At 37.1% G+C, this 56722-nt stretch carries 45 protein-coding genes and 3 riboswitches; of the genes, 32 read left to right on the top strand and 13 right to left on the bottom strand.

Annotated elements, in window-relative coordinates; translation table 11 throughout:
* Positions 1-1070: 1070 nt before the first annotated feature.
* Both QME45_05530 and QME45_05525 read left to right on the top strand, forming a co-directional pair.
* Positions 1071-1580 carry a hypothetical protein gene (locus tag QME45_05530; GenBank protein MDI6618124.1) on the top strand — a complete coding sequence of 170 codons (510 nt, stop codon included), beginning with the start codon at positions 1071-1073 and terminating at the stop codon, positions 1578-1580.
* A gap of 168 nt (positions 1581-1748) precedes the next feature.
* Positions 1749-2027: a hypothetical protein gene (locus QME45_05525; protein ID MDI6618123.1), complete on the top strand. Its 279-nt coding sequence runs from the start codon at positions 1749-1751 to the stop codon at positions 2025-2027.
* A 174-nt stretch (positions 2028-2201) separates the two neighbouring features.
* Here the strand turns inward: QME45_05525 and QME45_05520 are convergent, their stop codons facing one another.
* The 5 genes from QME45_05520 to QME45_05500 form a co-directional block, all read right to left on the bottom strand.
* A complete protein-coding gene (locus tag QME45_05520; GenBank protein ID MDI6618122.1) occupies positions 2202-3161 on the bottom strand; it encodes an ATP-binding cassette domain-containing protein in 960 nt (319 codons plus the stop codon).
* Between the two features lie 4 nt (positions 3162-3165).
* Positions 3166-4224: an ABC transporter ATP-binding protein gene (locus QME45_05515; GenBank protein MDI6618121.1), complete on the bottom strand. Its 1059-nt coding sequence runs from the start codon at positions 4222-4224 to the stop codon at positions 3166-3168.
* A gap of 10 nt (positions 4225-4234) precedes the next feature.
* Complete coding sequence (locus QME45_05510) at positions 4235-5290, bottom strand: ABC transporter permease (protein MDI6618120.1); 1056 nt, start codon at positions 5288-5290, stop codon at positions 4235-4237.
* Entirely contained in the window at positions 5290-6231 is a 942-nt protein-coding gene (locus QME45_05505) for an ABC transporter permease (GenBank protein ID MDI6618119.1), read from the bottom strand. Before QME45_05505 ends, QME45_05510 begins: the two co-directional genes overlap by 1 nt.
* Positions 6232-6322: 91 nt before the next feature.
* Positions 6323-7996, bottom strand: coding sequence for a peptide ABC transporter substrate-binding protein (locus QME45_05500; GenBank protein ID MDI6618118.1), 1674 nt, complete (start codon positions 7994-7996; stop codon positions 6323-6325).
* Between the two features lie 222 nt (positions 7997-8218).
* Positions 8219-8329: riboswitch (SAM riboswitch) on the bottom strand.
* Between the two features lie 178 nt (positions 8330-8507).
* A riboswitch (SAM riboswitch) is annotated at positions 8508-8618 on the bottom strand.
* A gap of 445 nt (positions 8619-9063) precedes the next feature.
* On the opposite strand from QME45_05500, the gene QME45_05495 reads away from it, so the two are divergent.
* The 19 genes from QME45_05495 to QME45_05405 all read left to right on the top strand — a co-directional run bounded on the left by QME45_05495 (position 9064) and on the right by QME45_05405 (position 33832).
* Positions 9064-10710, top strand: a complete 1647-nt coding sequence (locus QME45_05495) for an extracellular solute-binding protein (protein MDI6618117.1) — start codon at positions 9064-9066, stop codon at positions 10708-10710.
* A gap of 226 nt (positions 10711-10936) precedes the next feature.
* The gene (locus tag QME45_05490) at positions 10937-11803 is read left to right on the top strand and encodes an ABC transporter permease subunit (GenBank protein ID MDI6618116.1); all 867 of its coding nucleotides are present in this window, start codon (positions 10937-10939) and stop codon (positions 11801-11803) included.
* A 13-nt stretch (positions 11804-11816) separates the two neighbouring features.
* On the top strand, positions 11817-12719 hold the full coding sequence (locus tag QME45_05485) for a carbohydrate ABC transporter permease (GenBank protein MDI6618115.1): 903 nt from the start codon (positions 11817-11819) through the stop codon (positions 12717-12719).
* Between the two features lie 284 nt (positions 12720-13003).
* On the top strand, positions 13004-14770 hold the full coding sequence (locus QME45_05480) for a histidine kinase (protein MDI6618114.1): 1767 nt from the start codon (positions 13004-13006) through the stop codon (positions 14768-14770).
* Positions 14763-16436 (top strand): response regulator, encoded by a 1674-nt coding sequence (locus QME45_05475; GenBank protein ID MDI6618113.1) that lies wholly within the window; start codon positions 14763-14765, stop codon positions 16434-16436. Before QME45_05480 ends, QME45_05475 begins: the two co-directional genes overlap by 8 nt.
* Before the next feature lie 75 nt (positions 16437-16511).
* Positions 16512-18878 (top strand): family 78 glycoside hydrolase catalytic domain, encoded by a 2367-nt coding sequence (locus QME45_05470; protein ID MDI6618112.1) that lies wholly within the window; start codon positions 16512-16514, stop codon positions 18876-18878.
* 29 nt (positions 18879-18907) lie between these two features.
* Entirely contained in the window at positions 18908-19852 is a 945-nt protein-coding gene (locus QME45_05465; GenBank protein MDI6618111.1) for a 1,4-beta-xylanase, read from the top strand.
* An 18-nt stretch (positions 19853-19870) separates the two neighbouring features.
* Positions 19871-21193: a right-handed parallel beta-helix repeat-containing protein gene (locus tag QME45_05460; protein ID MDI6618110.1), complete on the top strand. Its 1323-nt coding sequence runs from the start codon at positions 19871-19873 to the stop codon at positions 21191-21193.
* Between the two features lie 97 nt (positions 21194-21290).
* A complete protein-coding gene (locus QME45_05455; protein MDI6618109.1) occupies positions 21291-22292 on the top strand; it encodes a uroporphyrinogen decarboxylase family protein in 1002 nt (333 codons plus the stop codon).
* Positions 22293-22546: 254 nt separating this feature from the next.
* Positions 22547-23746 (top strand): MFS transporter, encoded by a 1200-nt coding sequence (locus tag QME45_05450; GenBank protein ID MDI6618108.1) that lies wholly within the window; start codon positions 22547-22549, stop codon positions 23744-23746.
* Positions 23747-23883: 137 nt separating this feature from the next.
* A complete protein-coding gene (locus tag QME45_05445; protein MDI6618107.1) occupies positions 23884-24030 on the top strand; it encodes a hypothetical protein in 147 nt (48 codons plus the stop codon).
* A gap of 9 nt (positions 24031-24039) precedes the next feature.
* Positions 24040-25128: an SNF2-related protein gene (locus QME45_05440; protein MDI6618106.1), complete on the top strand. Its 1089-nt coding sequence runs from the start codon at positions 24040-24042 to the stop codon at positions 25126-25128.
* 90 nt (positions 25129-25218) lie between these two features.
* Positions 25219-25395 (top strand): hypothetical protein, encoded by a 177-nt coding sequence (locus QME45_05435; protein MDI6618105.1) that lies wholly within the window; start codon positions 25219-25221, stop codon positions 25393-25395.
* A 57-nt stretch (positions 25396-25452) separates the two neighbouring features.
* Positions 25453-26055, top strand: coding sequence for a hypothetical protein (locus QME45_05430; GenBank protein ID MDI6618104.1), 603 nt, complete (start codon positions 25453-25455; stop codon positions 26053-26055).
* Positions 25994-26272, top strand: a complete 279-nt coding sequence (locus QME45_05425; protein MDI6618103.1) for a DUF4391 domain-containing protein — start codon at positions 25994-25996, stop codon at positions 26270-26272. Before QME45_05430 ends, QME45_05425 begins: the two co-directional genes overlap by 62 nt.
* The gene (locus QME45_05420) at positions 26265-28160 is read left to right on the top strand and encodes a site-specific DNA-methyltransferase (protein ID MDI6618102.1); all 1896 of its coding nucleotides are present in this window, start codon (positions 26265-26267) and stop codon (positions 28158-28160) included. Before QME45_05425 ends, QME45_05420 begins: the two co-directional genes overlap by 8 nt.
* Positions 28161-28172: 12 nt before the next feature.
* The gene (locus tag QME45_05415) at positions 28173-31142 is read left to right on the top strand and encodes a DEAD/DEAH box helicase family protein (GenBank protein ID MDI6618101.1); all 2970 of its coding nucleotides are present in this window, start codon (positions 28173-28175) and stop codon (positions 31140-31142) included.
* 488 nt (positions 31143-31630) lie between these two features.
* On the top strand, positions 31631-32947 hold the full coding sequence (locus QME45_05410) for an MFS transporter (protein MDI6618100.1): 1317 nt from the start codon (positions 31631-31633) through the stop codon (positions 32945-32947).
* A gap of 3 nt (positions 32948-32950) precedes the next feature.
* Positions 32951-33832, top strand: coding sequence for a polysaccharide deacetylase family protein (locus QME45_05405; protein ID MDI6618099.1), 882 nt, complete (start codon positions 32951-32953; stop codon positions 33830-33832).
* A gap of 3 nt (positions 33833-33835) precedes the next feature.
* Here QME45_05405 and QME45_05400 read toward each other — a convergent pair whose 3' ends face one another.
* A complete protein-coding gene (locus QME45_05400; GenBank protein MDI6618098.1) occupies positions 33836-35143 on the bottom strand; it encodes a CehA/McbA family metallohydrolase in 1308 nt (435 codons plus the stop codon).
* Positions 35144-35309: 166 nt separating this feature from the next.
* Entirely contained in the window at positions 35310-36728 is a 1419-nt protein-coding gene (locus QME45_05395; protein ID MDI6618097.1) for an NCS2 family permease, read from the bottom strand.
* A 129-nt stretch (positions 36729-36857) separates the two neighbouring features.
* A riboswitch (purine riboswitch) is annotated at positions 36858-36959 on the bottom strand.
* 615 nt (positions 36960-37574) lie between these two features.
* On the opposite strand from QME45_05395, the gene QME45_05390 reads away from it, so the two are divergent.
* Together QME45_05390 and QME45_05385 are read left to right on the top strand one after the other, a co-directional pair.
* Positions 37575-38765 carry an HD domain-containing protein gene (locus QME45_05390; GenBank protein MDI6618096.1) on the top strand — a complete coding sequence of 397 codons (1191 nt, stop codon included), beginning with the start codon at positions 37575-37577 and terminating at the stop codon, positions 38763-38765.
* A 273-nt stretch (positions 38766-39038) separates the two neighbouring features.
* Positions 39039-40379, top strand: a complete 1341-nt coding sequence (locus tag QME45_05385) for a C1 family peptidase (GenBank protein MDI6618095.1) — start codon at positions 39039-39041, stop codon at positions 40377-40379.
* 269 nt (positions 40380-40648) lie between these two features.
* Here QME45_05385 and QME45_05380 read toward each other — a convergent pair whose 3' ends face one another.
* Positions 40649-40966 carry a hypothetical protein gene (locus tag QME45_05380; GenBank protein ID MDI6618094.1) on the bottom strand — a complete coding sequence of 106 codons (318 nt, stop codon included), beginning with the start codon at positions 40964-40966 and terminating at the stop codon, positions 40649-40651.
* Positions 40967-41559: 593 nt separating this feature from the next.
* Between QME45_05380 and QME45_05375 the strand changes: the two genes are divergently transcribed.
* On the top strand, positions 41560-42264 hold the full coding sequence (locus QME45_05375; protein MDI6618093.1) for a DUF434 domain-containing protein: 705 nt from the start codon (positions 41560-41562) through the stop codon (positions 42262-42264).
* Positions 42265-42324: 60 nt separating this feature from the next.
* Here the strand turns inward: QME45_05375 and QME45_05370 are convergent, their stop codons facing one another.
* Positions 42325-43416: a DUF362 domain-containing protein gene (locus QME45_05370; protein ID MDI6618092.1), complete on the bottom strand. Its 1092-nt coding sequence runs from the start codon at positions 43414-43416 to the stop codon at positions 42325-42327.
* Between the two features lie 484 nt (positions 43417-43900).
* On the opposite strand from QME45_05370, the gene QME45_05365 reads away from it, so the two are divergent.
* Complete coding sequence (locus tag QME45_05365) at positions 43901-44602, top strand: VanZ family protein (GenBank protein MDI6618091.1); 702 nt, start codon at positions 43901-43903, stop codon at positions 44600-44602.
* A 223-nt stretch (positions 44603-44825) separates the two neighbouring features.
* Here QME45_05365 and QME45_05360 read toward each other — a convergent pair whose 3' ends face one another.
* The 3 genes from QME45_05360 to QME45_05350 are packed head-to-tail and all read right to left on the bottom strand — an operon-like array spanning position 44826 to position 46692.
* The gene (locus QME45_05360) at positions 44826-46013 is read right to left on the bottom strand and encodes a hypothetical protein (GenBank protein ID MDI6618090.1); all 1188 of its coding nucleotides are present in this window, start codon (positions 46011-46013) and stop codon (positions 44826-44828) included.
* A 3-nt stretch (positions 46014-46016) separates the two neighbouring features.
* Complete coding sequence (locus QME45_05355) at positions 46017-46505, bottom strand: RNA polymerase sigma factor (GenBank protein MDI6618089.1); 489 nt, start codon at positions 46503-46505, stop codon at positions 46017-46019.
* 46 nt (positions 46506-46551) lie between these two features.
* Complete coding sequence (locus QME45_05350; GenBank protein MDI6618088.1) at positions 46552-46692, bottom strand: hypothetical protein; 141 nt, start codon at positions 46690-46692, stop codon at positions 46552-46554.
* A 448-nt stretch (positions 46693-47140) separates the two neighbouring features.
* On the opposite strand from QME45_05350, the gene QME45_05345 reads away from it, so the two are divergent.
* The 7 genes from QME45_05345 to garR all read left to right on the top strand — a co-directional run bounded on the left by QME45_05345 (position 47141) and on the right by garR (position 55405).
* On the top strand, positions 47141-48472 hold the full coding sequence (locus tag QME45_05345; protein ID MDI6618087.1) for a sugar ABC transporter substrate-binding protein: 1332 nt from the start codon (positions 47141-47143) through the stop codon (positions 48470-48472).
* A 129-nt stretch (positions 48473-48601) separates the two neighbouring features.
* On the top strand, positions 48602-49486 hold the full coding sequence (locus QME45_05340; GenBank protein ID MDI6618086.1) for a sugar ABC transporter permease: 885 nt from the start codon (positions 48602-48604) through the stop codon (positions 49484-49486).
* Between the two features lie 9 nt (positions 49487-49495).
* Positions 49496-50338 (top strand): carbohydrate ABC transporter permease, encoded by an 843-nt coding sequence (locus QME45_05335; protein MDI6618085.1) that lies wholly within the window; start codon positions 49496-49498, stop codon positions 50336-50338.
* A gap of 39 nt (positions 50339-50377) precedes the next feature.
* Positions 50378-51187 carry a sugar phosphate isomerase/epimerase family protein gene (locus QME45_05330; GenBank protein MDI6618084.1) on the top strand — a complete coding sequence of 270 codons (810 nt, stop codon included), beginning with the start codon at positions 50378-50380 and terminating at the stop codon, positions 51185-51187.
* Positions 51184-52149, top strand: coding sequence for a D-2-hydroxyacid dehydrogenase (locus QME45_05325; GenBank protein MDI6618083.1), 966 nt, complete (start codon positions 51184-51186; stop codon positions 52147-52149). Before QME45_05330 ends, QME45_05325 begins: the two co-directional genes overlap by 4 nt.
* Positions 52150-52323: 174 nt before the next feature.
* On the top strand, positions 52324-54288 hold the full coding sequence (locus QME45_05320) for a family 10 glycosylhydrolase (GenBank protein ID MDI6618082.1): 1965 nt from the start codon (positions 52324-52326) through the stop codon (positions 54286-54288).
* 229 nt (positions 54289-54517) lie between these two features.
* A complete protein-coding gene (gene garR, locus QME45_05315; protein ID MDI6618081.1) occupies positions 54518-55405 on the top strand; it encodes a 2-hydroxy-3-oxopropionate reductase in 888 nt (295 codons plus the stop codon).
* Between the two features lie 120 nt (positions 55406-55525).
* Here the strand turns inward: garR and QME45_05310 are convergent, their stop codons facing one another.
* A complete protein-coding gene (locus tag QME45_05310) occupies positions 55526-56614 on the bottom strand; it encodes a sugar diacid recognition domain-containing protein (protein MDI6618080.1) in 1089 nt (362 codons plus the stop codon).
* Between the last annotated feature and the right edge of the window lie 108 nt (positions 56615-56722).

The following is a 56722-nucleotide window of genomic DNA, read 5'->3' as shown; positions in this document are numbered from 1 at the left end:
TTTCTGATATCATCTTTTTGAGTCATTGTGAGCATCCTCCAATTCCTCCCTTGTGATTTTCATCTCATCTACAAGGGTAGTATTTTGATTCGGTGCCTGCAATGACCTTTGCAATAATGGGGAATTTATTGTTGCAAAAGTGGAGAATTTTCTCTGCAACTTTGTCCTATTTTATTTTGCAACAAACAGCTGTACCTTTTACAGTTAATTATTTATTTATGCAGACGAAACAAAAATTATAATGATAATTCGGTTTCGAAAGTTCAAAGTATTAAATGTATAATAACTGGTGAACATGACGATATCTGCCAAAGTATTATTGATTATGTAGGGGAAAACTATTCCAATGATATTAAATTGGAAGATTTGGCTAGATTTTTAAAATATAACAAATGCTATATATGCCAGAGATTCAAAAGGGTATGCAATTGTACAATAATGTATTATATTTATAAATTTAGGATAGAAAAATCAAAGGAACTAATAACATACTCAGATTACAATCTGGAACAAATATCACTTATGGTTGGTTTTAAAAGTATACACCATTTTACCAGACTATTTCATAAATATGTAGGAATTACACCTGGACAATTTAGAAATAAGGAAAAGGAAGGAATACGTAAAGATATATATATAAACGAAAAATTCAAAAATAAAATTTATCTGTAAATATGGATTCTTTAGAAATACAAACGTATGATACAGATGCTGAATTAATTTTACAGATATTTCTTGATGCTTGGTGATACATGGCTTATAATTTATCTGATCCACAAAAATAAAAAAGTGTTAATTAATTATCTCCCTATAATGCCATATTCAATATAAAATATTTTTATTAAATTAAGGAGGGAATGTATGCCTGAAAACAGTATTTTCATTTTCGATAACTTATTATAATTTAAATTATCTTTGAATGAGCATAAGCAAAACCGTGAGGGAATATATAAATAAAGGTGATTGGAATACGGTTTCACAGCAGAGAAGTTATTTATCGATATGTATCGAAAATATTAAAGGTATCCGATAATTAAAGTTAAAAATATAATTTGAGGAGCGGAAAATTCATGAGAAAGATAACATTATACAACGTAATTTTCCCAATCTGGTTTTTGTTATTTTTGCCTCCTGTCATAATCATAACACTAATAGGTAATTTCATCATTGATTCACTGGTAATAATAGCCTGCTTTTTTGTGTTTAGGTTGGGCAATATCCAGAAAAGCCTAAAAACATTTTACAAGAAAAGCATATTAAAAGTTTGGATATTTGGATTTTTAGCAGATATCATAGGTGCCTCAATACTATTTTTATTGGGGATGTTCGGAAATTCTCTGGGATTGCCTAATGAATTGATTGCAGGAATAAATTATGACCCATTTAGCCATCCTGCGGCAGTTGCAATAATAATATTTTCCATGCTGATATCTGCAGTTTTTATATATGTATTTAACTATAAATTTACTTTTAAAAAACAGATTGAAGACAAGAGGTTAAGATTAAAAACAGCAATTTTTGTTGCTATTATTACAATGCCGTGGACGTTTTTATTGCCGACTAAGTGGTTTTATCATTGATTCCAAGGTATGTTAAGCAGCTTAAAAAGAACGGTTGGAGCAATTTGAAGCAAAATATCCAGATGAGCGCGGACATGGAATATGCTCGGAGATTTATATGTAAAAATAAAAAGCGAGTCGTAGAATGCTTCAAAAAAATAATATATTTAAGATGAAGGGAGTTTGTATATGCCGGATGGATTTAATAAAAAAATGCAGGGAAGGGTTACAGATCATAAGAATCTTAATTTAACGAAACTCAACAGGGATGTAATCAGAGGAAAATCAAACGGCAGGATAATATGGCAGCCAAGGATAATTTGCTGGTATGACGACAGAAAGTTCAGAGGTGAGAAACTCCCGTATCCATATACTGGAATGAATTTGCCTGAAATATACCGGGAACTGGGCTGCTCAAACAGGAATTACAGTTTTAACGGCTGTTTTGTAATGGAATTGAAGCGGTAACACCGAAACCACAGGGCGATGTGACAGTCGAAGAAATAAAGGAGGCCTTTGGAGATAAGCTTTTCCTTCTTGACGGCATCCCAGCTATTTTGTTTGAAGTTTGTCAATATTTTTATTATGTCAATTAATGGGATGTCAATCTTAAGACCCATTAATTGGCACTTATAAATTTTCCTACTTCTCGCTTGCCTCCAAATCAGACAGCAACGATTGATATTTTTTTTGATAAGCGGAAATTTCATTTACATCACAATAGACATAATGCCCGGGAACTACTTCACGAAGCTTACTTGTTTCTGTTTGTACCAATTTGTCAAAAACAATGCGAGTCCGCTGCCTTTCGTAATCGGGGTCCGGCAATGTTATAGCCGACAAAAGGCTTTTTGTATACGGATGCAGGGGAAAACGATAGATTTCCTTTGCATCTCCAAGCTCCACAAGCTTGCCTTGATACATAACACCTATACGATTGCTTATATATTTTACCATGGATAAGTCATGGGCTATAAACAAATAGGTCAAGTGCTTTTCCTTTTGCAATCTTTTCAAAAGATTTACGATTTGCGCCTGAATGGATACATCCAAAGCAGATATGGGCTCGTCGCATATAATAAATTTGGGCCGTACCGATAATGCCCTTGCAATTCCTATTCGTTGCCGCTGTCCTCCCGATAATTCATGAGGATATCGATTAGCATGGTCTGAGTTTAAGCCGACAGTCGCAAGCAATTCATTGACTTGTCGGTCACAATCATCTTTATTTTTTGCAAGTCCGTGGATTTTAATTCCTTCCGCAACGATGTCCCTCACTTTCTTTCGCGGATTGAGGGACGCATAAGGGTCCTGATATATCATCTGTACGTTGCGACGAAACTTAAGCCAATCTTTTTTACCATGGACAGTGGAAAGATCGATCCCGTTAAAATAAACTTTACCTGAAGTGGGTTTATATAATTGTATAATAGTTCTTCCCGTTGTCGATTTCCCGCATCCCGATTCTCCGACAAGGCCGAAAGTCTCACCTTCATATATATTAAAGCTGATGCCATCCACTGCTTTGACGACAGCATGCCCATTGGATCTGAAATACTCTTTCAAATTTTCAACCCGTAAAACTTCATTTTTAGTATCCATTTTGTTAATCCCTCTTATCTTTAAAACTATGTTTTTTAGATTTGAAATACCGCCAACGAGCTGCAATAGATTGAGGAATTTCTATTTTGGGAGCTCGTGAATCCAAAAGCCATGTTGAAGCATAGTGAGTTTGAGATATTTTAAACATCGGCGGTTCATAATATGCATCAACATTTAAGGCATATTGATTTCGCTGGGCGAAAACATCTCCCTCAGGAGGGTCCAATAGATCCGGAGGGCTTCCCGGAATAGCATACAAACTATCTTCCGTATTGTCCAACGTAGGCACGGAACGAAGCAGGCCCCAGGTATACGGATGCTTAGGATTGTAAAATATTTCATCAACAGTTCCTATTTCAACGATCTTGCCTCCATACATTACAGCAACTCTATCTGCAATATTAGCCACTACTCCCAAATCATGAGTGACGAATATAATCGAAGTTGCAACCTTCTTTTGAATACTCTTCATCAGGTCCAAAATCTCAGCTTTAATAGTCACATCCAAAGCCGTGGTCGGTTCATCTGCGATCAATATTTTAGGATTACAAGCTAATGCGATAGCAATTACGATACGCTGCCGCTGACCTCCGGAGAACTGATGAGGATAATATTTTAAACGTTTTTCGGGTTCGGGAATATCCACTAACCGGAATAATTCCAATGCCTTTTTCATAGCTTCCGATTTATGCAATTTTTGGTGCAGGATTATAGGCTCCGCCACCTGTTTGCCAACAGTCATAGTTGGATTTAGGGAGGTCATCGGATCTTGAAAAACCATCGCTATATCTTTACCGCGGATATGCTGCATTTCTTTATCGGTTTTTGATAGCAAATCCTCTCCGTCAAAAATTATTTTCCCGCAATCGATGCTGGCATTTTTTGAGAGCAGTCGCATAATACTCCTGCATGTCACGGATTTTCCGGAGCCGGATTCTCCCACAAGAGCCAAAGTCTCTCCCTTGTTCAATGTCAAAGATACACCTCGTACGGCTTGAACCCTCCCCGCAAAGGTTTGAAACGAAACATGCAAATTATTGATTTCCAGTATTTTTTCGTTCATCTTACCCCTCCTAATCTTTCATCTTCGGATCAAATGCATCACGGAGCCCGTCCGCTAGCAAATTAAATGTAATCATAATTATGCAAATAGCAGCAGCAGGAAACCACATAAGATGAGGTAAGAATCTGAACGTCTTATATCCTTCATTCAACAATGTTCCCAATGATGCATTGGGGGCGCGCATTCCAACTCCGATAAAGCTTAGAAAAGCTTCAAAAAAAATCGCGCTGGGAATAGTGAACATTGTTTGAATTACAATAATTCCACTCAAGTTTGGCAGGATATGGCCGACGGCAATATTTAAAGATGATTCTCCAAGGGTCCTGGCGGCAAGTACGAATTCCTGATTTTTTAATTTCAGTGTTTCGGCACGAACAACCCGGGCCATCGTAATCCAGCCGGTTAAACCCATGGCAATAATAATGGAAGTCACTCCGGGCTTGATAAACAAAAGCATAAGTATCACCACGACCAATGTTGGAATCCCGGAGATTATTTCCAAAATGCGTTGCATGATTATATCCACATTGCCGCCCTTCCATCCTGAAACCAATCCGTATGTTATTCCTATTATCAAGTCAAAAAAAGCCGCAGCCAGAGCGATAAGCAATGAAACCCGCGTCCCTGCCAATACCCGGGATAATAAATCTCTGCCAAAAGCATCGGTCCCGAAATAATAATTTACATCCTTAGGAACATGGACAAGTTCGTATTTATCGATCCAAGCACCCGATATCTTGGCCTTTCCGTTAAACCCGTTAATATTGACATGAGGAATACGGGGAGGCAAATTGGCATGAGGAACATTCTGTAAATTGGGGTTATGGGGTGAATACCAGATGGAAAGAATTTCAATCAATACAATCACCAATAAAATAACCATTGAAGCCACAGCCGCTTTATTCTTTTTTAAACGCCGCCATGCATCCTGATAAAATGAAAGAGATGGTGCAGCTATGCGCTCATTGTCGAAGTGATGGGTCCCATCCAGCGGCGTAAAATATGATGACGGGATTTCAGAGTTTAAATTTTTCTTTTTTTCTTTTTTACTTATTGGTTCATCCATTAGTATTCTCCTCCTCCCACTCTGATTCGGGGATCAACGATCCCATACAGAATATCCACCAATAAGATTATGGTAACAAGCATTGTGGAATAAAGCATGGTCACCGCCATAATTGTGGAATAATCATCGGTCATGATCGACTTGACAAACTGCTCTCCGATACCGGGAATGGCAAATATATTTTCAACCACCAGCGAGCCGGCCATCAGACCAACAGACATAGGGCCCAATATTGTAATAAGTGGAATCAGGGCATTCCTTAAACCATGTTTGAATGCGACTCTCCATTCACTCATTCCTTTCGCCCTCGCCAATTCGATATAATCGCTATTTAATACTTCAATCATTTCAGTACGGATAAAACGGGCGGAATCCGCCATTGGAGAAACGGATAAGGCAACGGTCGGCAAAACCGTTGATAAAAATCCCTTGTCCCATAAAGCAATGGGGAACAGCTTTAAATATACGGCAAACAAGAGCTGCAAAAGAACCGCAAATACAAAATTGGGAACAGAGCGCCCGATAATAGCCGTAAAGGATACGATCGCATCAATGAAGCTATTCTGAAACATAGCTGCGATCATCCCGAGAATAATTCCTACAGTAGTTCCCAAAATCATGGCTTGCACCCCTAATTGAAGTGACGGGCCGATGCGTTTAGCCAATATCGACCTGACCGGCTGGTCGCCAAACTGCAGCGAAATACCGAAGTCCCCCCGAAGCATACCCGACATATAGATTATATAACGCTCTCCCAATGGCTTATTCAGTCCATATCTTTCGTTCATAACTTCCCTCTGCTTATTCGTCAGTTTCGCCTCATTGCCATAGGGGGTCCCGGGCAAAAAATTCATCAGCAGAAAAGTACATGAACTAATAAGGAAAAGTGTTATTAGCATATAAACTGCCCTTTTTAAAATAAATCTGAAAAAGCTACTCATATTTTTTCTGCACCTTTCTTTAATACAATCAGGTAAAGCCTATTTTTAATATAGGCTTTACCTGACAATCTAGATAAAATTAATCAGCAGGTTATTTAACAATATAAGCATGAGTAATCTCTAATGGAGTGCCTAAATTGTGAGTAACGATTCCCTTAACCTTTGGATTTATCAAATAAGTCGAAGATCCCTGGTATAAAGGAACAACCACTGCCTTACTCAAAATATATTTCTGCGCCTCCTGCAGATCCTTCCATCTTGCCTGAGGATTTGCCGAATCATCGGTTTTAATCTTCGTGATATAAGCATCATATTTTGCATCTTTATACTTTCCATGGTTATGCTCATATGTTGAGAAAAATTGATTCAAGTAGCTGACAGGATCAAAGTCCCCTGACCAACCGCCGAGAGCCAAGTCAAAATTATAGTCCATCATCTTTTGAAAACGTACCTTTGCCGGCACATTGCTTATATTGATAGTCAGTCCAGGTAAATTGGTCGTCAATTGGCTTTGCAGATATTCAGCCGTCCTTTTGGCTCCTTCAGTGTCGTCGGCGAGTAATGTCAATTCGACTTTTTCCTTTCCAAGTTCCTTTTTGGCCGTTTCCCAAAGTTTTTTCGCTTCCTCGACATCTGTCTTTACCAAAACACCTGCTTCATCCGAGAAATCTTTTCCCGTATCGGGATCTGTTGCTATCCCTTTAGGTATAACACCGGTTAAAGGCCTTGAGCCGTCGACAAGTATATTGTTTACAAGCTCGTCTCTGTTTATTGACAATGAAATCGCTTTTCTGAGATTTTCATTTTGCAGATTCGGACTTGAACTTATGCCCAACTCGAGATTGGTGGATCTCAAAGAAAGTACCGAATGAAAATCTTTATTTTTTATATACTGCCTGATATAATCTCCCGATAAAGATGTAGCATGGGTAGCTCCCGATTCGTACAAATTGATTCCGGTTCCCGTTTCTTTGACAACTTGAATATTGATTCTGCTAAGCTTTATATTATCCTTATCCCAGTAATTTTCATTCTTCTCATAATGCCATGTAAGGCCCGAGCCATCCCAATCCTTAATGACAAAGGGGCCGTTTCCCAATGTATTGTCACTTGTTGTCCCGTATGCATCCCCCTTGGATGTCACAAATGCTTCGCTTTGCGGAAACAGGTTTGCAGACGATAGCGAAGTTGTAAAATACGTATCAGGATATTCGAGTGTTACTTTGAGCTCCGTATCACTGACAGCTTCAACTCCTAATTCCGAAGGATCTTTGGTTCCTTCATTGATCGCTTTGGCATTTTTTATATTGAAATAGGTACTTGCCATTTGAGCCGCCGTTTTTGGTGCAAATAACCGTCTCCACGCAAAAACATAATCTTTAGCGGTCAAGGGATCGCCGTTCGACCACTTTAAATTATCTTTAAGTTTAATAGTATATACCAAACCGTCCTTGCTGATTTGAGGATATCCTTCTGCCTCGACGGGAATCGTTTTGTTATTTCCGTCGATTTTATATAAGCCTTCTCCAAATATTTCAATTTGTGAAGAACTTAATGTATCATAAGATTTAACTCCATCAGCAGTAGGCAATTCACTTCCGATAATCCAGTTCAATTCTTGTTTATCGGCTAATTGTTCGGTAGAATCCGAAGACTTTCCAATGGATTTATTAGCAGTGTTTTTTGAAGTTCCCTTTGAGCAGCCTGTAAACACTAGAACCAATGTAAATATCAACGATAAGACTAATTTTAATTTATTTTTCATTTCCATCTCTCCTCTTAATTATCAAACTATTATCAGTAATTTTTTGTGCTATTTCTGAGCTTACTTACCCTCCCCTTTCTCGAAATAAAGACATACACTCAGCCAAATTGACTGCCTGATAACTATAAATCATCAAAATTTCCTGCATCTCCTCCCTTAACAATCTTTAACTAAAAAACCTACTTTCTAATAAGAAAGTAGGTTAAAATAGACCGATATACTTTCTTATCTCTCAAACCAATATAGTTTGCAGGAATTGGCACCGCGTATTCGAATGAGAATACCAGTTGCCGGGCTTCATAGGGCCAGTCCCTCTGCCTCTCTCGATAAGAATTATTTGTTAATTTTTTTTATAAACCACAAGAAAATCCTGTTTCCCTTAAATATATATTTGGCCTCAAATAAGTTATAAGAAAATCCTTTTAATTTATGATGCTTCAATAGAAGTCTTTTTTATAACTAAAAAACCTACTTTCTAATAAGAAAGTAGGTTAAAATAGACCAATATACTTTCTTATCTCTCAAACCAATATGGTTTGCAGGAATTGGCACCGCGTATTCGAATGAGAATACCAGTTGCCGGGCTTCATAGGGCCAGTCCCTCTGCCTCTCTCGATAAGAATTATTTACAAAACATATAAACTTAACTTTACGTGTTGGATTTAGTATACATTGCAATTAATAAAATGTCAAGAAAAAATTAATTTAAACTTCGATTCGTAATATGAACTTATGTTATTTTGAACACTCATTCGTCGCTCAAAATAACATAATCCTATTTATGCCTGATCTCAAATTGCCAATTGAAGTAATTTAAAATTTTATACTGACCAGTGTAATAATTGACCGTTTAGCTTAATACATCACAGCCATATGCTGGTATTTTGGGAAATAAACTTGATCCGGGTTTGTTTATTTTTGCCTAAGTATATAAAAAAATATATGGAATTTTATAGAAGTAAAGAAAGGATAAGAAAAGTAATAATATTATTATTTGAAAAGATTCTGAAACGTTATAATATTAAAATATAAATAAAAATAATATTAACATTAAGGGGGAACAAGATATGAAGGGCAGAAAGCCTTTAATGGTTATTCTAAGTGTTTTCTTGATGCTCAGTATGATACTGGGTTCTTGCGCAAAGAAGCCGGCAACGACTAAACAAACTCCTTCAACTGAAAAGGCAGATCCTTTTGGAAAATATGATCCGCCGATTGATTTGACAAGTTGCAGAATTTTGACTTCCTGGATGACATTGGATTCTCCGGATGACGAGAACAACAACGTATGGTCAAGAGCTTATAAGGATTATCTAGGAATAAATTTAAAACAATCATGGACGGCTCCTAACTGGGGAGATCCATTCGACCAGAAAATCAATATAGCTATTGCCAGCGACAGTTTACCGGATATTCTTCCTGTTTATACCACGCTATTCTATAGAATAGAGCAGGGCGGCAAAGCTGCAGACTTGACTGATTTACTTGATAAATATGGTTCTGATAATCTCAAGAAAATATTACAGACAAATAACGGTATGGGAATAAAGTCCGCAAGTTTAAACGGCAAGCTTTATGGATTGGCACAAGTACCTGATACTTCACCAAGGACGATGCTTTATATACGTAAAGATTGGCTTGACAAACTTGGATTGCAGGCTCCTAAAACTTTAGATGACCTTTTTGAAACAGCCAGGCAGTTCGTAAAAAGAGATGCCAGCGGAACTGGAAAGACTATAGGTTTAGAGATGGGTAAAGATTTCTTCGGTGGTGATGCTGACCCGGCATCTATATTTGCGGCATATCATGTTTATGTAAATAACTGGGTGCTAAAGGACGGAAAGCTTGTAAGAGGAGAAACGTTGCCTGAAAATAAACAAGTACTTCAAAAGCTTGCAGATTTATATAAAGAAGGTGTAATTCCAAAAGATTTCTACCTTAAAGATGAGACAAAAGATACTTTAGCCGATATGGTAGCCGGAAAAGTAGGAATCGGCTTTGGGTCGGGAGATTTCTTATCAACCCCTGAATTAGAGGATTTGCACAAAAAAGATCCAAATGCAAAGTGGATTGTTATGCCGATGCCAACAATCGATGGACAGCCGTTTATGGATTATAGGGATACAAGAATAGCTAATTTCTGGGCAGTAAGTGCTAAATGCGAACATCCGGAAGCTTTAATCAAGATGGCAAACCTTCAAGTGGAAATAGACAATTATAATCCCAAATATGTAAAAGATAATACTTTCAACATGTCTCCTACAGGAAAGATGAACTTCTGGTGTAAGGCAACAGGAATTGTAGATCCTTTAAAAACAACAAATACATTTAACGCTGTTAAGGAAGCTATGAAGTCAAAGGACGCATCTAAGCTTAATCCAAGCGATAAAGAGACTTATAACAAGGCTACTTCTGCAGATCCAAAGGTAGGAGATTGGGGGTATGCTCAATCCTGGGCAGAGAACGGGCCAAATGATTTACAATTCGGCGAGTTGTCTAAAAATGTCATATTAAGTCCTGCCTGGGGACCGGAAACTCCAGCCTGGGTACAGAATGGTCAGGCTATGTATTCAAAGGTAAGGGAATACTTTACGAAAGCAGTTACCAGCAGCAATGTAGATCAAGAATTCAATAATTGGTTAAATTACTGGAATACACAAGGCGGAAAAGATGCTACGGATGAAATAAATGACTGGTATGCAAAAAATAAATAGTTTTTAAACAGTGTTGGTGGGAAGAGTTTAGAAAGCTAAATTCTTCTCATTAACTTATATTATTAAAAATTTCGCAGGAAATTAGATGCAATATTAAAAAGGCGGTGGGAGAATGGCTGATAACAACAATATAGCAATTGAAAAAAGATCACCGATATTACCCAATAGCAAAACGCATAAAAAGCGGAAAAAAAGCGATAGAAATCAGACTGGAATACTGCACTTGATGATGCTGCCTGCTGTAGTATTACTTTTTATATACGCTTATGTACCTATGTTTGGAATTTTGATAGCCTTTGAAAAATTTGATATTACTAAAGGTGTAATTGGTTTTTTTACGTCAAAGTGGGTTGGAATGGCCAACTTTATAAGAATATTTAATATGGATGGCTTTAAACAGGCTTTGTTTAATACCATAAATATAGCTTGGTGGAAAATGGTTGCGATGTTTTTTGTACCGCTAATTGCATCGTTGCTTTTAAATGAAATCAGGCAAGAGGGTTATAAAAGATCGATACAGACTATAATATATCTTCCCCATTTCCTTTCTTGGGTTATTCTTGCCGGCATACTTAAAAATGTGCTCGATCTAGATGGAATACTCAATAATACCCTGCACTCTTTATTCGGAATTAAACCGATAATGTTTTTGGGAGAGCCAAAAATCTTTCCGAGTGTGTTGGTGTGGACTCAGGTTTGGCAGGAATTTGGATGGAGTACAATTATATTTTTAGCCGCAATAACAGGGATAGATCCTGCACTTTACGAAGCAGCGATTGTAGACGGCGCCAATAGGCTTCAGCAGACCTGGCATGTAACCCTCCCAGGGATGAGATCCATACTTGTGCTTTGCGCAGTCCTATCCCTTGGCGGAATATTGAATGCAGGCTTTGATCAGGTATTCAACCTTTACAGCGTTCCGGTATATAAGACTGGCGATATTATAGACACTCTCGTATACAGGACGGGTATTGCCAACGGGCAATTTGAAATAGCAACAGCAGTAGGATTATTCAAATCCGTCGTATCGCTTATAATGGTATCATTATCTTATTTTCTTGCTTATAAACTGGCAGATTATCAAATATTCTAGGGGGTGAATTAAAGTGAAGGCAAAAAATAGGATCCCTGAATCGAAGACTTATGTAACTTTTAGAATAATCAACAATATTTTTATGGGATTTTTAGCATTTATTTGCTTGGTTCCAATGATAAATGTATTAGCAACTTCCTTTAGTTCGTCTCTTGCCGTGTCTGCCGGTGAAGTAAAGCTTTGGCCTATAGGATTCAACTTATACTCTTATAAATTTGTTGTATCAAATTCAGCTTTTTGGCGTGCAATGTGGGTATCAGTTAAAAGAGTTGTGCTTGGTTCTACAATTAATGTTATATTGTGCATCCTGACTTCGTATCCTTTATCGAAGGATTCAAGGGTGTTTAAAGGCCGTAATATATACACCTGGTATATTTTTATTACCATGCTGTTTGGAGGAGGCTTAATCCCAGGTTATTTAGTTGTAAGCTGGACACACCTTCTAAACACCATATGGGCTATGATTATTCCAGGAGCCGTAAATGCATGGAATGTTATATTGATGCTTAACTTTTTCAGACAGCTTCCAAAGGCGCTTGAAGAAGCTGCGTTTATCGACGGGGCCGGACAGTGGACAATACTATGGAAAATCGTGGTGCCGCTGTCCAAGCCGGTTATTGCAACGATAGCTTTATTTTGTATGGTAGGGCATTGGAATGATTGGTTCAGTGCATTCATATATATAGGGTCTCCAAAAGGTTATCCGCTTCAGACATATTTATATTCTCTGTTAAGTATGGACATGACTAAGATAACTGGAATTCCACAGAACATAATGAATGAGATTAGCAAGGTAAATAATAAGACTTTGACTAGTGCTCAGGTTTTTGTAGGGGCTTTTCCAATATTATTGGTATATCCGTTCCTGCAAAAATATTTTACAAAGGGTATTGTTCTTGGAAGTGTTAAAGGTTGAGAAATAAAATTCAAGTATAAACCGCTAGTATATGCTTGAATTTTCTGTGCCTGACAAAACACATGTGAAATATGTTGTAACATGTTATAGTTTATACTAATATTAGATACGAATAAACGAATTCAGTTAGTTATGGGTACGATTATCTTATCTATTGCGCCATAAGTTTTAAAATGCCTGAAACATCGCCAAGGTGAACAGCTTCAGCGATATTGCTGTTTTATATGAACTGCAAAACTAAGTGTATAATTGTTTATAATAAGTTTTAAAGGGTGGGGTCTTTTATGATAAAAAACCTGAAAATTGAAACGATTCCACTATTTGAAAAAATATTTATAGCTTTTCTTGCGGCAATAATTCCAATTTACATGGTGTCTGTGGACATAATCACAATTGGGAAAAACGAGATAAGAAAAGAAATAATTGAATCTTCTAATTCAAAGATAGATATATATATGAACTCATTAGAGAATGAATTTTATAATATAGAGAAGCTTGAAAACAAGTTAATTAATGATAGAGATATAGTTAAGCTAAGTAGAATTAAGGGACTGCCTTCCGCCTATGATGACTTTAGCTCTTATTATGCCATACAGGACAAACTGAAGGATATTCAAGATATAAGCAAATATGTAATGGAAGCCAAGGTTTATATTATGTCTCAAGGCAAGGCGGTAACATCAGATTCTGTAGAAGACTACAGAAGCGATGAAACCGATAAGCTTAAAAAGGTTGTACGAAGCTATTCATACCCATTTGGTTATATTGACGGCGATATATATATTGTAGTTTCTCCATATTTTCTGACAAATGAGGAGAGCGAGAAAATAGATCCAAAGTTCATAATAAGCATTAAAATATCAAAAGATGAACTAAAAAAAGGGATTCAGGCTTTTTTTAATCAGGAAAAAGGCGGAGTGGTTTTGCTTGGTGATTCCAATGGATTAAGCATCGCTGATAAACAAAATGAAAAAATGTTTCCGGAATTTTATAAGTATGTTGCCAAACAAAATAAAATTGGGAATGGATTACAATTGGATAAGCTTAATATAGATAATACTAATTTTATAATAAATAAAAAGAAATCTTTGACTTTAAGGTCTACTTTGATAATTTATGAGCCCGAAGAAAAATTTTTCAATTCATTGCGCGTATACAGCAAATGGCTGTGGCTGATATCATTATTGACATTAATAGCCGTTACACTTTTCTCTTCTTGGATGAGGGGGAAAATTGTAAGACCTATAAGCAAGCTTGTCTCAGCGTTTAAAGATGTTGAAAAGGGCAAATTTCAAATATCTGTAGATTATAATAGCAATGATGAGTTCAGCTATTTATACAAACGTTTTAATGAGATGGTTACGAAATTGAATACGTTGGTTCAGGAAGTGTTTGTTGAAAAAATACATGCCAAAAATGCCGAACTTAAACAACTGCAATATCAGATTAATCCTCATTTCCTATATAACTGTTTTTTCCTGATAAATAGAATGGCCAAGATGGAGGATGAAGAAGGGGTAATAAAGCTCACACATCATTTAGGAAACTATTATCAATTTGTTACCAGAAGTTCAACTGATGAAGTACAACTTATTAAGGAAATAAACCATGCCAAGGATTATACAGAAGTACAAGCCATACGATTCAATAACCGTATAAACGTTGAGTTTGAGGAACTTCCAGGGGAATTTGAAAATATTATGGTCCCAAGGCTTATTTTACAACCGCTGATTGAAAACGCATATAAGCACGGTTTGAAAAACGTAATCAGCGATGGGAAAATTTATATAACCTTTAATAAGGCGGGAAATATACTTGAGATCTCTGTGGAGGACAATGGAAATACATTGTCTGAAGAAACGTTGACGGCCTTAAAAGAAAAGCTTTTATCAAATGACAATACCATAGAAACAACAGGCTTGTTAAATGTACATAGACGTCTGCAGATTAAGTACGGGCAGCAGGGGGGGCTAAACGTTTCCCGCGGAAAATCAGGCGGATTGAGGGTAACAGAGAGAATTGTTTTGAGAGGAGAAGATAAGAATGTATAGATTACTAATTGTTGATGATGAACCTATAATAGTAGATGGATTATATGACCTTTTTTCTAACCTTCGGGATATCAAGCTGGAGATTTATAGAGCTTATTCATCCATTGAAGCTCTTGATTGCATGCGAAAGATTAAAATAGATATTGTTCTATGTGATATATCGATGCCCATTATGAGCGGCTTGGAATTGCAAAGGGAAATTAAACTGCAATGGCCAAAATGCAGGATCATTTTTCTCACAGGGTTCAATGAATTTGATTATATACAGGAAGCCATAAGAAACGGAAGCGTAGATTATGTACTGAAAACCGAAGGGGACGAAGCCATAATAGAAGCTGTGAAAAAAGCTGTAAAGCAGATAGAAGAAGAGGTTAAAGCAGATGAACTTATAAAAAAGGCAAAATTAAATATGTTTAAGGCGCTGCCCGTACTGCAAAAAAAGTACCTGATGGACTTGCTTGAGGGCGTAAGCACGTGGAATCCGGAGCGAGATAAAATACAATTTTCAGAATTAAGTATACCGCTTCAAGCAGGAGAAGCGATTATGCTGATGATATCAAGGATAGACAACCTGGATGTAAATTCAAATATAACGGAAAAAATGAAAGCTGTATATGGAATTCAAAGTATTGCAGATGAATACTTGTCCCAGATGGTCAATTACATTTCAGTCATATATGATCGTACGAAGCTTCTATGGATTATTCAGCCCAAGACAACAGATACAGGCAATTCAATATCAGATGATGCTGACACAAGCCAGAATAGAACAAGACTCTTTGTCCAGGGGACAATGGAATCGATTCAGAAAAAATGCAAGGAAGTTCTGGGAGTCTCTGCCTCATTTGCAGCTTCCGGCGATTATTTCTGCTGGAATGACGTCGCTGAAAAATTTTATTCCCTGAATCAATCGCTTAATAAGTCCGCAGGACTAGAGGACGAACTTCTTATAATAGATCACATAGACCCACAAGAGGAGAGCAGCTCGGAATCAAAAGAAGAGTATTATATAAAATATAAACTGAAAAAAGTGTCGTTGCTGGAAACTTATCTTGAAAGTGGACAAAAAAAAGAATTCAATGAGCTTTTAAAGCTTATGTTTAAAGAGATCAGAAACTATACTAAAATTTCCGATGGATTATATAAAGAAGTGTATTATTCAGTTGCGATGGTTTTTCTCTCTCACATCAATAGATTGAATTTGGAAGAAAAATTAAGGCCTAATGTAGATGTAGATTCGTTGCTTAATTTTAATTGTAAAATGGATTGGGAAGAGATGTATGGATATTTTTTGCGGATTTCAGAGTTGATCTTCCAGCGCAAGAAGGAAGATTACGAAATTCATAATAGCAAGATTATAGAGCATATAAAAAAATATATTGAAGAAAATTTGGATGGAGATTTATCTCTTACGAAGTTTTCAGAGATGCTGCATTTCAATCCTTCCTATCTTTCAAGAATATATAAACAGTTAACCGGAGAGAGCATTTCAGAATATATTGCGGAAGTCAAATTCAATAAGGCCAGAGAAATGCTCAAAGATACTAGTTTAAAAATAAATGAAATAGCATTTGCCTTGGGTTTTGAAACGCCGTCATACTTTACCAGGTTTTTCAAGAAAAAGGCCAATTTGAGTCCACAGGAATATAGGGATTCCGCAGTATAAGCCGACAGGGTTGCGTACAAATATATCATCTTATACGTATTTAACCATCGTTTATTTAAGGGGGGAGAGCTATTGATGAGCTTAAAGGAAGCTTTTAATGGAGCATTCTGGATAGGGATACCGGATGAGCAGTATAAATTAAGAAATAAAATCAATGGAATTATCGGTACAAAGGCAGGTTATTTTAAAAATAGTTTTACTCTAAATGAAAAAGCACAGTTGAAAATCAATATAAGCGCCAACAGCAGGTACAGGATTTGGATAAATGGAAGGGCTGTTACATCAGGGCCATGCAAGGGGGACAGATTTAGAAAATATTATGATACTGTAGATGTTTCTGAATTTTTAAAGTCAGGCGCAAATGTAGTGGCTGTAAAAGTAGTGGACTATATACCTTATGAGGCTTCAGGCTTTGCAGATAATGGGCCGACTTCCATAGTTACCAATGCTGCAGGAATAAGGTTTATTCTTGGAGGAGTATGCAAAGGGGCAGATGGCAGGGAATTATGTGATATCAGCACTGGAAAATCTGACTGGAAGGTTTATTTGGATGAGGCGATAACCTGGGTGCCTTCCCCGATAACAGCATGGATGGGATCCATGGAGTCAGTAGACGGAAGCCTATTGCCTTACGGATGGAAGGAGAAAGCCGATGCCGATAATACCTGGAGCAGTGCAAAAGTAATTGAACCTGCTGAAGGAAGCCCGTGGGCGGCACTCTTTGGCATAATTCCCGCATTGCCTTTAACCGAAAGGCCGATTCCCCTCTTATATGAAAAAGAAAGAACATTCGTCTCCGAAATGGATGTTAAATCAGAGGAATTCAATGTTTTTAATCTTTTAGGAAAAGAAGAGGCTGAGTTAAAGCCGCGATGCAAATATGTTATAGAACTGAATGCGGGTGAGCTTACTACCGGCTATTTTAATTTAAAGGTTGGAGGCGGAAGAGGCAGTAAAATAACCATTAAGTATACTGAAGCCTACTCTAAAGAAGTAAAGGGAAAAGGAAGAACAAAGGGAGTCAGAGATGATAATAAAAACTATGATTTCATAGGATGTCAGGATATTTATTATCCTTCAGGAAATGAAGAAACTTATGAACCATTTTGGTTTAGAACATTTAGGTTTGTAAGGATAGAAGTTGAAACGGGAGAAGAAGCATTATACATAAAAGCGCCTGTTTATTATGAAAATGGTTATCCGCTTAAGGTAAAAACTGAAGTGCATTCTTCTGCGGAGTGGATTAATGCTCTTTGGGATATAAGCTTGAGAACTTTGAGAAGGTGCATGCATGAGACCTATGAAGACTGCCCATATTATGAGCAGCTTCAATACGCTATGGATACCAGAATACAAATACTGTTCAGCTATATGGTAAGCGGAGATACTCGGCTTGCAAGAAAAGCTATAGAGGATTATGCATCATCGCTGATTCCGGAAGGTATACTTCAATCCAGGTATCCAAGCGCGGAACCTCAGATAATTCCAACATTTGCTCTTTACTGGATTATGATTGTAGATGATTACTACCTGCAGACGGGGGACAAGTCTGTGGTTAAAAAGTATCGTTCCATAATAGATACCGTGCTTAACTGGTATGACGACAAGATAGGCGGCAGCGGTTTGATAGAGAAATTGGGATACTGGGAATTCATAGATTGGGTAAAACAATGGGACAAAGGTGTACCGGACGCTGTAAAATATGGGCCTTCAACTACTCATAATTTCATCTATGCCTATGCTCTCAAAGTCGCTGCAGGATTGAACCGCGCATGCGGCAGAGATGGAATAGCCGATGAATACGAAAATAGAGCTGCTGATATAATAAACAGAGTTAACGAGTTATGCTTCTGTGAAAAAGATAATTTATATAAGGAAGGGCCAAGTTTTGAAGGCTATAGTGTTCAAGCTCAGCTCTGGGCAGTACTTAGCAAGGCTGCAAGCGGAGAGAAAGCAAAGGCGATACTTAGAAAGTCACTGAGCATGCCTGAAATTCCCCAGTGTTCTTATGTGATGTCCTTTTTCTTATTCAGAGCTTTGGAAGAAGCCGGCATTTATGAAGATACAGAGAAGCTTTGGGATATGTGGAAGAAACTTATCGGACTCAATCTTACTACAGTACCTGAGGATCCGGTTCAGCCAAGAAGCGATTGCCATGCCTGGGGAGCGCTTCCTCTTTTTGAGTTTACCACTAATCTTTTGGGTGTGAAACCCGGAGCGCCAGGCTGGGAAGAAATCATATTGGAGCCAAAAACTTTATCCCTAAGGGACATGAAAGGGACCGTGGTTACCCCCAAAGGCCCGGTTAAGGTAGAATGGAATATAAAAGATGATAAATTCAATATTTATGCTGATTTGCCCAAGGGAGTACCATGCATGATAAAGCTTCCGGACGGAAATAATGTGAAGCTTTGTAATGGGGGAGTATTCAGGAACTTCTAAATTGAAATCATTTTATCGGAGGAAAATATATGAACAGCATGTGGTATATAAAATCCTTTAACTTCACCTGCTGGAATGCAGCAAAAATTGATATGAGTGAAGCAAAGAGACAAATTGACGCTATGGTGGAAAAGTGTGCGGTAAATACTGTGAATTTTGCTTTGGGAGCGGTGCAGAAGCATACATACTCTACTGATATCGACTGGCAGGGGCCTCATATGATGAAGGACAGCGATTTGAAAGAGCTCATAAAATATTCAAAAGAAAAGGGTTTGAAGGTTATAGTCAAGCCTATGGTCAATACAACAGACGGGTATTGGAGAGCATATATCAGATTCTTTGACGAGGACGTGCCCTGTGAGCCTAAATGGAGCGACTGGTTTGCAAGCTATACGAAGTATATGCTTCATTATGCCAAGCTTTGCCAGGAATGTGGTGTAGCAATGATTATAATAGGCTGCGAGCTTGTAGGAACAGACCACCGCAGCGGCGAATGGAGAGGTCTTGTCTCTAGAATAAGGGAAAAATACAGCGGACTTCTCACCTACAACTGTGATAAATATCAAGAGCATAATGTTGCCTGGTGGGATGCGCTGGATGTTATTTCTTCTTCAGGCTACTACCCTATTAACGATTGGGATAACCAAATTAAAAGAATTCAAGCTGTCATAGATAAATACAACAAGCCTTTCTTCTTTTCGGAGGGAGGTTGTCCTTCAACAGAAGGAGCATCAAATGTGCCTAACGATTGGACTGTTATAGGAAAACGTCCGGTCAATCTCAAGGAGCAGGAAGAATATTTCAAGATGATGTTTGAAAAGTGTAAAAACATAAATGGACATTGCGGTTACTCAATCTGGGACTGGTCAGCGAACGGCAGACGTAAAAGCTTAATAGGCAATGATGGAGGCTATTGTGTAGAAGGAAAACCTGCCGAGAAAATTGTGAGGGATTTCTTTTCGTCTATAAATTAAAATATTGGAGGGATAAGAATGATATACTATGTTGCATTGAGCGGAAGCGATTTAAACTCTGGAAGCCTTGAAAGTCCCTGGGCTACTATCAAGCATGCGGCATCTGTACTTAAGGCCGGAGATACTTTGTACATAAGAGAGGGAGTATATAATATTTCCGAGCCTATAATGCCTAAAAACTCAGGCACCGAAGAAGAGATTATAACTTATTCGGCATATTTTAATGAAAAAGTGGTTATAGATGCTTATGCTATAAATTTTTATAAAGAAGAAGAGGAAAAATATCTTGCTGCAAGTACAGGAGCGATACATATAGAAAATCTAAAATATATATGTATAAGAAATTTAAAAGTTATAAATTCTCATGGTCAAGGAATTGCAATAAGAGATTCCAGCTATATTCAGGTAAATAACTGTACCACAGAAAACACATTTGCCTGCGGAATATCCATATGGGATACAGACAGTACCGCAACCCACAGCTGCTACAATCAAATTACAGGGAATACCGTTATAAAAGCGAATACTTGGAATATGATACCTGAGGGAATGAAAAGAGGGCCGGAGCCGCCTCATGAAGCTATAAGCATTGCCGGGGCCTCTTATTTTGAAGTAAGCTTTAATCATGTATACAATTGCGACAAAGAAGGCATCGATGTTAAAGAAGTAAGCAGGCATGGCAGGGTGCATCATAACTATGTGCATGACTTAGACAGACAGGGACTGTATGTGGATGCCTGGTTTGGAGTGCTTGAGGATGTTGAACTTTATGAGAACGTAGTAACAAACTGCCACGGTGCAGGAATAGCCTTATCTGCAGAAGGCGGCCCGATGATTAAGAATATAAAAATATATAATAATCTGGTATACAATAATCACGGTACGGGAATATTGTTTGGCACTTGGGGAGATAACGCTTTGAGAAAAAATATAAGCATATATAACAATATACTAGTACACAATGGCCATGGGACTCCGGAAAAAGGAATGGAATACTTTTGGATTACGGGAGGGCTTTGCATGCTGTCTGGCAATTTGGAGGATGTAAAAATTTATAACAATATATTCAGCGACAACAGTGGCTTCCAAATCGGCTATAGTGCGGCTTTCTTAAAAGAGGGGAAAAACATAGATGCGATATTAGAAAATAAAAGAATATTTATAAAAAGCAACATCATAAATGATAAAAATGAGACAAGATATCCTATTTATTCAGGCTGGCAAGGAAACTATACTTATTTATACAATATAAAAGGCAGCAATTATTCAGAAAAGGATCCTGAGTTAAAATTGAATACAAAATCAGATTTGGTGAGATGGATAAAAGCGGCTGAATGGTAAATATTCTATAGAGCGATATCCCTAAATCATGAGGTATGGATATAAATGTTTTGCAGGAGATGCTTGAAGCTGAATTTGATGAAAGGGAGAAATATATATGGAGAATCTAAGCAGGTTCAAAAAAGTTTTCAATTTTGAAGGAGTGGATAGGCTTCCTGTAATAGAGTGGGCTACCTGGTGGGATAAGACGATAGAGCGCTGGCGCCGTGAAGGATTGCCTGACAGTGTTGTAAGCGTGACCGATATAATGAAATATTTCGGGCTTGATGTACATAAGCAGTTTTGGCTTTCAGCCAGGGGGAGAACATGTCCTGCACCTCCAGCTTATGGGAAGGGCATTCTTAAAAGGATGGATATGGACAGCTATTTTGATATTAAAAAACATATGTATCATGATATTGAGGGCAATGTGATAGAAGAAGCCGAAAGATGGGCGGAAAAACAAAAAAATGGCGAGGCATTTATATGGATTACCCTTGATGGGTTCTTCTGGCATCCAAGAAATGTTATGGGCATAGAAGAGCACCTTTATGCTTTTTATGATCATCCTGAGTTAATGCATTCCATGAATAAGGATTTGGCAGAGTTTAATATTAGAGCGCTGGATGAATTTTGCAGGATATGTATTCCTGATTTTATGACATTTGCAGAAGACATGTCTTATAACAATGGGCCCATGATCTCAAAATCGATTTTTGATGAGTTTATAGCCCCATACTATAATAAAATTATTCCAAGGCTAAAGGAGTATGGCATTCCCGTTATTGTGGACTCTGACGGTGACATTACAAATATGATACCATGGTTTGAAAATGTTGGAGTAAATGGATTCCTTCCACTTGAAAAACGTGCCGGGATCGATGTGGTTGAAATTAGAAAAAACCATCCAAAGCTTAGGATGATAGGCGGTTTTGATAAAACTGTCATGCATCTTGGTGAGAATGCCATGCGCGAGGAATTTGAAAGATTGTTGCCGGTTATGAAACAGGGAGGATTCATCCCATCATGTGATCATCAGACGCCGCCGGATGTTTCCATTGAAAATTACAGAACATATATAAAACTGCTGCGTGAATATTGTGAAAGGGCGATGAGGTAGGTTGTTGTATATGGATGAAACATATCTTCCTCGTGGCGACATGCACTTTTTGAGAGAAAAGTGACTTGGGGCGGTTCAGTTTGATTTATATGATTGGAGGAGGCTTTGCCTCTTCTTTTTCTTTTGCCCGCAAAAATTATGCTCTATGAAAAATCATAAACATATTGTATAATCAAACATGTTGCTGGAAAATAGGGTAATTTCGATAGCCAAACAATGAGCATTAAAATTTAAATTGAATAGGACGGAAATTTATGAAATCTTTTATTAATCTTAATAAGAATATGAAGTTTTATCTTTCATCGCTCGCCATTTATTATTTTGCTATGAATTTATCTGGAATCTTTATAAACATATATTTATGGAAAGCCAGACATAACATAATTGATGTCGCATGGTATAACATGTATTATTCGTTTATTATTCCTATCGTATGTATTGCTGCCGGGTGGATCATCAAGCGTAAAAGTGCGGTTTTATCATACAGGATTGGAATTATCCTTGAAGTGTTTTTCTATATGCTGCTCTTATATTTGAAAACAGATTCTATAAAATATTTGTGGCTAATCGGAGGAATAAAAGGCATGTCCGCATCTTTATATGCTATGGGAATGCATACGATGATGTATGATTTTTCAAAGCAGGATGAGTATTCTATTATATTCAGTTATAACAGTATTTTTTCAAATGTTTCCGTACTAACTGCGCCTCTTATTACAGGAATCATACTTATGCTGATTCCATCACAGGCAGGATATAGCGTGGTGTTTTCATGTTCTGTTTTGCTTTATGCTGCGTCCATAATTATGACTTTGAAAATCCACGTCAATAATAAAGCGACTCCATATGAAATATCGGAATTATTTCGGGGAAAAGATAAGAGAAGGATGATGATGAACATTACGTATGGATTGACCGCTATGAAAGCCATCATCATATCATTCCTGATAAATCTTCTGCTGTATATTCAGACAAATAGTGAATTCAGTATTGGAGCATTTTCGTCCCTTGCAGGCATCTCTTCCATTTTAATTATATATATTATTGGAAGAAGGATTGATATAAAAAACAGATACGGCATTTTACAGTTTAGTACATTTGCTGTGGTGCTGTCAGTTGCAGGATTACTGTTTAAAATATCGACCCTGACAATTCTGTTTTATATAATACTCAGCTCAATGTTTGAATCCTTGATAGGCATAGTGCAGAACAGCATGTATTTTGAAGTGATAAAAAGCGATCAGAACAATGAAAAGTTCAGGGTCGAATACATAATCAATCGTGAGTTCCCGATTGCAGCAGGCAGAATCACCGGACTTTTGGCGTTTATACTGTTTAAGGGTATATTAAATAATTTGACACTGTTAAAAATAGTAATATTCATACTGGAAGCCAATTATATATGGGTATGGCTCATTTTAAAAAAATCCAATCCGGATAAACAAATGAACTAAATGGGACTAATAATAAAATTTATCTATATTTTCTAAAAGAGTTATTTTAAGAAGGCAGGCGTTTATAAAAAGTAAATTAACTTAATAGAAATATCTGCAGATAATTATGTTTAGAGTATTGCTAAGCAGATTATATTTTGGGTATCGATAATCCTCAGGAAGATATTGTAATGTATATGAAAAGAGAAAAAAAGTTAAGTGATGAAGATATTAAAGAAGTCCAAATGGTTATTAGCATGATGAATGAAGCAGTAATACTAAAGAACATGTTGGAAAGAATATAGGAGGTTTTTATGTTACCAATTCAGGAAATCAAAAAAATTGAGGAAAGGGCTTTTTATCAGCGTAAGGCACATGAATTGGGTGATGAATCCCCTATTGGGCTTAAAATATTTAGTATAATTGAAAACGCGTACAATTCATTCGTATTGCTATATCCTTTGAAAACGAAAAATGTTGCTGGATTTACAAGAAAGCAGGGAGAGTCGATTCAGATATTTGTAAACACAAATTTTAATGCAAATTATCAGGTTTTTGCAGCGGCGCATGAACTTTATCATTTGATAGATCTCAAACAAAATGATTCAAATAAGACTATAATATGCAACCGTAATAACATTTCAGAGAGCATGGATTATGAAATTCCTTATAAAACAATACTGAAGAGGTCTGTTGAATTAAAAATAATTGGAAATGCTGAATATGGAAAACTTGTTTGCTATGATAAACGGATGACTGAATATTACAGCATGCTGGATATGGAAATGTCAAAGCATGTTATTGAACTTGAAAAACCTAACAAAAGGAAGTATCATTCTTTAAATGTACCTAAAATGGCTTATGATGCATATAGAAATAATATTATTACAGTAAGCAAAATTAAAAGTATAATAGAAAAGTATGGAAAGACTCTAAAAGATTTTAAAATATGTGAACCTGAAATAAAACCAATAGATATAGATCTTTCGAAGTATAATATATTCGCTCAATATTTGGGCGAACTTACCGAAGATATGATTATAAAAACACGCACGGGTTTTAAGGACACAGCCATTTGGAATAAACTTTATGAATTTCAAAAAGACGGCGTTATGGGGGCAATTGATAAGATTGAAAAATATAATGGCTGCATTATTGCAGACAGCGTAGGCTTAGGGAAAACTTTTACAGCACTTGCCATTATAAAATATTATGAGCTTAGAAATGACAGGGTATTGGTGCTTGTGCCCAAGAAACTCCGTGATAACTGGACAATATATACTCAAAATGACAGGAGAAATATATTTGCCCAAGACAGATTCAATTATGATGTGCTTAATCATACGGATTTAAGTAGGCCAAGCGGTTACTTAGGTGAAATCAATCTGTCTACAGTAAACTGATCAAATTACGATCTTGTAGTTATCGATGAGAGCCACAATTTCAGGAACAATCCTCCTGTAAAAGGGAGGACTACAAGGTATGAGCGCTTGATGAATGACATCATTAAATCAGGTGTGAAGACAAAGGTTTTAATGCTTTCAGCTACGCCTGTAAACAACAGGATGAATGACATAAAAAATCAGATCGCTTTTATCACAGAAGGGCATGATGACGCCTTCAAAGATTCAGAGCTTTCAAGCATAGAAAATACGTTAAGAAAGGCTTAAGCAGTATATAATAAATGGATCCGGCTGCCTGAAAAGGAGCGTACGACAGATTGTTTTGTGGAAATGATGGATGGAGATTATTTTAAACTTCTTGATACTATTACTATAGCCCGTTCAAGAAAGCATATTGAAAAGTATTACAATATGGATGAAATCGGCAGATTTCCCAAGCGGCTGACTCCAATAAATAAATATCCTGAAATCGATGTTATGGGAGAATTTACTCCCATCAGCAAAATAAACAAACTAATAAAACGATTGAGTTTATGCGTATATTCCCCCTTAGGATATTTGTTGCCTGAAAAGCGAATGGAATATGAGAAAAAATATGATGTGGCAGTAGGAGCAAATCAGTCCGTATTCAGTCAGATAGACAGGGAGCAGAGTTTAGTAGGGCTCATGCGTGTGGGAATTTTAAAACGTTTGGAAAGCTCAATCAATTCCTTTGCGTTAACTGTTGAAAAAATTACAAATAAAATAAAAGATACTATAAAAATGATAGATGAGGGCCGATTTACATATGATCCTGAAATGAATATAAATGATATGGATATGGATGACAGTGAATTCGATAATTTAATGTTTGGAAACAATGAAAATGAGGTTTACAAACTATTATGCTCTTTACAGCGATATTGTGGATGCGATATGCATTTATAACGCAGAGTGCATGTTATGTAAATCAACAAACCTGTCCGCTGATAAGGCAAGAGAGTTTTTAAACGAGATGAATTGCATAGAAACTCAAATTGACACATTAAGAGCTTCCATTAAAAAAGAAGACCAGTTTAACCATAAAATGGAATTGAATATAAAAATAAAACGATTGGAAGAGGCCAAGAACAGACTTATTAAGGAGGCAGCATCAAATGAATGAGCATAAACTGGATGGGAAAACTCCTGACATGGCAGAAGAAAATATAGAAAGAATAAAAGCTATATTCCCTGATGTGTTTGAAGAAGGGAAAATCGATTTTGAAAAGCTCAAACAGGATCTGGGGGAATATGTGGACGATGATAATGAAAGGTATAACTTTACATGGAATGGAAAGGGAAGGACACTTCGTCTGGCGCAGACGCCTTCAACGGGAACGCTTCGTCCGTGCAAAGAGGAGAGCAAGGATTGGGATAAGACGCAGAATCTTTACATAGAAGGGGACAACCTTGAAGTATTGAAGCTTTTGCAAAAAAGCTATCATAGGAAGATTAAAATGATTTACATTGATCCCCCGTATAACACGGGGAATGATTTTATATATCCTGATAATTATAAAGATAATATTGAAAACTATAAGAAAATAACAGGACAGATAGATGGTGAGGGCAATTCTATAAGCACTAATAGTGAATCTAAAGGACGGTATCATACGGATTGGCTGAATATGATGTACCCGAGATTGAGGTTGGCAAGGAATTTGATTAGTGATGATGGAGTTATATTTGTGAGTATAGATGATAATGAACAAGACAACCTTAAAAGGGTATGCAATCAGATATTTGGTGAGGATAATTTTGTCGCAACTTTTCCATGGAGAAAGAGAACAGCAAAGTCAGATGTACCATTTGGAGTATCTCAGGATTATGAATGGGTTCTTTGTTATGCAAAGACAAATTCTTTCATCGCTTGCATAGTAGGAAATGAAAGAAAATATTATGTATCTCCGGACTTTCCTAACAGACCATGGAGAATTCATGATATGAGTCAACAAAAAAAAGCAAGTGAACGGCCGAATAGTTTTTTTGATATGGTAGACCCTAAAACAGGAAAAGTTTATAGGGCAAATCCTAACGCTGTTTGGAGAATCACTAAGGATACTTTTAAAGATTATTATAATCAAAATAGGATTGTTTTCCCTGATGATTATGATTTTCTCAATATATCTAAGCCTGTATTGCGGTATTTTAAGGAGGATGACGAAAAGAAATCAGGAGATTTGTTTGGGTATACAGTCGTTAGTACTAAATTCCCAGATACAATAGGATTTAATCAAGATGGAACTAAAGATTTAGAAGTTGTTTTTAATAATAAAATTTTTAATTTTCCTAAACCTGTTTCACTCATTAAGTTTTTAATAAGTATTTCAACAAATATAAGTAAAGATGCAATTATTCTCGATTTCTTTTCCGGCTCCTCTACCACTGCTCACGCTGTTATGCAATTAAATGCCGAGGATGGCGGCAATCGTAAGTTTATAATGGTGCAGCTTCCAGAGCCTTGTGACGAAAAAAGCGAAGCCTACAAGGCAGGTTATAAAAATATATGTGAGATAGGCAAAGAACGCATCCGCAGGGCAGGGGAGAAAATAAAAAAGGAGGCAGGCCTGACAGCACAAAATCTTGATATAGGATTTAAGGTGTTTAAACTTGACAGCTCCAATATTAAAAAATGGCAGCCTGATTATGATAATCTGGAAATAAGCCTTACTGATTACATAGACAATTATGTGGAAGAGCGCACTGAACTTGATGTGGTTTATGAAATCATGTTGAAGTGTGGGCTTGATTTGACATATAAAATCGATGAATATAATTTTGACAATCAAAAAGTATATTCTATAGGATACGGCGCGCTTATGATATGTCTTGACGATGATATCACCACGGCTGCAGCAAAAGGCATGGTTAAACTCAAGGACGAGTTAAAACCTGAAATCTGGAGAGTCGTATTTAAAGACAACGGATTCAAAGACGACAGCAGCAAGACAAATATAAAGGAAATATTAAAATCCGGCGGCCTTGATGAAGATTCATTTATTACTCTATAGGGGGAACGGAGATTGAAATTAAAATTTGATGCCAACTTAAAATATCAGGAGGATGCTGTCTTCTCTATCGTTGATATTTTTAAAGGCCAGACTCCAATGCAGTCGAACTTTACCGTATCGGCTTACAACGGTCAGGTAGGCCTTTTTGACAGTGAACATGGCGTAGGCAACAAACTGGAACTTGACGAGGAAGAAATACTGAAAAATCTACAGGAAGTTCAGCTTAGAAACGGACTTGAACAGACTAAAGTCCTGAAACCGAACCAATATGATTTTGATGTGGAAATGGAAACAGGAACAGGCAAGACTTATGTTTATACCCGGACCATATTTGAACTTCACAAGGCATATGGCTTTTCAAAGTTTATAATCGTCGTGCCAAGCATCGCCATAAAAGAAGGGGTTTTCAAGTCTTTCCAAATTACAGGCGAACATTTTAAGAACCTATATAATAACACGATATATGATTATTTTATTTATGACAGCAGCAAACTTGAGCAGGTCAGGAATTTTGCAGTGAGCGATAATATCGAAATCATGATAATAAATATTGATGCATTCAGGCGCAGTTTTGATGATATTACAAAAGAAAGCAAGGCAAATATAATCCACAGGCCCAATGACAAGCTTAACGGCATGAAGCCGATTGAGCTCATAGAGGAAACTCATCCCTTTGTAATAATAGATGAGCCTCAGTCTGTGGATACCACTTTAAAGTCCAAGGAAGCTATAAAATCATTGAATCCATTGTGCATCGTAAGGTATTCTGCAACCCTTGTGGAAAAGCATAATTTGGTGTATAAGCTTGATGCTGTAGACAGTTATCAGATGGGCCTTGTAAAACAGATAGAGGTGGCGGGTTTTGAATCGAAGGATTATCATAATAATGCTTATATGAAATTGATATCCGTAAACAATAAAAAGATGCCTATTACAGCTAAGATACAGATCGATAAGTATGATAAAAAAGGCAGGGTGCAGAGAAAATCCGTCACGGTTAAAAGCGGGGATGACCTGTATGAAAAGTCCGGGGGAAGAGACATTTATGAAGGCTATATAATAAATGAGATTTATTGTGAAAAGGATAATGAATATGTGAGCTTTACCAGCAAGCCGGATATACTCAGGATTGGGAAGGCCATTGGAGATATCGATGATCTGGAAATCAAGAATCAGCAAATAAAAAAAACTATTGAGGAGCATTTAGACAAGGAGCTTGTTCTCAATAAAAAAGGTATAAAAGTCCTCAGCCTGTTTTTTATAGACAGGGTGGCAAACTACCGTTATTATGACAAGGATGGCAATCCGCATAAAGGGATATATGCTCGGATGTTTGAAAAAAATTATAATGAGTTAATCAGGCGTCCTAAATACAATACGCTTTTCCACGACATAGATATAGATTCGCCTGCTGAGGGCGTACATAACGGTTATTTTGCTGTGGACAAAAAAGGAATATTGAAGGATACGAGCGGTAATACTGCTGCCGATGATGATGTATACAGCTTGATAATGAAAGATAAGGAGAGGCTTTTAAGCTTTAATTCCAAGCTGCGTTTTATTTTTTCCCATTCTGCACTTAGAGAAGGTTGGGACAATCCTAATGTCTTTCAAATATGTACATTGAATGAAACTCACAGCGAAGTAAAAAAGCGCCAGGAAATAGGCAGGGGCTTAAGGCTTTGCGTGAACCAAAATGGTGAACGCCAGTATGGATCAGATATAAATACGCTTACGGTCATGGCAAATGAGAGTTATGAAAGCTTTGCGGAAAATCTTCAGAAGGAATACGAAGATGACGAGGGAATCAAATTTGGAATGATTGAAAAATATTCTTTTGCCAATATATCTGTAAAAAAAGAGGATGGAAGCTATTCATATCTTGGACAGGCTGCCTCGGATAAAATTTATGAATGCTTTGAACAATACGGTTACATAGATGAAGATGGAAAAGTTCAGGAAAAGTTAAAAGCTGCTCTTAAGAATAATATACTTGAAGTTCCAAAAGAATTTGAGGAAGTGAAGGGATTGATTGCTGCAACATGTGAAAAGGCATGCAGTAAGATTAATATTAAAAATAGAGATGATAAAAGAAATATAAAATTGAATAAACAAATTTTTCTAAGCCCTGAATTTAAGGAACTCTGGGATAAAATCAAGTATAAGACCGTTTATTCTGTGAATTTTGACAGCGAAAAGCTGGTCAGGAAATGCTGCAGGGAAATGCAGTTAAACTTGAAGGTAAGTTCGGCAAAGCTCGTATATACAAAAGCAGATTTAAATATTGACACGGGCGGAGTAGATACAAAGGAAACGGATAGGACCACTGTTGAAGCGGTCAATATAAAAGAAAACCTTCCGGACATAATTGCTTTTTTGCAAAATAAGACAGATCTGACAAGAAGGACAATTGTGGAAATACTTATAAAAAGCAAGACCCTGTATCTTTTCAAAAAGAATCCCCAAAGGTATATGGAAGAGACAGGCCGCATTATTTCCGAACAGTTGAGGTCTATGATAGTGGATGGAATAAAATACACCAGGATAGGCGATAGTGATTATTATGCCCAGGAGCTTTTTGAAAATGAGGAACTCACAGGATATCTTTATAAGAATATGATAGAAAGCAAAAAGTCGGTATATCAATATGTAGTTTATGATTCGGAAAATGAGGAAAGTTTTGCTGAAAGCTTTGAAAATAATAAAAGCATAAAATTATACGTAAAACTGCCGGATTGGTTTAAGATACCGACTCCTATCGGCTCTTATAATCCTGATTGGGCGATATTGATTGAAAAGGACGGACAAGATAAGCTTTACTTTGTAATAGAAACCAAGGCGAATATATTCACCGAGGCACTGAGGCCTGTTGAAAGAGATAAAATACAATGCGGGCGCAAGCATTTTGAAGCGCTGAAGCAAGATGTGAAATTCAAAGAAATAGATAATTTTAATGCATTTATTGAGGATGCAGACCTGTAAAATTGGGGACGGTTAATAATAGATTGTAAATGGCAGACAATTTTAGCTTGTCCAAAAGATTAAATTGACTGTCCCCGTCAAGTGATCGAGCAGAAATGGCGTAATATGAGTGACGATTTAACAATGTTATTCTATTTGAAGGATATTTTGAAATAATATACAAATATACAGGCATAGAGATGATAATCATGGCGAAAACCAAAACTCAGGGACTCGATAAGCTATTTATTGATTGAGAAAATACATAGGAACCTTCCGAAAGATCAAAGTTTTCAGAAGACGGCATAATAAATGAGGATCTATGGGGGACAGTCAAAATTAATTGTTAAGATAATTTTACTTTCTCTTCATACAGAATATGGTATAATCATTGTATAAGAACCTTTTTCAAAGCTATTGACATTCCTCCGATTATTGAAGCATCCTGTTTAACAGAGGAGAAATGTCTTCTCCCTTCTGCAAAAAAATATTGAAAGGATGCGATTGTTATGGAACCTCAGGTGAAAAAGACCAGCCCCTTCCGCTATGCGATAGGGATGTTTGGGACATCTATACCTATTAATATGTTCAAAACTTTTTCAGCAATATTTTATGTGGATAAACTCGGACTCGATACTGCATCATATTCTTTAGTACTGTTTATATATACTTTTATAGATGCTGCTGACAACTCTATTTACGGATATCTTTCAGACAGGACAAGGACCAGATGGGGCAGGCGAAGGCCGTGGCTTGTGATAGGTGCACCGCTTCTTGGATTGAGTTTTTTAGCATTTTTTAATCCTCCCCAATTTCTTATCGCAAGCAACTGGCTTTTCATATACTTTTTTATAAGCTACATACTCACCGGTACGCTGGATTCTTTAGTGAATGCCAACTACGGAGCGCTGTTCCCAGAGTTATTTCCAAGCGATGCCGAGAGGGCTTCCACAAATGCAATGAGACAGGCATTCCAACTGGTGGCGATGGTCATAAGCATAGCCCTTACGCCGATGGTTGCAAGCAGGATTGGATATTCAACAACGGCTTTGTTGTATGGTATCCTCGGTGCATCAGTTATAATTTATTCAACCATCGGATGTCATGAAAATCCTCAATACCTTAAAAACGAAAAGCCGCAACTCTGGGATAGCATCAAATCACTGGCAAAAAACAAAAAATTTTGGATCGCAGGTTTTACCAATGCATTCTATAGCGCCACAATGTCCCTGGTAATGGCCGGCATTACTTTTTATACTAAATACGCATTGAAGATTAAAGACAGCCAGTCGACATATTTGCTGGGAACGGTCCTCTTTATCGCCATAGGCGCTGTTGCAATATGGGCGCAGCTGATAAAGAAGAAAACCCTTATTCCTGTATGGAGAGGGGCATTGATGGTACTGGGTATAGGTTTTATACCTCTTTATTTTGCAAATTCCCTTATAACCGCAATTATTGCAAGCTCCGTTGTAGGCTTTGGATTTGCAGGAGTTATCGCCACCATGGATCTTATAGGTGCGAGGATAATCGACGAGGATGCGCAGAAGTCAGGTACCCACAGGGAAGGTATATATTCAGGCGTGGGAGGTTTTATGAACAGGATGAACGGTCTTTTTACAAGTTTGGCATTCCTACTTGTAAACAGGCTGTATGGTTTTAAAAGCGGAAAAGTTCCAGGTCCCAATCCAGGCGCTGCCTCCAAATTTCTTTTAATTATTTTTCCTTTTATACTTATGGTAATAAGCTGCATATTTTCACGTTTTCTAAATTTCCCAGAAAAATCTATCAAGGAATCAAAAACATTAAAATCAAGAGAGGTGTAGATAATGTCGAACAGATATCTTATTGTAAATGCAGATGATTTTGGAGTGTGCAAGGAGACAAATGATGCTGTGGAGCACCTGTTCAATGAAGGCAGGATCACATCGACGACGGTTATGGCACCCAGCAGGGAGGCGAAGGATGCCGTACGCCGGGCGGTCAATAACAAAAAAGTAAATATGGGGCTTCACATCACGCTGAATTCAGATTATGAATATGAAAGGTGGAGAAGCATCGCTCCACCGAGTTCCGTATCATCCATCCTTGATGACAAGGGAAGATTATTTCATGATGTAAGTCTGTTTTACAAAGGGGCAAGGGGCGATGAGGTATCGACGGAAATAAATGCACAGTATGATTTTGTGACATCTTTAGGATATACCCTTGACCATGCAGACAGCCACTGCGGCACCGTATATGGTATTACCGGCAGGCCATTTTTAAAGGAAGCTTTTGAACTTTGCGTGAAATATCATCTGCCTTTCAGGTTTCCCAAAGGTGACGGATATATTAAAGAAATGTTTAAAGGCGGTGCCATACCATATGAAATAGATAAGGCCCATAAAATGGCTGCTGCTTTTGCTCAAAAGATGGGAGTGCACGTACTCTCCGATATGTTTACGAGCCAGTCCCGCGTCAGAGACCTGGGAAGCTATGAGAACCTGAAAAAATATTATATAAATGAAATTAGAAACATAAAAGAAGGTATAACCGAGATGTTTTTGCACCCATCGGGATTCAGCAAAGAGCATATGGAAGCTTCTCCTGAGTGGCGAAAGCGAATGTGGGAGTACCAATTTCTGATGGATGACGATTTTTTAAAGACAGTGCAGCAGGAAGGCATAAACCTTGTTTCCTGGAGCACTGCCCCATTTGATAAGTTTTAAATATTACTTTGAAAAGTAAATCGGGTTTGTAACAAGGCAAAGGAAAGGCGGAAGATTGGGCAGAAGTTTTCTATAAATTTCAGCCCGATAAAAAGCCGAATCCTTTGCTTCTATTTTAAAACTCATTTCGCCGGCCTGCGAAACATTGATTTCCTTTTCAATTCCCGATGAAGAATAAATCCTGATAATATCCCCTGCATTCAGAGATGAAAACGCAAATGAAATATCGAGGCCTTTTTCATATTTTACGGTATCACCTATAAAACCGTCATTGCATCGCATATCGACAGAAGGGGCCTGCGGCTGAAAGGTTATATACGAGCGGCCGTGCAGTATGGCATCTATTATATCAGTACGGCTCCTCGACATACTGTATACGCATGTCGTAGGACGCCCGATCATTCCGAAATTTTCGAACCTGTGAAAATCGCTTCCTCCTATAATTGGGATTTTCCTTCCCTGGCAAAGCTCATTGTGCCACCATCCTATGCACTGCATGTCACTTTGCTTTATTATGCCGTTCCAGGCTTCGATACAGTCATACTGTATATTATGAAGTCCCAACCTCCAGCTGCAGTTTTGGTCAAATGGGTGGTTTATGACTATTACTGCGCCATTTTTTCTGGCTTCGCTGAATATCTTCTGTACGCCTTCAATATCATTGGCATAATATTTTCCATAAAAAGCCCTTTCTACGCCGAGCATATTTGCATGGCCTTTAAAATGTGTCCACTCGACTCCCGGGATCACGGTCAGGTTTTTGCTGCTTCTTAGGGCAGGGTCATGGTAATAGTTGTTGTGATCTGTGATGAATATAAAATCGAGGTTGTTCGATATTGCAAGCTGCTCAATCACGTTCACCGGCAGTACGCCGTCGGAACCTGTGGTATGAACATGGCAATCTCCCTTGAGAAGCGTGCGCTCTTTAAATTCGAATGTTATTTCATATGTAACCTTTACGCCTTCGTCGTGGACTTTGTATGCGCCGACTATTATGTTCCATGTTCCTTCTTTCGTTTCAACGGGGGCATATCCGTCGGATGAATTGTATTCCGATACCCAAACATGGCTTCTGTCCGAGCCTGAAGAGCCGATAAATTCCCCTGCTCCGGACGACAGGGCAAGGTCGATGATGTTGATCTCCTCATTTTTTGTTACTCCATTTACAGCGGTGCTGCGGTGCCGTTCATAGCTGTACCTGATATCTATCCTCTGTACACCTTTTGGGGTTTGAAACGGTAGGTCGAAATAAAGCCCTTCCTTTTCCTTGCCAATTAAAATATCCATTTTTATGGTTTTCGTACATGGCATGATTATTATCGCTCCTTTCGGGATGTTTCCTGGATTTTACCTTTCCAAAAGCTTAAATGAAATGAACCGTTCCCCCTATACTTATATTATAATAATGCCGCGCTGAATTTCAACGCGGCATTATTATAATCATTTGAGTTGCTGAACGAATCAATGTTCTGTTTTCTTAGATAATCGAAAGAATTATAAAGTTCAATATAAAGAGCAGTGTGGCTACAAGCAATATCGGATGAATATCTTTAGTTTGCTTTTTGCAAATCTTGACGATACAGTAGAATATGAATCCTCCTGCTATACCATAGGAAATACTGTAGCAAAGAGCCATGAATATGCCTGCAAAGAAAGCCGGAATGGCTTCTTCCAAATCTGCCCACTTAATCTCTTTGAAAGATGAAAGCATCATGATGCCAACTACGATAAGAACCGGTGCGGTTGCAGCCGAGGGGACCAGACCCGCGATAGGTGCCAGGAAGATACATGCAACAAATAACAATGCGGTAACGACACTTGTTAAGCCCGTACGGCCGCCTGCACCTATTCCTGCCGCACTTTCAACATAGGTAGTTGTGTTTGATGTACCAAATAATGCTCCTATCGAAGTCGCGATTGCATCTGCAAAAAGAGCTTTATCCATTTTTGATTTAAATCCCGAACTGGTTTCCATGGCGATTTCATCTTCTTTGCTGAAGATTCCGCTTCTGCGGCCTGTGCCTATGAAAGTTCCGATTGTATCGAATGTATCCGACAGACTGAAAGAGAATATAGTCATTAAAACAAGAGGCAATTTAGAGATATCGCTGAAAAGTGAACCTATTCCCTTACTGGTGAAAATAACTCCGATAGTAGTGCCAAGCTGAGCAAAGGACTTGCCTATTCCGGTGGTTGCGCCTGCAGTTGTAACATCGACAACGCCCATAGGAATGCCGATCAATGTAGTCAGTATAATGCTGATCAAGATTGCTCCTCTCACTTTGAAAAGCAATAATGCAACGGTTATAACAAGTCCGATTAAGGCCAATATGACAGCGGGATTGTTAAATGCCACAAGCGCAGGTACCGCACTTGCGTCGGCAATAACGGTCCCGTCTTTTAAAATGGCATGTTTGCCGGGATCTGAAGTAAACTGTAAAAAGCCTGCGTTTTTGATGCCGATGTAAGCGATAAAAATACCGATTCCTCCGCCGATTGCATTTTGAAGGCTGACTGGAATCGATTTGATGATCGATTTACGAATCTTTGTCACGGTTATTATAATATTAATAATACCGCAGATAAAAACCATTGACAGAGCTTGCTGCCAGCTAAAACCCAGACCAAAACATACTGTATAAGTAAAGAAGGCGTTTAAACCCATGCCCGGAGCCTGTGCATATGGCACATTTGCAAAGAGTCCCATGACGAGAGTGCCTATTGTGGCTGCAATGATTGTCGCCAGGAAGACGCCGCCCCACGGTATGCCAGTTTGTGATAGTATTGCCGGATTGACAAATATGATGTATGACATCGCAAAGAATGTGGTAAAGCCTGCAATAATTTCAGTTGTCACATTTGTACCGTTTTCCTTTAGTTTGAAAAAGTTTTCCAATTATAAACCCCCCATTAAAAATATTTAAGAGCTTTAGCCCTTTTAAATTGTATTTTCGCCAATAATAAAAAAAGCAATTGATTTTTCCACCAATCGCCGCAAACTAATAAAGAGCACAAATGTACACAATACATCTGAATGCACTCCAATAGTCGAACAATTTACGGCTGTCCGGTAGAAACTCTAGATCCACATCATCTAAATTATATTGGCGAATTCATGAATAATATATTCATATTCTACTATATATGCCTCCCACTATCAAGAGAGTTTTGCAAAAAAGTCGAACTTATTTCAAAAAAACAGGAAAAAAGTTCACAAATATATGCACAGTATTTCTGTTAAGCGGGAATGAGCCGCTAAATGCGCCAATTTTGATATGCCATGAATTGTCTTTTTCATACTTTGAGATTAGCGATTGGAATAATATTCTTAAAATATAAAAAATGCACTCCGTTTGATATAGGTCTCATTTGCAGGAAAATCTGATATAAAGTAGAAATAAACATATATTATTATATTTAATTCGCAATATGAGCTTATGTTATTTTGAACACTCATTCGGCAGATTTAAGTTTTGTAAGTTCTAAGGCCAGCAGCCGCAAAGAATCCAAGAGCTTTTGAAACTCGCCTAAGCTCAGACAATCAAAAGCTCTAAGGATTCTTTGCGGCAGCAAAGCCAAGAACTTATCAAAACTTTCATAATGCTCATTCGTTGCTCAAAATAACATAATCACATTTATGCCTGATTTCATATTGCGAATTGAAGATTATTATATTGACTATTTATTTTGTAGTGATAGATTATAAATAATAAATATTATGGTAACTTGAGAAGGTGTTATCATGGATGAGAGGGAAATATACAGCGAAATAATCAAAAACAATGCCAAGAGGGAAGGGAGAACTCTTAGCAAATATGCATGCAGGAGCCTCCAAGGGATAAGGCTTTTTCCGGAAAGGGAGGAAATGCCTGATAGAGAGAACATAAGGCCTGTCTTTTTCCACGACGGCGACAGAATAATTCATTCAAGGGCGTATACGAGATATATCGATAAAACTCAGGTGTTCTTTCTTTTCGATAATGATCATATAACTCACAGAGTGCTTCATGTTCAGCTTGTGTCAAAAATAGGAAGAATGATTGGAAGATGCTTAAAATTAAATGAGGACTTGATAGAAGCGATTGCGTTAGGTCATGACATAGGGCATGTACCATATGGTCACGATGGTGAGAGTTATATCGATGAAATATGTTCCAGCAAAGGTTTTGGCTATTTCTGCCATAATGCCCAGAGCGTCAGATCCCTTATGGAACTTGAAGATCATGGCCGGGGTCTTAATTTAACATTGCAGGTACTCGACGGAGTGCTTGCCCACAATGGAGAACAGTTGCAATCAAGATATGAACCCGATACGGGCAAGGATTGGGATAGGTTTTTGGACGAGTATAGTAAATGCTGGAAAGTGAAGAATTTCAGCACGGGAATAGTTCCAATGACTCTTGAAGGGTGCGTAGTGAAGGTAAGCGATATTATTTCCTATATAGGCCGTGACATTGAAGATGCAATGACCGTCAGGATGATAAAACGTGAAGACATACCGAAGGGCATCGTAAAAGTACTCGGAAATAATAACCGGGATATAATAAATAAACTGATCCGTGACATAGTATTGAATAGCTATGACAAGCCATATCTGCGTTTTTCCAAAGATGTTTATGATGCTCTCAACGAACTATTTGATTTCAACCGTGAAAGGATTTACAACAATCCTTTTAAGACGAAAGAAAACGGCAAAATAAAGAACATGTTCAAGCTATTATTTGAAACGTATATAAAGCAGCTAAACGAAAAAGATGAGTCCTCGTTGATTTACGGTGAGCATTTAAAAGAGATGAGTGACTCATATAAAGAAAACAATAGCAATGCAAGGATTGTAGTTGATTATATCGCCGGCATGACAGACAGTTATTTCAACAGACAATTCAATGATTTGGTTTTGCCCAGGAAATTTGGAAGATATATTAAAAAATAGAAAGGAGACAGGGACGGTTAATAAAAGATAGCAAACGGCAAACAACAGTCGGGGGACGGTTAATAAAAAGATTTGGAATCAAGACTTGAGGATTGGGGACGGTTAATAAAAACTTACGAAGGGACAAATAATTTATGCTTGTCTAAAATTTTGAAAAGGACGGTTCATTTTATTTTGGATACACACAAACTAAAATGAACCGTCCTTTTGTTCAATTTAGTTGAATATTATAGTATAATTGTGATTAAAGATATATGGGAAGGAGAGGTTAACTTGAAAGAAAGTATTACAGATGAATTTTTAAATAACTCATTTAATCGTTTCAAAGATAATATTAATAACAAAGTATTAATGGATGCTATATCCAAAAATGGTATCGACGCGGCGTCCATAAATAATCAGGTGATTGCAAAAGACCAGCATGCATTTTCGATCGATATTGATGCCGGCAAGGTGACCGATCAGAAAAAATCCGGGAGATGTTGGATGTTTGCGGGTCTTAACATTATAAGGCAGGGAATAATTGAAAAATATAAAATAAAGGATTTTGAGCTTTCAGAATGTTACCTTATGTTCTGGGATAAGCTTGAAAAGGCAAACCTATTCCTTGAAAATATAATAAGCACTGTAGATGAAACTATAGACAGCAGAATTGTGACAATATTTCTGAAACTGCCAGTTCCAGATGGCGGCGACTGGGGTTTATTCTGCAATCTTGTTAAAAAATACGGTGTTATGCCTAAATATTCTATGCTTGAGACTTTTCACAGCAGCAACAGTGAAAAAATGAATGCTCTTTTGAATTCAAAACTAAGAGAAGGGGCATTAAAAATAAGGGAAATCCATGATGAAAATGGTACTTCCGAAGAAATGAGGCATGAGAAGGAAGATATTCTCAATGCGATTTTTAGCATGTTATGCCGTTTCCTTGGCGAACCTCCTAAAAGATTCGATTTTGAATACAGGGATACCGATAAGAAATTCTTCGGTTACGAAAACATTACGCCTGTGGAGTTTTTCAATAAGTTTGTTGGTATAGATGTCGATGAATATGTAAGTGTAATAAATGCACCTACCAGGGATAAAAAATTCGGCGTACTATATCAGATCCCATACTACGGAAATGTAGTAGAGGCAGGATATATGACATATTTGAATGTTGATATAGGCACAATGAAAGATCTCGCAATAAAACAGCTTAAGGATAATGAAGAAGTATGGTTTGGCTGCGATGTAACCAAAATGTCCAACAGGGAGCTCGGCGTAATGGATAGCAGCCTTTATGACTATGATCTTGCGTTGGGCACGGATATTATTATTCCGAAGGGAGAAAAGCTCGATTACAGGGACAGCAGTCCGACACATGCAATGGCGCTTACCGGCGTTAATCTTGTAAATGACAGGCCAAACCGCTGGAAGGTTGAGAATAGCTGGGGGGAGAAAAACGGCAAAGACGGTTATTTTGTAATGGATGATTCCTGGTTCGACGAATATACCTATGAAGTTATAATCAATAAAAAATATCTTTCGGATAAACTTAAGGCCGCACTTGAAAAAGAGCCCATAAAATTAAAGCCATGGGATCCTATATGCTCGTTTGCTGTTCTAAAATAAAAAAGTAAATGAGTGGACAGGGACGGTTAATAAAAAGTTGTGCAATCAGGGGACGGTTAATAAAAAGTTGTAAACTATAATATAAATAATTTTGGCTTGTCCAAAAGCTTAAGTGAAATTAACCGTCCCTTTAACTAAAAAATAACTAAAAAATATTCGTGATTTTTTAAAGAAATAAAATTACTTTTTTAAGTACTTGGAATATTTATCAACTGTTGCGGAATGTAAGAAAAATGTATACATAGGACAAATATCATAATATCTTATCACTATGGTGAGTTAATTTCTCTGTAACCGTCAAAAATATCAAATATCCATTTGTATCCGTCCTTTGCAGTTACGCCGATTTTAAATGCATCGAAATCCGTCGCTTTAATTTGACCGTGCTTGCTCGGGGTTAAGAACTGGTTTTCAGTAATTGTTTTTCCACTTTTATAGTCCACCTTACGGACAATTGTAACTCCTTGTTTCGGGTCGCTCTTCAGAGAGCCGAACTCTGCTATGAGGTATATAAACTTTCCTTTTTCGTCCGATGCCTGTATATCGCTTTTCCAGCCATTAATGAAATTTATTTTGCTGCCATTCAAGTCGTCGTTTATTTTTGTGAAAATAAAGGGAGCTTCATAAAATCCTGTTTCGGTGCAAAAGGATGTCTCGAAACCATCTTCCGAAATAATGGGAAAACTGAAACCATAGTATTCAGAATAAATGCAACCGGTTATTTTGACATATCCGTGCTTTTGCTGTATCTACAAGCGATGTAAACATTAAAGTGAACAGAGAAAGTATAATCATGGCAGCAATCATATAAGAATGAACCATTTTATTCTTCATAAAATCGCTCCCTTTTATTTTAATACATTTATTATAATGTATATACATATTAATTGGAACATATTTGTTTAATTGTAATCTAATTGTAATATGATACTATTTTTAGATTATATTAAGCATAAACTGTTGAGGTCAAATATAAATATTAACTTCAATTCACAATTTGAAATCAGGCATAGATGGGGTTATGTTATTTTGAGCGACGAATGAGTGTTCAAAATAACATAAGTTCATATTACGAATCGAAGAAATGTTAAAAAATTAGGACAAATATATTCATAAAAAGTTCTATAATATAAATAAGAAATGCAATAATATCGGGATGTAATCCATAGGAGGGTTATAATTGCCAACAAGGAGAGGCTTCGATGAAAATGATCAAAGATGGTTTTCGAATGAAGCTATTTCAAAACTCAAGACTGCTCAAAAAGAAGTTCAATGGCTGCTTGACAGAGGGTATAGGCAGGATGGCGCAATCACGTTTGTAGGCAACCATTACCTGCTTTCTTCAAGGCAGCGGCTTGCCCTTCAAAGGGCAACATCCACAAGCCTTCAATATAAAAAGAGAAGGAGCAACATGCTCCCGCTGGAAGATGCTAAAAATGGATGCCTGTATATTGACGGTTTCAATCTTATAATCACTATTGAAGTCGCGCTTTCCAAAAGCATTATAATACTCGGAAATGACGGAGTCATGCGGGACCTCGCAGGTTTGCGGGGAACCTACCGATTGATCGAGCAGACAGATATCGCATTGGAGCTCATAGGAAAAAGCTTCAGAGAGCTTTCGATTCCCGGAGCCAAATTCTATCTCGATGCCCCTGTCTCAAACTCAGGCAGGCTTTGCAGCAGGATACTCCGGCACGCAGACAAATGGGATATTCCTGTTGAAGTCAAACTTGTTCCTAATGCGGATGCCGTGCTCCGCGATATTGGCAGAGTGGTTACTTCAGATTCTGTTATCATCGATAAGTGCATCAGTTGGTTTAACCTTTCAAGAAAAATTATTGACGATTATATAAAAGATGCATGGGTTGTAAATTTCAAATAAATTTGTCTTAAACAGTAATATTTTAGTACTTACCTAAAGCCCATGCCGCCTGCATTGCATTCATATCTGTTTTTCCAAAAACTCTATTATATCCTTTGCAGAAGCCGGGCAGCCTTTTACATTTTTGGTAAATTTGCACGTGCAGTTTCCTACACCTATACCATCGATGGATTTACCTCTGAATCCCTGACCTATATATACACTGTCCTTCATTTTTTCGAACATACCCTTTTCATCCAGTCTCTGGAGGGCATGAATAAGGCTTCCGTAGCATGCCGAGCATGCATCCTTTGCTATTACTTTTTGGGACAGTCTTTTCGACTTGCCTGAGGGTTTGAATTTGGCTCCGTTTTTAAGCGATGAATTATATTCATGTATGTCTGCATGTTCAAGATCTGATGATCCTGCTCCGGCTTTTTCGGCAATGCCTATATATTCAATATCATCCTTGGAATATCCGATAAGCGAGGCACCGTATGTGTCTATGAGTACAGGGTCTTTACCTATGATCAGCCTATCCATTTGGATGGGGTTCCCTCCTTCTTCAAATGTAAGGTCTCCGCAAATTGCATCCACAATTATCAGCCCGCACTTTAACACTTTTGCAAGATTGCCGATAGGCTTGTGAATACCTAAAGAATGGAATCTTCTTTTTTCATTATCAGGTACGCAGCCCTTTAAATTCTTTATCGAGCATGTAAATAACGTCTGGCAGTGGGCCTTCAATACAGGCATATTAATAAGATAGTCGACCTCAAGGGCTTTTTTGCATACCTTTAAGTCCATGGTTCCTGAATTTCTTACCTCATATGAATCTTTCTTAAGGTCAAACAAAGGTACATTGTACTTTTTCGATATATCCTCATATCCGCATACCTTATATGCTCTGTCAGTGCTGTCCCCTACCCATGAACTTTCAAGTATTATTATGTTTTTGAATCCTTTTTCTTTAAGATACTGTATGACGCCCTCAACTATTTCAGGATGCGTCGTGGCGCCCTCACATGCCGGTTTTGCAACAACCAGGTTGGGCTTTATGCCTATGAGCATGTCAGGTTTGATTTCATCCTCGATTTTTATTTTAGAGAGCACTTCTTTCACCATTTTCAGCGGATTATTTCCGTATATCACGTGCAGTTCATTTCTATTCATTTATCTCCCTCCCACATTACTTAATATTTTATACATTTTGCAGGCATAGTTCAATCAGTGAGTTGTAGACTTAGATAGAACATGTTGTAAATAATGTAGCCATTATGAAAATTTTCATGTGAAATATATATTTTGCCATTTTTACAATATTTACTATCAAATATATTACATTATATACCATCAACTCAGATGAATCAAATGCTGTAAAACATGTTCCACAGAGAAGCTCATCAAGATTGTCTCATTATCATACTTTCTTTATTAATTGTGAAGGAAATGCAATATATATGTGGAATATAACATAAATCTGGTATGGTAAACGTATAATGTTCGGCCGTGTCTTGAATATATTATTTTTCATAGTTACCAATGTTTTTCTATTGGATCGGAGACTTCTATGATAAATAAAAATGTGGCTTTAACTTGAGACATTTATTATTTATAAAAGAACTCAAGATTATACTGCTGAAAGTGAGTGAGGATTATGGAAAAAAATCATTTGGCAAGAAAGATTATCGCGGGGATTTTTTACAGTGGAGGTATATTATTTGCTCTATTCATCGGTTTTATAATATTTAAAGGCAACTCGATTTTTAGTGCATCAGATTTGATTTTTAGTGCTATATGTGTTTGCATGCCGATAGTTATAGCAGCTTTTATACTCATACCCACTATGAGCGGAATTGATGAACGATTGAAAACGGCGAGGATATCAATATTAATTATGTTTGCTTTTTATATTATTATATTGGCAAATGCACTATTTTACAATGGCATGCGCCATTTTGCCGCTGTAGATGCAATAGGTGCTGCACGATACTTTAAGTGGAGTATAAATTTAATCCCTTTCAAAACTATAGGAAAATACATACGGGCCTTTATCAGTGATTCTATAAATAAATCAATAATCATAGAAAATCTTTTGGGCAATATATTAATATTTGCCCCCATGGGGGTTTTGCTTCCCTGTATATTTCAGAGCTTGCATAAATTCAAGAAATTTTTAATTACCATGTTAACCATTTTGATTAGTGTTGAAATAGTACAACTGTTTACCCGTTCTGGAATCTGCGATATAGATGATGTGATTTTAAATCTGCTTGGTGCAGTGTTGTTTTATGGTTTATGGAGTACGCGTTCAGTACAAAAGGTACTAATGAAAATATATGTTCTCAAAAATGCATGAGGCATGAGGGACGGTTAATAATTTTTTCAAGTATTCGCTAAATTCAAAACAATTGTTAACCGTCCCCCTATGTCCAAAACAATTGTTAACCGTCCCCCTATGTCTGGCAAACGGCAACAGGGAGTTATCGCCGCTCCCTGTTGCCGTTTGCCTGCTATCCTTATGAAAAATTTATATTATGTGAATCGAGAAGCATCTTTTGCTTAGTATCAGTATATTTACTTTACAGTTTCAAATAACCTATATTTGAATCTTCATCATTTTGGGTGCCGTCGCTGATCTCTCCTGAGGAGATGCGAAGTTTACTCTGCACCAATCCGTACATTTCGCTGCTGCAAATTATTTCTCCGAGATTGTCTATATGTTCCACCTTCTGGAGAAATAAATCAGGGGTTATATCCTTATCTATCGTAAGACTGCCCTGTACTATATAAGTTATATCCTCCTTGGCATACTTGAGTTCGGACTGGGTCAGGCGGTGTTCACCGTCAATTACACAGGCCTTTCCGCTGTAGTCCGCGATAATTGTGGTAACGTCTTTGCACAGGTCAAACACTGCCTCTGTAAGATCCCTACTGCATACGATTATATCCTTTGCCTTTATACTATCGATGCGCCCTTTAAGCATTTCACCTGTAATGTCTCTGTCAAACTCCAGCATGCCCGATATATAAAGCCGTGCATTTTTAAATCTCTTTATGGATATGGAGTTCAAGTGGAGATCTTCTCCTATATAGGTGTATCCTAAAGGTATGGTTTCGACATGGCAGCCATCCCTGATATGCATTTTTTTGTTGAACATGTTAAGATATTCCTCTTTAATTGATACGGCGCCTACGATGTCGATATTGCTTACCTTTTTTTCAAATAAAGCAGTATCGATGTCATCTATAAAATTCACCTTTCCGATTAAAGCCAGTGAAGATGAATCATTAATTGACTGAAGGAATGAATCATTAATGCTTATTTTACCTATGTTTACAGAATAACTGCTGTCATACGTCAATACCTTTCCGTTAATATTTTTACATTTTGACTGAAGTATCCCCGCAAGTTTTTCGGGGCATATTAACTGGCCATTAACATCTAAAAAGCCGATACCCTTTTCGATATTATCCGCTGTAACATCAGGCTTTATAATAATCTGTCCGCTTATATACATTGCAATAGGTTCCTTGATATTTTCAAAATAATTTTTATTCAGCTCGATTTGACCTTGTATAATTTTGCAGTTTTCAGGAATCTCATCAGACATGCCAAGATTTGTTATGGGAATCTTGGTGGCCAGGGTCGCAGTACTGCTGCTATATACAAGAGCTCCCACGTTTTCAATACTTTCAATCTGGTTGATATTTTCTTCCGTTGTAGAAGTCAAATCCAGAACGCCTATATTGCTTATTTTTTTACCCATATATTATACCTCCTTGTCCTTTTTGGACATATATTTATTTTTTAGTTGTTTGATGGCCATGCTTATGCGATACCGTACAGTGGAATCAGGTATGGACAGGCAGCTGGCAATTTCCCTGCTGGTCATTCCCATCCAGTATTTTTTATAAACAATTTCTCTATCCCTGGCCGATAGTGCCGAAAGCGCTTCGCCGCTTATAATCCTGAGTTCGACTTCGGATTCTATAGAGTAATTATTTGTATCATCCCCGGGATCCGAAAGGATCTCAAACTTTTGTTTCCTTTTTTTATCTATGAGGCAATTCTTAAGTACTCTGTAGAGCCAGGATTTGACCTGACATGCTGTGAGAGTGGAGAGAAGAGCACAATTTGCCATGGCACGCAGGAATGTTTCCTGCACCAGATCTTCCGACTCTTCCCTATTCCCGGTCAATGACTTTGCAAATCTTAAAAGCGCATTCTCATATTTGTTATAAAGTTCATCAATCTCCAAACAGCATCACCCCGGTTATCGTATTGCCATCAAATACTATAACGATTTAATCATATAAATTGTTTGGTTTTTTTGAAGAAATTATTTCATTATAAAGTTTTTCTGCTTCCCTTTCGTTGCCTATTAATGTACCTACAAGCTTTGAAAGCATTTCCCTGTATCTATCGTTTAAATTCTCGATAAGCATCGAAGTTACCTCCCTGCCGTTTTAATATTGTTTTCTATATATAAAAGACGAAAAGGTTATGCAGATCGTTGGGGAAAAGCTCACGATAGGAATAATGTTTTCGGAATGTGCACAAAGTACAAATATTTATTTTTTTTTAGTATATTTCAAACATATTCAAAAGTCTCATATCTATCTATAATAAAAATATAAGTTAAGTCTTTGCTAAAAAGAAATTGGATTTATCGGTTTCCGTGTAATATGATATTAAAGATAGATTTTAACTCTAAATTGCTGCAGATCAAGAGAATCATTTAAGTATTATGATTATTATAAGAAAATTGTAGGAGTAAAAATCTAATGAATAATTGTTACTCTTTAATATGAGCTTAAATTTTATATTTGCAACTTTACCAAATAAAAATCTATCATAATTAAATTAATTTAAAAAAGAGAGGAGATTTGAATCATGTCTAAGTTGAAAAGACAAGTTGTTTGTGTTTTAGCAATATTGTTTTTAATATCTTCATTTACTGGATGCAGCAATGAAACAAAACAAGAGGGAACAAATAAAAATACTGCAAATAATGAGCCGATAAAAATTTCAATGACCTGGTGGGGTGATACAAAAAGAAATGAAGTCTACAACAAGGTAATTGATGAATTTCAAGCCAAGAATCCAAACATTAAAGTGGACAGACCTTTTGGCACATGGGGGCAATACTTTGACAAATTGTCTACGCAAATAGCAGGCGGAAATGCTCCAGATGTAATCGGGATGCATCAGCGATATGCGGCCGAGTATGCAGCAAGAGGCGCATTATATGATTTAAAGCTATTGGCAGATAAGGGATATCTTGACTTAAAGAATATTCCAGATTCCGTGCAAAAAAGTGGATATGTAAATGGGAAGTTTTATATGATTCCCCAAGGAATTACTGGTACAGGAGTTGGTTATAACACATCAACTTTTGATAAATTGGGAATAAGTTATCCTAAAATGGACTGGACATGGGATGAATTTGTTACAAAATTAAAAGAAGTGAAAACAGCAGCAGATTCAAAGGGAATCAAAATGTGGGCAAGTGCCGACTTTTCCAATGATATTTATAACTTCAGTATTTGGGCAAGAGCTAATGGACAACATTTATTTACAGATGATGGGAAATTAGGGTTTACTGAAGATGCGGTAGTTAGTTGGTTTAAATTTTGGAAGGATTTGAGGGATCAGAAGTTAATCCCGGACGGAGCAACAACTACTGAATATGCCAATCTTCCATTGGAGCAGAGCATGTTTGCTACCAACAAAGTAGCAATTGCCGGTGTGCCGGCCAGTCAGATAGGCTTATATCAGAATCAGGTCAAAGATAAAGGAGAAATAAATATTGTAAGATTCCCTCATATTCAGGGTCAACCAAATCCTGAATACATAAGTGGCGCATTCTTTACTATAAATGCAAAGTCTAAACATCCGGAAGCTGCGGCTAAACTTGTTAACTTCTTTATTAATGATACAGAAGGACAGAAAACATTTAAAATTGAACAAGGTGTTCCTGCAGCTACAACCGCTGTGCAATCTATCTCAAGTTTATTGTCAAAACCCGAATTGAAATCTGTTGATTTTATACAAAATCAATTGATTAAAAATGCCAGCTATGAACCATATCCGCCGGAGGGATACAATGAGATAAGCACCAACTTTAATAAAATTGCAACTGCAGTATCTTTTAATCAGGAAACTCCTGAAAAGGGCGCAGCAGATTTTATGAAGGCGGCAACAGATATTCTTTCAAAGAATTAATGTGTTTGATGATATAAAATGAGATGATTACTCAATAAGGTCGTCAATTCTTACAGATTTTATTGAGTAATCTTTTTCTGTAAAAAACTCAGCATTATAATCTGCAAGTTTAAAGGAGGTTATTTATGTATGGTCAAATGGTTCAAAAAGAACTGGGTAGGATATTTTTTCCTTTCGCCATGGCTAATTGGCCTTTTAGTGTTTACAATCATTCCGATTTTTGTATCATTGTATCTATCATTTACAGATTATAATATCCTGACTCCTCCGAAATTTATAGGGTTGGGAAATTATAAAGCCATGTTTAATGATAGAGCATTTAAAACAAGCTTGATTGTAACTTTTAAGTTTGTATTTATCGGAGTGCCACTCAAATTGGCATTCGCACTATTTATAGCAGTATTATTGAACAGGAAAATCGGAGGTTTGAAAATATACAGAGCTGTTTATTATATTCCATCCTTATTGGGTTCCAGCGTTGCAGTTTCCATATTATGGAGGCAGATATTCAATAAAGAGGGCTTGTTCAACATTGTGTTAAGCAAGTTTGGAATTCAAGGTATTAACTGGATTGCTACTCCGAGCACTGCATTATATACAATTATTTTACTCAACGTATGGGAATTTGGTTCATCGATGCTGATATTTTTATCAGCATTGAAGCAAGTACCAATGGAGTTGTATGAATCCGCTATGATAGACGGGGCGAGCAGGAGACAGCGGTTTTTTAAAATTACTATTCCCATGATTACGCCGATGATATTTTTCAATATGATCATGCAGTTTATTAATGCATTCCAGTCGTTTAACTCTGCATATATAATAAGTGGAGGAAATGGTGGCCCCATGGACAGTACGCTGTTATTTTCCTTGTATTTGTATCAAAAGGGTTTTTCATTCTTTAAAATGGGTTATGCTTCAGCTATGGCATGGTTCTTGCTTGGTATTATTGCAATAATGACTTTGATTCAATTCAAATTATCCAATAAGTGGGTATATAATCAGGATGAGTAGGAGGGCTATATGTTGAGGAAACTATTCAAAGGCACATTTTTAACACATGTATTTATAATTTTAGTTGGATTTGTTATGATCTATCCCTTGCTTTGGATGCTCAGCAGCTCATTTAAACCGAGCGAGGAAATCTTTTCCACGAAAAATTTCTTCCCAAAGATATTTACACTAGAAAACTATATAATTGGTTGGAAAGGATTTTCAGGTTACTCTTTCAGCCGTTTTTATCTGAACTCTTTTTTCGTAGTTTTCATGTGTGTAATTGGAACAATATTAAGCTCGACTATGGCGGCATATGCCTTCTCAAAATTGGAGTTTTCGCTAAAGAAGCCTTTGTTTGCATTAATGATGTTGACAGTTATGCTGCCGGCCCATGTTACCTTGATACCAAGATATATTATATTCAATAAGTTGCACTGGATAAATACATATTTACCATTAATTGTACCTAAGTTCTTTGGTGTGGAGGCATTTTTTATTTTCCTTCTAGTTCAGTATATGCGTACTCTGCCTAAAGAGCTAAGTGAAGCAGCTAAAATTGATGGCTGTAGTGAGATAATGATATTTATAAAACTAATACTGCCATTATCAGTTCCTGCGATTATGACGACGGGTATTTTAACATTTCTTTGGACTTGGAATGATTTTTTCAGTCAGCTTTTATACCTGAGCGATGTTCCCAAATTTACAATTGCAATTGCACTCAGGATGTTTATTGATACCTCTGGTGGAAGTTCATGGGGTTCTATGTTTGCAATGTCTGTTGTTTCATTGGTTCCGCTGTTTCTTATTTTTATCTTTTTCCAAAGATACCTTATTGAAGGTATTACAGCCGGATCAATCAAAGGATAAATACATCGCAAATTTCATTAGAGTTAAGGAGGCAATGTTATGGAAAAGAAAGAAATTATATTTGGCGTTTTTACTAAGCCATGGACAACTCAATCTTTGGACGAGCTCGGTAATATGCTAAGTAAAATGGGTTTTAATGGAGTTGAATTTTGTTTAAGAAAAGGATATCAAATTGAGCCGGAAAGTGCCAAAGAAGGCTTAAAGAAATTGGTATCAGTTATGAAAAAGTACGGAATTGCTGTTACAAGCATTGGAAGCAGTACAGACGAGAATATATTTGAAGCCTGCGCAGAAGCCGGTGTTCCTATTATTAGGACTTTGGCTCCGATTGATTTAAAAAAAGGCTATAATGCAGCTGTTGAAGAAGTAAAAAGAAGGATTGATAAAGTTGTTCCCTTATGTGAAAAATATAATGTAAAACTTGGGATACAGCATCATTATGGTCCCATGATTTCAAATTCAATGGAACTTTATCAGCTATTAAAGGACTATGACCCAAAGTACATAGGTGCAATATGGGATTCTGCCCAAAGTGTTCTTGCGGGGGAAGAAGTAGAACAAGGGCTGGATATTATATGGCCTTACCTGTGTCTGGTAAATCTTAAAAATGTTTTCTATCTGCGTACCAACGGACCGGAAAGTGAGGCAAAATGGCATCGCTATTTTACTACTGGTAAACAAGGTTTGGCATCATGGCCAAGAATTGCCGGCTATTTAAAGAAAAGGCAATATAAAGGTGCTGTTATTCTTACTCATGAATATTCTAATCAGGCAGAAGTAAACAAATTATTAGCAGAAGATGTTAGATATGCAAAATCATTGTTTGATGAAAGGAGTACTGTAAAATGAAAATATATTCAACATTCAAGCTCAATGATGATAATATTAAAAAAATCGGGCGATTAGGGGGTAAAATTATATTATTTGGCACAGAGAAAGATTTAATTAATTGTGAGGATCTTGCAAGCGTTGACGCCATTATTGCAAATCATAGGACGCTTCAGGTTGATTTCCTTGAGAAATGTAGTAGTTTAAAATGGATACATTGTCCCCACATAGGTATTGAAAGATTACCTCTATCTTACCTCCAAAAGAGAAAAATTATTGTTACTAATGGACGTGGAACTGCCGGTGTACCGATATCGGAACATATAATCTTTTTGATGCTTGCAATTGCCAGAAAAGGCAGCAGTATTATAAGAAATCAGCTCAATCATGTATGGAAGAGTAACAAGGGCGTATTTAATTTATACGGCAAGACAGTTGGATTTTTAGGGACAGGTGATGTGGCAACGGAAACCGCAAAAAGATTACGAGCTTTTGGTATGAGAATACTCGGGTTGAATACAACCGGAAAAGCATCAGAGTATTACGACAAGGTTTATATAACAAAGGATATAAATGAATTATTAAAGCAAAGTGACTTTATAGTCTGTACGCTCCCCCCGACAAAAAAGACTGTAAATTTAATAGATGAGGAACAGTTCAAATGTATGAAACCTACAGCTTATATTATTAATATATCAAGGGCAGTTATCTTTAATGAGCCTGTTTTATATGATTATTTAAAAAATAAAAAAATTGCAGGCGGTGCCCTAGATATATTTATGGATGAATTTAAGCTTGGATATCTGCCACCGGAAAGTCCGTTCTGGGATTTGGACAATCTGATTATTACTCCTCATGCTGCGGGAGGCGGCGACCTTTGGAATGAATTTTCTACTAATATCGTAATGCACAATTTGGAGTGCTTTTGCAAAAACAAAATTGGGGACATGTTAAATATCAGAGATTATACAAAGGGTTATTAAAAACAAAGTCGAGGCTGCATATAGGACGAGCCGGTAGCATTTTCGAAAAAGGGCAATAGGCTTATGGCAACTCTCTCGAAGCTTTCCATTTGGAATATGGTTTTGATTGAAACGACATGCTGATATTAATATGTAATATTTGAAATAAAAGATTATTCAAAGGAGATAATGCTGATGAAATGGTGGGAAAAGAATAATCTGCGGATGATTCAGAATAACATCCGGGATATTGATGCCATGATGGATATCGACAAGCATATCGAATGGCTGAAAAGTTTTGATGCAAATGTTCTTGAAATTGGCTGCGGTGGTATTACTGCATTTCATCCCACTGAATTGGAATGTCAGTATCCGAGTCCATATATGAAAGGAGACTTTTTTAAGGAGGTTGTCGAAAAATGCCATGCCAATAATATAAGAGTGATTGCACGTTTTGATTTCAGCAAAACTCATGAAAGCTTTTATGAAAAACACAGCGACTGGTATTCCAGAAAGAAGGACGGAAGTCCTATCCGATACCATGATACAGTGGCTACCTGTGTCAATGGTGAATATCAGAGGGAACTATCGTTGAAGATCATTGAAGAAGTACTCCGCAAGTATCAGGTGGATGGCATTTTCTTTAATATGTTTGGATATGTCACCCATGATTACAGTGGAAATTACATTGGCATTTGTCAATGTAAAAACTGCAAGAAGCGTTTTTATGAAATGTATGGGGAAGTACTTCCAACTAAAGAAGACATGGAAGATCCGGCATTTTTAAAATATCTGGAGTTTAAAAAGATTACTGTCAATGAAATGCTTGATAAAATTAGAAATGTAACGAAGGCCATATCAACTGATATTGCCATCAGTACATATGCAACCCACGGCGTTGATATTGTCAGAAACGAATCAAATTCGGCTCTTGACAGGCCATTGCCCTTTTGGGTTTATAGCAGTTCTGATAATGTGGGGCAGATTGAAGGAGGTTATGATGACAAGATATCTTCCAACTGTGCCATTAATGCGGTGGATTTACCTTATCGTTTTATGGGCGTTTCCAAATATCTGAACCAGGTTCGCCTGTATGAAAATATAGCTGCCGGCTCGGGGTTGGATTGGTGTATTATTGGTGATGATGAGGATTATCCTGATTATGAAAATTTTGAAACGGTCCGTAAAGTGTTCAGATTCCATAAAAAATATGAAGAGTACTATGGGCATTTTGATCAGAGAACCAAGATTATGCTTGTTTACAGTAATGATGGGAAATCCCTGAATGCGGAGTACCGTGGATTATTCCGGATGTTTAAGGAAGAACACATTCTCTTTACCATCATGGATTCAAATGCATTGGAAGCACATATTGAAGAATTTAATAAATATGATTTTGTTTTTCTTCCTGATGTGCCTGATATTTCGTATGCCGTAGGAGAAGCTCTTAAAAATACTACGGCTTGTGTAATTGCTTCAGGCGGTTCTATTGTGAAAAACAGAGTTTTGATTAAGGAGTTATTCGGCGTTGAACTCAGCGATGCAATAAAGGATGTGAGAGGAACCTATTTTCGTACTGAACCAAAAGCAGATTTCCCGGACTTTCAAAATAAACAGTGGGTATTTCTTGACGGGTTCTATTATAAGATGACATTGGGCGGCGATGTCACAGGGATGCTTCCAAAAGTAGAAAAAGCGGCGTTTGGACCGCCTGAACGCTGTTTTGGGCATAAGAATACCGATGAGATGATGGCTTCTTTCGGGCATGGCGGGAATATCTATATCCCGTGGGGAATAGGTACATTATATTATAAATATGGTTATGGTGAATTTAGAAGGCTTATGCTTGATATTATGTCAAAAGCAAAACCAATTCCAAGGGCTTTTAATACAAATGCTCCGGAAATGGTCGAAATGTTTTTTGCAAAATGTGATGCTTCTACCTATATGCTGCAGTTGATAAACTTGACTTCATTTAATGGGATGACGTTTTTCAAGCCATTTAAATTGAACAATATAGATGTCACATTTAATGAAATCGCACCAAAAAGTATTGAAGAGCTGACTGAATCAGGTAAGAAACCAGTTAGTTATGATGGCAAAATGATTATTTCCATGGATGAGGCTGAGATTTACAAAGCTTTTATTATCAGCATATGAGTTTAAGGAAATAAAAAGTAAATTTAAGCGATCGATCCGTGCACCATGATCGCTTTTTTATATTGTTCAGCAAAATTTGCTTTACGTTTTACAGGCAATACACCCGGAATATGCACAAGGTACAAATATTCATTCTTTTTTGGTATATTGAAGACATATTCAAGGGTCTCGTATCTATCTATAATAAAATTATAAGATTATTCTATTGAAGAGTTGCATAAGGGAGGAAATAGCAATGAAAATTGGTTTTATTGGTTTGGGTATAATGGGAAAGCCTATGGCAAAAAATCTTATCAAGGCTAATAATGAACTTATAGTTTGTGATAGGAATAAAAAAAATGAGACCGAATTAATTGAGATGGGGGCTAAATCAGGAGAAAATGGGGCACAGATTGCAAAGCAATGTCAAATCATTATAACAATGCTGCCGAATTCTCCAAATGTAAAAGAAGTTGTTTGCGGTGATGGTGGTATTTTAGAGGAAGCGCGGAAAGGAACCATTATTATTGATATGAGTTCTATAGCGCCTCTTGCCGCACAGGAAATTGAGAAGGCATGTAAAAAAAAGGGAATTGTTTATATTGATGCACCGGTTAGCGGAGGGGAGCCAAGAGCTATTGATGGTACTTTATCTATTATGGTCGGAGGTGACAGAGAAACATTTGAGAAGGTATATGATTTGCTAATGGTAATGGGAGCAAGTGCGGTTTATTGTGGCAGTGCAGGTGCCGGAAATACTACGAAACTTGCCAATCAGATAATTGTGGCATTAAATATAGCAGCGGTTTCGGAAGCTTTCATGCTGGCAGTCAAGGCCGGTGTAGATCCAAAAGTGGTATTTGATGCAATCAAGGGTGGTCTTGCAGGAAGCAGCGTGATGAATGCAAAGGTCCCAATGATTCTGAAAAGGAATTTTAAACCTGGCTTTCGTATTGATCTGCATATTAAGGATTTGAATAATGCAATATCAACCGGACATGGCGTAGGGGCGCCGCTACCTCTTACAGCTGCCGTAATGGAGATGCTTCAGACACTTCATGCCGATGGCTTAGGTATGGAAGATCATAGTGCGATTGCAAAGTTTTATGAAAAGATTGCAGGAACAACAATTAGATAGTGTTCTATATTAATGCTTATGAAAAACTAGAAGAGTGCTACAAATTCGTCAGGATATCATGCAGGAATAATCGTAAAACTTTTACATGATATCCTGATTTCCATATTAAACATATATTCCTTATACCTTGTTTGAGGTGGATTGCTTGAAATAGTACGCTAATTCGTTTAAAAATTCTCTGTCTGAGAAATTCGACATTGGGTCGACATTCAAAACTTCTTTAATTTTATTTAACCTGTACAACAGGGTATTCCTGTGAATATATAAAGCCTTCGCACTATTTACTATATTGTAATTGTATCTGTTAAGAATTCCTATGGATTCGGCTATTTGCTTTTGCTCCTCTTCATTAAATAGTTCGCGATAAGAGCTATAGATTTCATCGTAAGTTTTTATCGTGACCAGGTTTCTGACGTAGTCCAGAATATAATCGTTGAAAAAAAACAATCCATTTTTTTCTTTTATAAACAAACTGAGCTCCTGAGCATGCATATATGAAAAACGGTATCTATAGATATACTTTTGTATACTCCCTACAAAAATCCCGATTTTGGCGCTGTCATAACCTCGGGGAATCATTTTATAAAAGTTAGATATATAATCCTTAATTGCATACTTGTATTCTCTGATGTCATTGGGAAAATTTTTAGTAAGGCTCTTAATCAGAATGATATCATTATTCTGCGCAACAGTAATAATGTCCTGGCTTGAATAACCTTCTGCAGATGTCAAGGCTTGAATAATTTTTTTCTGCTCATAATTCCTGTCATAGGAAATTATGATGCAGATTCTTGAAAATTTTATATCGAAACCTATGCTGTCTGCCAGTTCTTTGGCTACTGTATAATTGGCATTTTGATCAAATAGAAGGTAATATAATAACTGATCTGTCTTGCTTTTCTTAATTCTTTCTTCTTTCATTTGCATTTCATATTCCAGCATGGCTTCTAAAGATCTTTTTACCAACGTGGCAAAAGAACCGACCGTATCCGGATTGCCGCTTACGCAAATTACACCGACGGGTTTGTTTTTATAAGAGATGATCATATTGATTCCGGGCTTTGTACCGATATACTTTTTGTTATCCCTTACAACACCTGTCTTTAATGTCCCGTTTAAAATACCATAGTGTTTGTTGCAAAATAAAATAGGACAAAGTTGCAGAAGAAATTCCCCACTTTTGCAACAATAAATTCCCCAGTATTGCAAAGGTCATTGCAGGCACCGAATTAAAATACTACCCTTGTAGGTGAGATGAAAACCACAAGGGAGGAATTGGAGGATGCTCACAATGACTCAAAAAGATGATATCAGAAA

The organism is Clostridiales bacterium (assembly GCA_030016385.1).
In the GTDB taxonomy this organism is placed as follows: Bacteria; Bacillota; Clostridia; order Clostridiales; family Oxobacteraceae; genus JASEJN01.
This window is presented reverse-complemented; position numbering and strand designations above follow the sequence as displayed.

What these genes read in the sequence shown, in the direction of transcription:
- QME45_05530 (MDI6618124.1), top strand. Translation starts at nt 1,071, where the DNA reads ATGAGAAAGATAACATTATACAACGTAATTTTCCCAATCTGGTTTTTG.
- QME45_05525 (MDI6618123.1), top strand. Translation starts at nt 1,749, where the DNA reads ATGCCGGATGGATTTAATAAAAAAATGCAGGGAAGGGTTACAGATCAT.
- QME45_05520 (MDI6618122.1), bottom strand. Translation starts at nt 3,161, where the DNA reads ATGGATACTAAAAATGAAGTTTTACGGGTTGAAAATTTGAAAGAGTAT.
- QME45_05515 (MDI6618121.1), bottom strand. Translation starts at nt 4,224, where the DNA reads ATGAACGAAAAAATACTGGAAATCAATAATTTGCATGTTTCGTTTCAA.
- QME45_05510 (MDI6618120.1), bottom strand. Translation starts at nt 5,290, where the DNA reads ATGGATGAACCAATAAGTAAAAAAGAAAAAAAGAAAAATTTAAACTCT.
- QME45_05505 (MDI6618119.1), bottom strand. Translation starts at nt 6,231, where the DNA reads ATGAGTAGCTTTTTCAGATTTATTTTAAAAAGGGCAGTTTATATGCTA.
- QME45_05500 (MDI6618118.1), bottom strand. Translation starts at nt 7,996, where the DNA reads ATGAAAAATAAATTAAAATTAGTCTTATCGTTGATATTTACATTGGTT.
- QME45_05495 (MDI6618117.1), top strand. Translation starts at nt 9,064, where the DNA reads ATGAAGGGCAGAAAGCCTTTAATGGTTATTCTAAGTGTTTTCTTGATG.
- QME45_05490 (MDI6618116.1), top strand. Translation starts at nt 10,937, where the DNA reads ATGATGCTGCCTGCTGTAGTATTACTTTTTATATACGCTTATGTACCT.
- QME45_05480 (MDI6618114.1), top strand. Translation starts at nt 13,004, where the DNA reads ATGATAAAAAACCTGAAAATTGAAACGATTCCACTATTTGAAAAAATA.
- QME45_05475 (MDI6618113.1), top strand. Translation starts at nt 14,763, where the DNA reads ATGTATAGATTACTAATTGTTGATGATGAACCTATAATAGTAGATGGA.
- QME45_05470 (MDI6618112.1), top strand. Translation starts at nt 16,512, where the DNA reads ATGAGCTTAAAGGAAGCTTTTAATGGAGCATTCTGGATAGGGATACCG.
- QME45_05465 (MDI6618111.1), top strand. Translation starts at nt 18,908, where the DNA reads ATGAACAGCATGTGGTATATAAAATCCTTTAACTTCACCTGCTGGAAT.
- QME45_05460 (MDI6618110.1), top strand. Translation starts at nt 19,871, where the DNA reads ATGATATACTATGTTGCATTGAGCGGAAGCGATTTAAACTCTGGAAGC.
- QME45_05455 (MDI6618109.1), top strand. Translation starts at nt 21,291, where the DNA reads ATGGAGAATCTAAGCAGGTTCAAAAAAGTTTTCAATTTTGAAGGAGTG.
- QME45_05450 (MDI6618108.1), top strand. Translation starts at nt 22,547, where the DNA reads ATGAAATCTTTTATTAATCTTAATAAGAATATGAAGTTTTATCTTTCA.
- QME45_05440 (MDI6618106.1), top strand. Translation starts at nt 24,040, where the DNA reads ATGTTACCAATTCAGGAAATCAAAAAAATTGAGGAAAGGGCTTTTTAT.
- QME45_05435 (MDI6618105.1), top strand. Translation starts at nt 25,219, where the DNA reads ATGAATGACATCATTAAATCAGGTGTGAAGACAAAGGTTTTAATGCTT.
- QME45_05425 (MDI6618103.1), top strand. Translation starts at nt 25,994, where the DNA reads ATGAGGTTTACAAACTATTATGCTCTTTACAGCGATATTGTGGATGCG.
- QME45_05420 (MDI6618102.1), top strand. Translation starts at nt 26,265, where the DNA reads ATGAATGAGCATAAACTGGATGGGAAAACTCCTGACATGGCAGAAGAA.
- QME45_05410 (MDI6618100.1), top strand. Translation starts at nt 31,631, where the DNA reads ATGGAACCTCAGGTGAAAAAGACCAGCCCCTTCCGCTATGCGATAGGG.
- QME45_05405 (MDI6618099.1), top strand. Translation starts at nt 32,951, where the DNA reads ATGTCGAACAGATATCTTATTGTAAATGCAGATGATTTTGGAGTGTGC.
- QME45_05400 (MDI6618098.1), bottom strand. Translation starts at nt 35,143, where the DNA reads ATGCCATGTACGAAAACCATAAAAATGGATATTTTAATTGGCAAGGAA.
- QME45_05390 (MDI6618096.1), top strand. Translation starts at nt 37,575, where the DNA reads ATGGATGAGAGGGAAATATACAGCGAAATAATCAAAAACAATGCCAAG.
- QME45_05370 (MDI6618092.1), bottom strand. Translation starts at nt 43,416, where the DNA reads ATGAATAGAAATGAACTGCACGTGATATACGGAAATAATCCGCTGAAA.
- QME45_05365 (MDI6618091.1), top strand. Translation starts at nt 43,901, where the DNA reads ATGGAAAAAAATCATTTGGCAAGAAAGATTATCGCGGGGATTTTTTAC.
- QME45_05360 (MDI6618090.1), bottom strand. Translation starts at nt 46,013, where the DNA reads ATGGGTAAAAAAATAAGCAATATAGGCGTTCTGGATTTGACTTCTACA.
- QME45_05350 (MDI6618088.1), bottom strand. Translation starts at nt 46,692, where the DNA reads ATGCTTATCGAGAATTTAAACGATAGATACAGGGAAATGCTTTCAAAG.
- QME45_05345 (MDI6618087.1), top strand. Translation starts at nt 47,141, where the DNA reads ATGTCTAAGTTGAAAAGACAAGTTGTTTGTGTTTTAGCAATATTGTTT.
- QME45_05340 (MDI6618086.1), top strand. Translation starts at nt 48,602, where the DNA reads ATGGTCAAATGGTTCAAAAAGAACTGGGTAGGATATTTTTTCCTTTCG.
- QME45_05335 (MDI6618085.1), top strand. Translation starts at nt 49,496, where the DNA reads ATGTTGAGGAAACTATTCAAAGGCACATTTTTAACACATGTATTTATA.
- QME45_05330 (MDI6618084.1), top strand. Translation starts at nt 50,378, where the DNA reads ATGGAAAAGAAAGAAATTATATTTGGCGTTTTTACTAAGCCATGGACA.
- QME45_05325 (MDI6618083.1), top strand. Translation starts at nt 51,184, where the DNA reads ATGAAAATATATTCAACATTCAAGCTCAATGATGATAATATTAAAAAA.
- QME45_05320 (MDI6618082.1), top strand. Translation starts at nt 52,324, where the DNA reads ATGAAATGGTGGGAAAAGAATAATCTGCGGATGATTCAGAATAACATC.